Source organism: Streptococcus loxodontisalivarius (genome assembly GCF_016908645.1).
GTDB lineage: Bacteria > Bacillota > Bacilli > Lactobacillales > Streptococcaceae > Streptococcus > Streptococcus loxodontisalivarius.
Genome location: NZ_JAFBEH010000005.1, coordinates 1 through 57,671, shown reverse-complemented (window position 1 = coordinate 57,671; position 57,671 = coordinate 1). Strand labels below are relative to the sequence as shown.

Annotated in this window: 50 protein-coding genes, 1 tRNA gene and 2 pseudogenes (1 of these 53 running past the window's edge); 10 read left to right on the top strand and 43 right to left on the bottom strand. The window is 40.9% G+C overall.

Features of this window, described 5'->3' with window-relative positions; translation table 11 throughout:
• The 9 genes from JOC28_RS02125 to JOC28_RS02085 form a co-directional block, all read right to left on the bottom strand.
• Window positions 1–524, bottom strand: the start of a protein-coding gene (locus tag JOC28_RS02125; protein ID WP_205008995.1) for a valine--tRNA ligase. Its footprint begins 2,128 nt before the window's first position; the window shows 524 of its 2,652 coding nt (coding positions 1–524); the start codon lies at window positions 522–524; its stop codon lies beyond the left edge, outside the window.
• 13 nt (window positions 525–537) lie between these two features.
• Entirely contained in the window at window positions 538–846 is a 309-nt protein-coding gene (locus JOC28_RS02120) for a nucleotidyltransferase (protein WP_205008994.1), read from the bottom strand.
• Window positions 818–1,228, bottom strand: a complete 411-nt coding sequence (locus JOC28_RS02115) for a hypothetical protein (protein WP_205008993.1) — start codon at window positions 1,226–1,228, stop codon at window positions 818–820. Before JOC28_RS02115 ends, JOC28_RS02120 begins: the two co-directional genes overlap by 29 nt.
• Window position 1,229: 1 nt before the next feature.
• Entirely contained in the window at window positions 1,230–2,123 is an 894-nt protein-coding gene (locus tag JOC28_RS02110; RefSeq protein WP_205008992.1) for an SMEK domain-containing protein, read from the bottom strand.
• A gap of 1 nt (window position 2,124) precedes the next feature.
• Window positions 2,125–2,700, bottom strand: a complete 576-nt coding sequence (locus tag JOC28_RS02105; protein WP_205008991.1) for a GNAT family N-acetyltransferase — start codon at window positions 2,698–2,700, stop codon at window positions 2,125–2,127.
• Between the two features lie 18 nt (window positions 2,701–2,718).
• Complete coding sequence (locus JOC28_RS02100) at window positions 2,719–3,972, bottom strand: helix-hairpin-helix domain-containing protein (RefSeq protein ID WP_205008990.1); 1,254 nt, start codon at window positions 3,970–3,972, stop codon at window positions 2,719–2,721.
• A gap of 250 nt (window positions 3,973–4,222) precedes the next feature.
• Window positions 4,223–4,573 (bottom strand): helix-hairpin-helix domain-containing protein, encoded by a 351-nt coding sequence (locus JOC28_RS02095; RefSeq protein ID WP_205008989.1) that lies wholly within the window; start codon window positions 4,571–4,573, stop codon window positions 4,223–4,225.
• A gap of 65 nt (window positions 4,574–4,638) precedes the next feature.
• A complete protein-coding gene (locus tag JOC28_RS02090; RefSeq protein ID WP_205008988.1) occupies window positions 4,639–4,893 on the bottom strand; it encodes a DUF1912 family protein in 255 nt (84 codons plus the stop codon).
• A gap of 219 nt (window positions 4,894–5,112) precedes the next feature.
• On the bottom strand, window positions 5,113–5,388 hold the full coding sequence (locus JOC28_RS02085; protein ID WP_205008987.1) for a hypothetical protein: 276 nt from the start codon (window positions 5,386–5,388) through the stop codon (window positions 5,113–5,115).
• Window positions 5,389–5,687: 299 nt separating this feature from the next.
• Here JOC28_RS02085 and JOC28_RS02080 point away from each other — a divergent pair, with 299 nt between their 5' ends.
• Complete coding sequence (locus JOC28_RS02080; protein WP_205008986.1) at window positions 5,688–6,221, top strand: TetR/AcrR family transcriptional regulator; 534 nt, start codon at window positions 5,688–5,690, stop codon at window positions 6,219–6,221.
• 407 nt (window positions 6,222–6,628) lie between these two features.
• Here the strand turns inward: JOC28_RS02080 and JOC28_RS02075 are convergent.
• From JOC28_RS02075 to gatC, 8 genes are all read right to left on the bottom strand, one after another.
• Window positions 6,629–6,699, bottom strand: a tRNA-Thr gene (locus tag JOC28_RS02075).
• A gap of 97 nt (window positions 6,700–6,796) precedes the next feature.
• A complete protein-coding gene (locus JOC28_RS02070) occupies window positions 6,797–7,003 on the bottom strand; it encodes a hypothetical protein (RefSeq protein ID WP_205008985.1) in 207 nt (68 codons plus the stop codon).
• Between the two features lie 129 nt (window positions 7,004–7,132).
• Entirely contained in the window at window positions 7,133–10,312 is a 3,180-nt protein-coding gene (locus JOC28_RS02065; RefSeq protein WP_205008984.1) for a glycoside hydrolase family 66 protein, read from the bottom strand.
• A 160-nt stretch (window positions 10,313–10,472) separates the two neighbouring features.
• Window positions 10,473–11,378: a DMT family transporter gene (locus JOC28_RS02060; RefSeq protein WP_205008983.1), complete on the bottom strand. Its 906-nt coding sequence runs from the start codon at window positions 11,376–11,378 to the stop codon at window positions 10,473–10,475.
• Window positions 11,379–11,881: 503 nt separating this feature from the next.
• Window positions 11,882–12,760, bottom strand: a complete 879-nt coding sequence (locus tag JOC28_RS02055; RefSeq protein ID WP_205008982.1) for a hypothetical protein — start codon at window positions 12,758–12,760, stop codon at window positions 11,882–11,884.
• Window positions 12,761–13,049: 289 nt separating this feature from the next.
• Entirely contained in the window at window positions 13,050–14,489 is a 1,440-nt protein-coding gene (gene gatB, locus JOC28_RS02050) for an Asp-tRNA(Asn)/Glu-tRNA(Gln) amidotransferase subunit GatB (protein ID WP_205008981.1), read from the bottom strand.
• Window positions 14,489–15,955: an Asp-tRNA(Asn)/Glu-tRNA(Gln) amidotransferase subunit GatA gene (gene gatA / locus JOC28_RS02045; RefSeq protein WP_205008980.1), complete on the bottom strand. Its 1,467-nt coding sequence runs from the start codon at window positions 15,953–15,955 to the stop codon at window positions 14,489–14,491. The genes gatB and gatA overlap by 1 nt, the downstream gene beginning before the upstream one ends.
• Window positions 15,955–16,257, bottom strand: coding sequence for an Asp-tRNA(Asn)/Glu-tRNA(Gln) amidotransferase subunit GatC (gatC, locus tag JOC28_RS02040; RefSeq protein ID WP_205008979.1), 303 nt, complete (start codon window positions 16,255–16,257; stop codon window positions 15,955–15,957). Before gatC ends, gatA begins: the two co-directional genes overlap by 1 nt.
• Window positions 16,258–16,735: 478 nt before the next feature.
• Between gatC and JOC28_RS02035 the strand changes: the two genes are divergently transcribed.
• A complete protein-coding gene (locus JOC28_RS02035; protein WP_205008978.1) occupies window positions 16,736–17,740 on the top strand; it encodes a type IV pilus assembly protein FimV in 1,005 nt (334 codons plus the stop codon).
• Window positions 17,741–17,763: 23 nt separating this feature from the next.
• Here the strand turns inward: JOC28_RS02035 and JOC28_RS02030 are convergent, their stop codons facing one another.
• The 4 genes from JOC28_RS02030 to JOC28_RS02015 all read right to left on the bottom strand — a co-directional run bounded on the left by JOC28_RS02030 (window position 17,764) and on the right by JOC28_RS02015 (window position 22,511).
• The gene (locus JOC28_RS02030) at window positions 17,764–18,315 is read right to left on the bottom strand and encodes a cysteine hydrolase family protein (RefSeq protein WP_205008977.1); all 552 of its coding nucleotides are present in this window, start codon (window positions 18,313–18,315) and stop codon (window positions 17,764–17,766) included.
• Between the two features lie 3 nt (window positions 18,316–18,318).
• Window positions 18,319–19,104 (bottom strand): GTP-sensing pleiotropic transcriptional regulator CodY, encoded by a 786-nt coding sequence (codY, locus tag JOC28_RS02025; protein WP_205008976.1) that lies wholly within the window; start codon window positions 19,102–19,104, stop codon window positions 18,319–18,321.
• A gap of 313 nt (window positions 19,105–19,417) precedes the next feature.
• Entirely contained in the window at window positions 19,418–20,632 is a 1,215-nt protein-coding gene (locus JOC28_RS02020) for a pyridoxal phosphate-dependent aminotransferase (RefSeq protein WP_205008975.1), read from the bottom strand.
• Window positions 20,633–20,756: 124 nt separating this feature from the next.
• Window positions 20,757–22,511, bottom strand: a complete 1,755-nt coding sequence (locus JOC28_RS02015) for a glycerophosphoryl diester phosphodiesterase membrane domain-containing protein (protein ID WP_239548796.1) — start codon at window positions 22,509–22,511, stop codon at window positions 20,757–20,759.
• A gap of 217 nt (window positions 22,512–22,728) precedes the next feature.
• On the opposite strand from JOC28_RS02015, the gene JOC28_RS02010 reads away from it, so the two are divergent.
• The gene (locus tag JOC28_RS02010) at window positions 22,729–23,181 is read left to right on the top strand and encodes a universal stress protein (protein ID WP_205008974.1); all 453 of its coding nucleotides are present in this window, start codon (window positions 22,729–22,731) and stop codon (window positions 23,179–23,181) included.
• Window positions 23,182–23,215: 34 nt separating this feature from the next.
• Here JOC28_RS02010 and JOC28_RS02005 read toward each other — a convergent pair whose 3' ends face one another.
• Window positions 23,216–24,610, bottom strand: a complete 1,395-nt coding sequence (locus tag JOC28_RS02005) for an HAD-IIB family hydrolase (RefSeq protein ID WP_205008973.1) — start codon at window positions 24,608–24,610, stop codon at window positions 23,216–23,218.
• A 225-nt stretch (window positions 24,611–24,835) separates the two neighbouring features.
• Here JOC28_RS02005 and JOC28_RS02000 point away from each other — a divergent pair, with 225 nt between their 5' ends.
• Together JOC28_RS02000 and JOC28_RS01995 are read left to right on the top strand one after the other, a co-directional pair.
• The gene (locus JOC28_RS02000; RefSeq protein ID WP_205008972.1) at window positions 24,836–25,807 is read left to right on the top strand and encodes an asparaginase; all 972 of its coding nucleotides are present in this window, start codon (window positions 24,836–24,838) and stop codon (window positions 25,805–25,807) included.
• A gap of 18 nt (window positions 25,808–25,825) precedes the next feature.
• Complete coding sequence (locus tag JOC28_RS01995) at window positions 25,826–25,972, top strand: hypothetical protein (RefSeq protein ID WP_205008971.1); 147 nt, start codon at window positions 25,826–25,828, stop codon at window positions 25,970–25,972.
• Window positions 25,973–26,014: 42 nt separating this feature from the next.
• Here JOC28_RS01995 and JOC28_RS01990 read toward each other — a convergent pair.
• The 13 genes and pseudogenes from JOC28_RS01990 to JOC28_RS01930 form a co-directional block, all read right to left on the bottom strand.
• Window positions 26,015–26,930: pseudogene (locus JOC28_RS01990) on the bottom strand (aldo/keto reductase).
• Between the two features lie 62 nt (window positions 26,931–26,992).
• Entirely contained in the window at window positions 26,993–27,211 is a 219-nt protein-coding gene (locus JOC28_RS01985; RefSeq protein ID WP_205008999.1) for a helix-turn-helix domain-containing protein, read from the bottom strand.
• Window positions 27,212–27,220: 9 nt separating this feature from the next.
• Window positions 27,221–27,727, bottom strand: coding sequence for a DUF2975 domain-containing protein (locus JOC28_RS01980; protein ID WP_205008970.1), 507 nt, complete (start codon window positions 27,725–27,727; stop codon window positions 27,221–27,223).
• Between the two features lie 710 nt (window positions 27,728–28,437).
• Window positions 28,438–30,453, bottom strand: coding sequence for an ATP-dependent DNA helicase RecG (gene recG, locus JOC28_RS01975; RefSeq protein WP_205008969.1), 2,016 nt, complete (start codon window positions 30,451–30,453; stop codon window positions 28,438–28,440).
• A 367-nt stretch (window positions 30,454–30,820) separates the two neighbouring features.
• Complete coding sequence (alr, locus tag JOC28_RS01970; RefSeq protein WP_205008968.1) at window positions 30,821–31,927, bottom strand: alanine racemase; 1,107 nt, start codon at window positions 31,925–31,927, stop codon at window positions 30,821–30,823.
• Window positions 31,928–31,979: 52 nt separating this feature from the next.
• Window positions 31,980–32,339: a holo-ACP synthase gene (gene acpS, locus JOC28_RS01965; protein WP_205008967.1), complete on the bottom strand. Its 360-nt coding sequence runs from the start codon at window positions 32,337–32,339 to the stop codon at window positions 31,980–31,982.
• An 885-nt stretch (window positions 32,340–33,224) separates the two neighbouring features.
• Complete coding sequence (locus JOC28_RS01960) at window positions 33,225–34,283, bottom strand: 3-deoxy-7-phosphoheptulonate synthase (RefSeq protein ID WP_205008966.1); 1,059 nt, start codon at window positions 34,281–34,283, stop codon at window positions 33,225–33,227.
• Window positions 34,283–35,323 (bottom strand): annotated as a pseudogene (locus tag JOC28_RS01955) (3-deoxy-7-phosphoheptulonate synthase); the annotation flags it as partial. The pseudogene JOC28_RS01955 and the gene JOC28_RS01960, both read right to left, overlap by 1 nt.
• Window positions 35,324–35,409: 86 nt before the next feature.
• Entirely contained in the window at window positions 35,410–37,935 is a 2,526-nt protein-coding gene (secA, locus tag JOC28_RS01950; RefSeq protein ID WP_205008964.1) for a preprotein translocase subunit SecA, read from the bottom strand.
• A 161-nt stretch (window positions 37,936–38,096) separates the two neighbouring features.
• Window positions 38,097–39,038, bottom strand: a complete 942-nt coding sequence (gene manA / locus JOC28_RS01945; protein WP_205008963.1) for a mannose-6-phosphate isomerase, class I — start codon at window positions 39,036–39,038, stop codon at window positions 38,097–38,099.
• 126 nt (window positions 39,039–39,164) lie between these two features.
• A complete protein-coding gene (scrK, locus tag JOC28_RS01940) occupies window positions 39,165–40,055 on the bottom strand; it encodes a fructokinase ScrK (protein WP_205008962.1) in 891 nt (296 codons plus the stop codon).
• A 176-nt stretch (window positions 40,056–40,231) separates the two neighbouring features.
• Window positions 40,232–42,187 carry a sucrose-specific PTS transporter subunit IIBC gene (locus tag JOC28_RS01935; RefSeq protein ID WP_205008961.1) on the bottom strand — a complete coding sequence of 652 codons (1,956 nt, stop codon included), beginning with the start codon at window positions 42,185–42,187 and terminating at the stop codon, window positions 40,232–40,234.
• A 217-nt stretch (window positions 42,188–42,404) separates the two neighbouring features.
• Complete coding sequence (locus tag JOC28_RS01930; protein WP_205008960.1) at window positions 42,405–44,318, bottom strand: sucrose-specific PTS transporter subunit IIBC; 1,914 nt, start codon at window positions 44,316–44,318, stop codon at window positions 42,405–42,407.
• Between the two features lie 208 nt (window positions 44,319–44,526).
• On the opposite strand from JOC28_RS01930, the gene JOC28_RS01925 reads away from it, so the two are divergent.
• Together JOC28_RS01925 and JOC28_RS01920 are read left to right on the top strand one after the other, a co-directional pair.
• Entirely contained in the window at window positions 44,527–45,969 is a 1,443-nt protein-coding gene (locus JOC28_RS01925) for a sucrose-6-phosphate hydrolase (RefSeq protein ID WP_205008959.1), read from the top strand.
• Between the two features lie 4 nt (window positions 45,970–45,973).
• Window positions 45,974–46,936 (top strand): LacI family DNA-binding transcriptional regulator, encoded by a 963-nt coding sequence (locus tag JOC28_RS01920; RefSeq protein ID WP_205008958.1) that lies wholly within the window; start codon window positions 45,974–45,976, stop codon window positions 46,934–46,936.
• 275 nt (window positions 46,937–47,211) lie between these two features.
• Here the strand turns inward: JOC28_RS01920 and nusB are convergent, their stop codons facing one another.
• The 8 genes from nusB to uvrA form a co-directional block, all read right to left on the bottom strand.
• On the bottom strand, window positions 47,212–47,646 hold the full coding sequence (gene nusB / locus JOC28_RS01915; protein ID WP_205008957.1) for a transcription antitermination factor NusB: 435 nt from the start codon (window positions 47,644–47,646) through the stop codon (window positions 47,212–47,214).
• On the bottom strand, window positions 47,639–48,028 hold the full coding sequence (locus JOC28_RS01910; protein WP_205008956.1) for an Asp23/Gls24 family envelope stress response protein: 390 nt from the start codon (window positions 48,026–48,028) through the stop codon (window positions 47,639–47,641). Before JOC28_RS01910 ends, nusB begins: the two co-directional genes overlap by 8 nt.
• 48 nt (window positions 48,029–48,076) lie before the next feature.
• Window positions 48,077–48,637, bottom strand: a complete 561-nt coding sequence (efp, locus tag JOC28_RS01905; RefSeq protein ID WP_205008955.1) for an elongation factor P — start codon at window positions 48,635–48,637, stop codon at window positions 48,077–48,079.
• 110 nt (window positions 48,638–48,747) lie between these two features.
• Window positions 48,748–49,647 carry a Tim44 domain-containing protein gene (locus JOC28_RS01900; RefSeq protein WP_205008954.1) on the bottom strand — a complete coding sequence of 300 codons (900 nt, stop codon included), beginning with the start codon at window positions 49,645–49,647 and terminating at the stop codon, window positions 48,748–48,750.
• A gap of 11 nt (window positions 49,648–49,658) precedes the next feature.
• Window positions 49,659–50,114, bottom strand: coding sequence for a deoxycytidylate deaminase (locus tag JOC28_RS01895; protein WP_205008953.1), 456 nt, complete (start codon window positions 50,112–50,114; stop codon window positions 49,659–49,661).
• Between the two features lie 12 nt (window positions 50,115–50,126).
• Complete coding sequence (locus JOC28_RS01890) at window positions 50,127–51,194, bottom strand: M24 family metallopeptidase (RefSeq protein ID WP_338058052.1); 1,068 nt, start codon at window positions 51,192–51,194, stop codon at window positions 50,127–50,129.
• A gap of 164 nt (window positions 51,195–51,358) precedes the next feature.
• Window positions 51,359–52,054, bottom strand: a complete 696-nt coding sequence (locus tag JOC28_RS01885; RefSeq protein ID WP_205008951.1) for a hypothetical protein — start codon at window positions 52,052–52,054, stop codon at window positions 51,359–51,361.
• A gap of 194 nt (window positions 52,055–52,248) precedes the next feature.
• Entirely contained in the window at window positions 52,249–55,071 is a 2,823-nt protein-coding gene (gene uvrA, locus JOC28_RS01880) for an excinuclease ABC subunit UvrA (RefSeq protein ID WP_205008950.1), read from the bottom strand.
• A 382-nt stretch (window positions 55,072–55,453) separates the two neighbouring features.
• Between uvrA and JOC28_RS01875 the strand changes: the two genes are divergently transcribed.
• The 3 genes from JOC28_RS01875 to JOC28_RS01865 form a co-directional block, all read left to right on the top strand.
• On the top strand, window positions 55,454–56,398 hold the full coding sequence (locus JOC28_RS01875) for a magnesium transporter CorA family protein (RefSeq protein ID WP_205008949.1): 945 nt from the start codon (window positions 55,454–55,456) through the stop codon (window positions 56,396–56,398).
• Window positions 56,399–56,607: 209 nt separating this feature from the next.
• Window positions 56,608–57,267 carry a DUF1129 domain-containing protein gene (locus JOC28_RS01870; RefSeq protein ID WP_205008948.1) on the top strand — a complete coding sequence of 220 codons (660 nt, stop codon included), beginning with the start codon at window positions 56,608–56,610 and terminating at the stop codon, window positions 57,265–57,267.
• Window positions 57,268–57,430: 163 nt separating this feature from the next.
• Window positions 57,431–57,671 (top strand): transposase (locus JOC28_RS01865; protein WP_205008947.1); only part of this gene is annotated, 241 nt, incomplete at its 3' end.

Genomic DNA, 57,671 nt, shown 5'->3' with positions numbered 1-57,671 from the left:
ATGAACTCACCACGGTAGATCCAACCTTTTTTGTAAAGCTCTACAAAGACCTTGCGGACAGCTTTTGAGAGACCTTCATCAAGGGTGAAACGCTCACGTGAGTAGTCAAGAGATAGCCCCATTTTGCCCCACTGCTCCTTGATTGTAGTCGCATACTCGTCTTTCCATTCCCAAACTTTATCGAGGAATTTCTCACGACCGAGGTCGTAACGTGAAATGCCCTGCTCACGCAGACGCTCCTCAACCTTAGCTTGAGTAGCGATACCAGCATGGTCCATACCTGGAAGCCAAAGCGTGTCAAAGCCCTGCATACGCTTTTGACGAATGATGATATCTTGAAGCGTAGTATCCCAAGCGTGACCCAAGTGCAATTTACCAGTAACATTTGGTGGTGGAATCACGATAGAATAAGGCTTAGCCTCAGCATCTCCTGATGGCTTGAAAACATCTTGGTCAATCCAAGTTTGATAACGACCAGCCTCAACTTCGGCTGGATTGTATTTTGGTGATAATTCTTTTGACATATAGTTTTTCTCCTTAATATATTTTTATATAGTTAACCTGCTCTAGAAATTTCTTCTCTATCTCTTCGTTTTCTGATAAAACAGTTATATCAATATCAGTCTGATACTGTTCAGATAAATACATTTTAATTGCATTCTTTTGAATTAGTATTTGATTCTGATTGTTTTTTTCACTATTTTTGTAAATCAACAATAAATCAATATCGTTAAAATCTTCTTTTTCTAATGAAGAACCAAATTGATAAAGTTCGAATTGAATTGTTTCATCAAGTAGTTTTTTTAACCCAATATCATCAGTTAAATTTATAATGAGATTCCCCATACAATTTTTTACCATCTTCCTCGTCAATCCCCATATAATACTGAGATGGGTCTGGGTAATTTAATGCTCCCATAAATTCTCTGATTTTGAATAAACCAAAATGATTTTGTAAGGCATGTTCTTTAGCTTCATACGTATAGCCATTCCACATACTAATAGTAACTAAAGCATCAAAATCTTCATTTATCTTTTCAACTACATCATTGATAGATACGGTATATTTATTAGTTAACCACACTAAATATGTCCTATCATCACTAAGCACTAGTTTATAAGTAAAATCTTCCTGTCTTTCAAATCTAATAACATTATCATGTCTATCTAATACCTGTTCAAAAAAGATTACTGATTCCGTTCTCGGTTCATCGCTAAAATTAGCCATTTTAATTAACTCCTTGATTTTTAATAATTGATTCTAACATTTTTGGAAAGTCTTCTGGAAATGATTCATATACATTTGAATCTAGTCTTTGTTTGTCATTACATTCAAATGATTCAACATTTGATTTAAATTTGTTAAATAGCACTTTTTCTTTTCTACTAAAAAATGATTGATATTTACTATACAAATTTAATATATTTTTGTTATTCTCAATAATTTTTTGCTTTTGCTTATTCCAAATTTTATAGGAAGACTCACTCATTGGACTAGTTGAAGCCACTTTAGAATGTGGACCATACTTAAAAAAGATTTCACTATTCTCATCCAAAATTTCAAGAATTCTTTCTGAAATTTCTCTTTTTGATAAGATATTCTCTCCATTTTTCTCATTACTTAGATAATTTTGAATAATATCAAGAATTTTACGCTGAGAAGCTGGGGTTAAATCCTGAAACTTTTTTATTAAATCTTCTGTTAAAACAATATTCTTCTTGGGATCAAAATTCAATTGTGAAGTATTATTATATCTACCATTTTTAATATTGCTATTCTGTTTTCCAATAAAAACAAAGTAAAGTACATATTCCTTATAATCTTCTTTAGTTAATTCATCTTTAGAAATGGTACTACGCACTTTTTGATTCTCACAAGTACATGAAATTTGAACAACAATTTTATTTTTATCATCAATTAAATCAATTGCTTCAAAATTGGACTGTTCAATATTTAAATTTTCTAACTTCCAAGAAAATAAAGTATTTAAAATTTCTTTATAAAAAGATTCTGCTAACACCGCATTATCCAGTAAATTAAGCTTTGCTCTTTTTTCAATAATTTCATTTAAGTCCCTTAATGTAAGAATAAATTGATCAATATTATCACTTGTTTCAAACACTCTACCTTTTCTCCCACTCACTCTTCAGCAATCCATAAGCTAGGTCTGCACAGCGATTTCCTTCTTTATCCTTACGGTCACGGATGGTAGCTTCAAGTGTGAAGCCTAGCTTTTCTGCCACGCGCTGACTTTGCTTATTGTAGTCATAGCAGCGGATTTCGACTTTGTGGAGATTGAGGAGGGTAAAGCCGACTTCAATCAAAGCAGCGACAGCCTCAGTCATATAGCCATAACCCCAGTAGTCAGGATGAAGCATGTAGCCAATCTCAAAAACATCATCTTCATGGCGGTGGTTAAAATCACATGAGCCGATTACTCGGTCGCTCCCTTTAATGGTAATGCCATAGCCCGAAGGTAGCTTTTCCTTTTCCAAGCGCTGATAGTAATGATTTTCAAAATAATCATACTCATCTTCTAAGCTAGCAATTGGTGGGAATCCTGCTGGGTATGTGACCTCTTCTAATTGAGCATAGTCAAACATGGCTGGCACATCCTCCACCGTTCGCTGACGCAAGATAAGTCGGTCCGTTTCTAGTTTTGGTAATGCTTTACCATCGAAGTCTTCTAGAATCTGCATATTTTTCAACCTCTTGAACTACTTTTTAAAGACGATTCCTGCTTCCTTCAATTTTTGAATCGTAACAGGTCCAACTCCTTTTATAGATAGAATCTCTTTTTCTGTATATTTTTTAAAGTCATCGTAACTCTCAATTCCTGAATCATACAAGGCTAGAGACATATCGTGTTTTATGAATGATAACCTAGGATCAGTCGCTAATTTTCTGGCTCCTACAAAGCTGACAAGATTTGATAGATGAGTCTGTTCTGATACATACCAATCGTCCATCACAAATGACGTGTCATATTTCTGAGCTTCCTGCGTCAAAAAATCACCGATAATTAGATTTCTGTCTAAAAATTCTTCTAAAGGATATAAGCTTGCTTGAAGAGATTGAACAGAATTCGGTAAATAACATTCCTCTTCTTCAATGTCAACTAATGAATCAAGCCAATCTTGATCAGCAAAGAATGGTGCAGCCTCATCATTTATCTCAACTAACTTTTTGAAAAGAGACTGTGCTTCTGGAATAGAACCTTTCAAAAATGCACTGATGACAGCATGAATAAGAATGGTATCATCACACTTTCCTTGTTTAAGTTCCTTCTGATAAAATTGCTCAACTTTATTCTCATCACCTACCATGTGATAGAGAGATAAAACTTGAAATACATAACCTGGAGGATAGCGTTTCAGTTGTTGCTTTTCAATCAGATTTACAAGATGTAAAGCCCTGTGATAAGCATTCTCATCAGTATAATAGGTAATCAGAAATAGTAAAGCTTGTAATATCGGTCTTGCTTCCAAATAATTCCAATCAAGATAGCCTATCTCTTTCCATTTAGCTAATGTAGATTCCTCAAAATCTATACATTTCTGATATGTGGACAAATCAAATTCAACAAGCTCTGACAGTAATAAATGAAAATCTGCCGCAAAATAATTGGGATTTTCTTCTAGAACTGCTATCAAAAGTTTCTGACGTTTCTTTGCATTCGGAGTAATCATCGCTTGACGAAAATAATCATGATCCTTTCGCCACTTAAAGAGATTATTTCTCAATTGAAAACTAACTAAATTTTCATCAACCTCTCCATCATGTTCGTCCATATATTGAAACATAGCAGTATGCAACTCATCGAAGTTTTGGATTAATCGACGCTCAACAAATCTAGGTTGTTGTCCATCCATTAACTGCTCACTTAAAAAATTCTCTTCTTCTGGAACTACTTTAATATCTAGTTTTTGTTGGCGTTTTAATTCCTTCTTACGATTTTTCTTTTTCGCCATACTCTCCTCCTTCCTAAATATTAAAATAAAATCGCCCCTGCCAAATCTGACAGGGACGAATTGCTCCGCGGTACCACCCACATTTGAGTGGAGACCACTCACAACTTTATTTGATTCAATTGGTTACATCAGTAACTAGTTTTGACATTTGTGCGGATTTCTCAGTAACGCCGCTTCCTGTGACAAATGGGCTTCAAAACACCTCTGATGAGTTTGATTATAGCAGATTAGAGAGCTGAAAGCAAGAAGATTAAGCCTTGAAAGTCACGCCATTTTCTTTCAATTTTGCTACGGTTGCTGGACCGATTCCTTTGAAAGCAAGCACTTCTTTTTCAGTGAATTTTGCAAAGTCTGCAACTGATTGGATACCTTCATTGTAGAGAGTTTCTACAAGGTTGGCACGGATATCAGCCACTGCTGAGATTGCTGAAAATTCTTCCAAGCTAAGAGTAGCTTGAGATTGAGCTGGTGCTTTAGGTGCTGGTGCAGGCTGAGCAACAACTTGAGAAGCAGCTACTTGATTTGCTTTGAGAGCTCCTGAGCGTTTCAATGCTAACTTAAGTTCTTTTTTACGATAAATTTTATTTTTCTTTTTTGCCATAATAGATCATAGGTCCTTTTCTTTTTCTGCAAATGGCAGAGCAGAAACCTAGTCAAACCTTTCCTTTAATATTCTCTTTTTCCAAGTAAATTGTCTGGAAGATCGTGAAATCCTTTACCAGAACGGTAGTTTTCAAATTTTGTCTGTAAAAAACGATAAGCATCAAGCTTACTTTCATAGCGGATTGCAGCGTCTTTAGCACGCTCATCTCCGTCTTCTTCCCAGACCTGCTGGCTAGCCTTGACGGCACCTTCATTGATAAGAACTTGAGTATTAACCCAATCTTCAAAATCTTTTAAAAACGTTTGTTCAAAAGTCATGATTTCCTCCCGATAAACAATCCTTTTTATTATAGCATGTTTTAGGACAATATTCAGTAAAATGCCCTGCTATTTTTCAAAAAAATACAAAAAACCTAAGGGAACCCCTCAGGTCTCAAGTCTCTACTAGCCCTCTCTCCTTGGCTTTGTAGAAAACATCACTACTTAATTAAATGAATAAAACGTCATCTTACCTGTATCTCCTCTCCCACTATGCTTTTACAAGCGGTTGTAGAGAACATCAACGCCAAGATTGTGGCTTGTGGCAAACACTAAAAAGTCATCATAAGAAGTACGACACTCGCGAAAGGCCTCTCCATGACAAATCTCTTCCAGTAAATCGTTCTCTCTCTTACTCGATGATTGCGATGTCCTAAAGCGAATCAAGAAACGGGTTTCCTTCATCTCCTTAGGCATTCTGATGTAATATTCCTCTCCCTTGTCATCACTAATCAAGAATTCGTGAAATAGGGCATGGCGATTACGATCAGTCAACGCAACATGGCTTTTTAAATAATAGGCCATACTCGTTCCCCTTTTACAATTGATGTTAGTATCTCTCTCAAATTAATCTCTAAACAGATCGAGAACCCTTTATCCATCATTAAATAGTTCCAATTCTAGCTTACACTATTTCACTTTTTCAACTTTGACAAACTAGGAAGGTTTGTCAAATATTTTGTAAATTCATACTATTCTATCAGTCAAAATTAAATTTTTACATTTCTTATAGCTTTTACTTGATTTCTAATTGTATATACTTTATAATTTATTCTTGGGAGGAGATAGCCAGAATGACTTATGCAAGGTCTATTTCTGAGCAAAAGATCTCAGCAGCTCTAGTGAGCTTGTTAAATGAAAAGGAATTTGATTACCTAACCATTCAAGATATTACTGAGGTGGCGGGCGTAAGTCGCGCTACCTTTTACAACCACTTTTCCAATAAGGAAAATATGGTCGAAGTCATCGCAGCACAATTACTGGATGATATTTCAGTCATTCTTATGCAGGATAGTCAGCTTGAGGAAGGCGTCATTTCCCAAGCACTGACCTACATCAAAGAGAACTACACACTAATCCGTAGTTTGATTGATCATTTTTCAACATCTGAAGCTACCATCAAAAAATACATTTCAGAAATTATTCTACACTCTGAAGTTGATTTGAAGCAGAAGTTTCAGGACCACTACGATATGCAGGAAAAATTTGCTTTTGAAATATATATTACAACCATTTACTCTTTAATCATAACTTGGATTAAGACTGGAGCCAAAGAAAGCCCAGAGGAGATGGCAAGAACCATCAAGCATCCAATTAGTCACCACTAGAGTAACTATAAGATAAAAAGTTTGAAGACAAAGTCTTTTTTGATACTTTCCTTAAGTGATGTCGGACGTCAGGTGAAATTGTCCAGTGGATGATTTCAGGAATCAGTGGAATTCCATAACTAATATTTGAGCCTAGTCTCTCAAATATTCCGAGTGTAAGAAATTCTTTTATATAGGCGTTTCTTACACTTTCATCACGGCTGAAGTATCAGGTAAATGCCTAAGACAGTCTCCCAGACTGTCTTAGCACTCACGCCAATAGGAAAATTTATTTCACGTTGGCAGAGCTTTGTTACCAAGTTCCGTTATAAAATGGATTTGTCTACATTCTGAGGTTTGAAGATTACTTCTTCAAACCTTTTTTGCATGCAAAAAAACCTCCTAGAAAACTAGAAGGTTTAAACAGATGCCACCACCGAGAATTGAACTCGGAACTGAGCATTACCATTGCTCTATTATACCATTTAACTATAGCGGCTACTCATCAATAATAGCATAAAACTATTATTGATGCAAGCCCTCACATTGGACCCATGATCCTTTATCTAAGGGCTGAATCAGCAAATAAGAGACTCTTATTTGCGACCCCATCTTCTGATTTTGATCAATTGTTCATAGCCAGTGTTTGTTGATTGAAGGTCAGAGCTAACAATACTGCTAAACTTAGTCTGACTGCTTGAAGAAGAAATAGTTGCTGCTTCAGCATCGTGACTGAAAAAGGCAAGGGCAGATAGGGCTACAAGTGGTAGAGCCAAAAGTGTCAATTTTTTCTTAATAGTCATGGAGTTTCTCCTTAGGATGTATTAGGAATAGAAAATATCCCTTTAATATTATCTTATAGGCAAAACCTCTTGTCAATCGTTTGAACTTATTAAATTTCTTCTGTGAGAAGAAAGACAATTCAAAGCAGACTAGTCCTTGCTTCTCCAGAATAAACCTAGGGCTGATACCAAGACGGTCAAGAGACCTAAAGCCTGATAGATGACTTCATCTGATTCACCTGTTTTTGGTAATTCCTGCTTTTTAGACCATACACCTTCTGACAAGGTTAGGTCATAGGAAACTAGAGCTTTTCCAAATTCTAACTGATTGTTAGCCTTATAGCTAGTCTCACTTGTCTTAGTATTTTTAGTAAAGTCCTTACTTACCATCACTGAAATCTTAGAGGATTTCTTTGGAAGTTCGACAAAAATCGGGAATTCTTTTTGACTGGTCAAAGAGACAACTTTAAGGAGAGAGGATTGTTCAGATTTACTGTCTGCATTGGCGGGAAGTGCCTCATTAACAGCTAGCTTAGTAACCTCTTCTGAAAGAGTTTCTTTCTTAGGCTCTGATTTAATTATTTCTTGCGGTTGAGGATCCTGTGTCATATCAACCGACGATGCTGGGTGATCTTGAACGAGTTCTGGCTCAACAACTTGAGTAATAACTGGTGTAGGCTCAGGGTCTGTGATTATAACTTGAGGGTCTTCTGATATCGGTGTGTCAATGACAGGTTCATCTTGAGTTGGAAAATCCTGTACTGGCTCTTCTACTTGATTTTCATTAACCTCTTGTGGAAGCTCATGGTCTGTAATTGTAACCTGAGGATCATCTGATGTTGGCGTGTCTGTGATAGTTTCATCTTGAGCTGGTTCTTCTTGAATCTGAATGTCTGGATCGACTAGTGCAATCTTTCTACTCTCATCGTCTTTATCTGAAATGACAAGTGATGTAACAGTCTGTGATTCTTCTTGTTTAACCTTGATGAAGATCATATCCCATAGTTCTAATCTAGGAACCTGGATGGTAAGGATAGGTGTCCCATCTTCTGCTAAGCTCAGAGTCGTCTCCAAAGCTATAACAGATGATGTCAACCAATTATCTGGTGAAGTGAGGTAGGTCTGTGCTGCCATGATTTCTGCTTCTTCCAGACTGTAGCCAGTAAGTTTGTAAATAACTTGAAAATCTGACTGTGTTCTTGGTGTCTTATTATTAGCATAACCTTCCTGGTCTTTCCAGTCGGCATCAATTCCCATCAAATTAATAAGTTGAATCGTTTTGACGTCATCATTTGATTTTGAGAAGGTCCAGACCTGATTACCACTAGTACCGCTAGAATCTGTGGATAGAAGATTGCCAGAGTTAGTCTGACTTTTAACCAAATCAGTAGCATCGTTAGTTAGACCACCTCGAAGAAGATTTTCGTAGGCAGTGATAAACTGCTGATAATTGTAAAGTTTGCTTAGTAGCTCATCGGATACTGTCAAGGTTTGTGTTGGATAGTAGGCTGTTTGAAGGAGGCTGAGGTCAGCCTTAGGATTTGCGATAGCTGAAAGGGTCATATGATAACCACCTGACGCTGCAATAACAGCATCAACAAGCAAGGCTGCATCCGCTTGGAAACCTAAACCTTCTTTCACATCACGCGCTGCTCCATTCAAGGGCAACCAATCCTGTTCATAATCGAATTCTGGCTCTTCTATATAGGCTGCAACAACCAAGGACTTCCCAGTATAGTCAAAAGCCTGATCGATACGAGCTTTCAAATCACCATAGCTGGTCTGCAAACGTCCCTTGATAGCAGATCTTCCATTTGGCCAAAGCTCCGTATAGAGAACATCCTGTGGACTTTCAAAGGTCTTGTAGATATTCTCACCATTGACATCGTTGAGAGTCACATAATAATCCGAACCAAAAACTTCCTTAACATAGGCTAGGAAATTGGCATAGGTGTCACTCATCATAAAGCTGCGCTCAAGGTCATTGCTTCCAGCATCTTCAAGCGAAGTAACGCGGTTATCTCCGATTGTATCTGCCTGCCAACCATCAAAGCCATAACGCTGCATAGCCGCCAACATCTGATTTGCAATATAGGTCTGCCAATCCTTATCTGCAGGATTGTAATAGACTTGAAATTCATTACCTTTTATCGAATAGGTCATAGGCTGACCAGGATCTCCGTAACCCTCATCATAGAAATTATAGACCATAGTACCAGGAGAGAATGTCGGATTTTTGGGATTTGAATCAGCTGCCATCATATTATATAGCATAGCCTTGGCACCAGACTCATGAACCTGATCAACCAGACTCTTAACTGCTGCTGTCTCGACCTTGCTGTGACTCCAGCTATTCCACTCCTGATCAAACTCAGCCAGATCAGGCAAGGGATCTGTTGTCGTATGATAGACATCGTAGAAAAAGTAAGAGTTAATATTCATACTTGAAAGCAGATTTAACTCTTGTTCATACTTAGGAAGATTAGATACAAGCAGGCTATTATCACTTGCAGGAGAACCTGCAATAGCAGCATAACGTGGAAAGACGGTCCAGTCTTCCTCAACAGATAAGCCGACACGTTTTTCTGTCAGAAGTTGACCTTGGCTATCCAAGAGCCCAAAAGTCACCAAATAACCTTGATTATTTTCCAAAAGCTCTGCTGGAATTGTCATTGTCATTCCGTATGACTGACCGACAGCTAGAAGAGGACTCTGCTGCTGGAGCTCTGCAACAACTTGATTAGCCTTAGCCAAGCTTAGCGACAAGGTGAGAGCCTGCTCAGTAGACGTTTCATTGCTCACCTGAACCTGATAAGTAACCTCCTGCCCCTGCTGATAGCTAGCCTTGCTGGCAATTGGATCAGATAGGTACTGGTCCTGATTAAGATTTTGAACCTCTTCCGACGAAGCCTCACTTACAGTCGTATCCGACACTTTTGGTTCTTCTTGGGAAATAGCTGACGCTGCTAGATCCACATCAGTAGCACTTACTCCTTCCTGATTGACTATTGTTTGCGTTTCAGACGCTGGCGCACTAAAACTAGGCTCCTCTTGACTGACTGACTCCATGTCAGCATCAGTAGCTGGAATCATCTGCTCCTCCACCAATGACTGGCTTGTCTCACTTGTTTCCAACTCCTGAGCCAGCTCTTCCTGACTCATCTCCTGAACCTGATTCTGCAAATCACTTGGATACTGAGTTTGGTCTCCTTGTTCTGGATTGATCTGCTCACTTTGTACACTCACCTCATCAGCCGATACAACCTTCAGAGGGAGAAATAGGCAGAGCATAGCAATCAAAAAACTACAGAATTTACCTTTATTTTCCATCTTCTCTCTTTTAAACCTCATTATCTTTTAATTTACTTAACAGAATAACACAAATAAATTGATGTATCAAGTTATTTCAAGAAAATTTCTGAAAAAAGGAGGAAAACAAAAATGGTAATACCGGGCTCATTTTCAAAAACAAGCTAGTATTACCAGTCAATTATATATTTCGATTTAACGCCATGAGATCCTTCAAGGAAATAAGAACAACAGCTAAAATGATTAAGAGCATTCCCAAGAAATCAATAGCATAGAAGGATTCCTTCATGATAAGAACAGCAAAGAAGACCGATGCAATAGGTTCTACGGAGGCAAAGAGAGAGCCCTTGACAGGTCCCACGATGGTTGTTCCCTTCAGAAAGACCGTGTAGGCAAAAAGGGTCCCGATAACAATAATCCCAAAGAGAGCCAGAAGATTTCTCGGAGCTAAATCAAGAGGGTATTGCCATGATTGGGTAAAAATCGGAAAAGCAACGCCACCAACCAGCATAGCAGGTCCAATGATAATAAGAGAGCCCCACTCAGCAATCAGCTTGGCAGGTATTAGGATATAAAGAGAATAAGTCACTGCAGAGGCTAGTCCCCAGAAAAGACCTAGAGGTGTAATTGCCAGTTGATTGAATTGACCATGAGTAGCCATAATATAGGTCCCCAAAATAGCCATAACAATCGCTACTAATTCAATCAAACTAGGACGTTGACGACTTTTCAGACAGACATAGGCAAGAATCAAAATAGGTGTCACATACTGTAAAACAGTTGCAGTACCAGCATTGGTCTCCTTGATCGCATTTAGATAGGCATATTGATTCATCAGCAATCCTAGAAGACTAAATAGAACAATTCCTACCATCGTTTTAGGGCTTTTCAGCATCTGCTTGAATCTCTCCCTTTGACCAAGATAGGCCATCAAGGTCAATACCAAACCTGAAATCAACAGTCGCAATGAGGTTAGCAGATTGACATTCATTCCATGAGCCATCAGATATTGACCAGAAACCCCTGAAATTCCCCATGCTGTTCCAGCGATTAGAACCATTAAACTTCCCTGTAATTGCTTATTCATCAAAATCTCCCTTTCAAGTCAGTCTAACTATTGTAACATATTTAAGCAAGTGAGATAGTCCTTCTCAAAAATAAATCATAAGATTTTGGTAATTTTTAAAAAAAGAAAAACCAAGGAAAATTTCCTTGATTTCTGGTTGAAGACAAAGTCTTTTTTCGATACTTTCCTTAAGTGATGTCGGACGTCAGGTGAAATTATCCAGCAGATGATTTCAGGAATCAGTGGAATTCCATTTGAGCCTCTTCGCTTTCCAGTTTTAAGGCTCAGACTTGAAACAGTCCACTGGACTGTTTCACTCTCAAATATTCCGAGTGTAAGAAATGCTTTTATATAAGTATTTCTTACACTTTCATCACGGCGGAAGTATCTTTTGGGGCTCGCTTACGCTCGCATGAAATCGGAAGATTTATTTTAAGTAAGCAGAGCTTTGATTTTAAATTTTGTTGTAAACTAGGTTTGTCTACATTCTGAAACCAAGGAAAATTTCCTTGGTTTAATTCTAATTAGGCTGCGCTGGCTTGAGCAATCAATGCATTTATCTTAGCTTTTTGTTCATCTGTCATATAGTCTGAGTATTCGCTGACGTATTCTTTGAGTGTAGCCTGGTCTACTGTCTTGAGATTATCCTTGACCACATCATAGATTCCTTGGAAGGTTGTATCATCTAGACGATAGCTGCTTTCCATTGCTGACTCAAGTTGACTTTTTGACAGGATATTTGAAGCTGTTGGGATACTTGGTTTCTTGTAATCAATTTTCTTGAAGCTGATTTCCAGCGTCATTGAATCAAAACCATAATCGATACCATCAGCGAAGGCAATTGTCATTTTGATTTCACCACTGCCGTCTTCATCAAGCGTAATTTTTGCAGTTGATTTGTCTGAGAGACTAGCCTTAGCAATATTCAAATAAGTTTCTGAAGTGTCATCATCTGCTTGTTTAGCCACTTGCTCAATTAAGTCTGACATCTTGATAGTAGCTGTTACTTGACCATCTTTCTCAGTAAAGCTATCCTCATCAATATCTTCCAACCAACTGTAATCAGCTTCCATTGACTCATAATCACTAAGAGCTGGAATTTCATTGTCAGAAATCTCTGCTAGGTCAACATACTTACCTTTAACCGTTGTCGTATCAAATCCATAGTAGGCAAACAGAGCGTCAGCATTGACATAAGCCTTGTCATCATCATAAATAAAGTCTACCTTAGACACCTTATCATTAATATCAGACAGGTCTGTGCTAAATTCAGCTTGAGTATCCTTGACATTATATTGCATCTCAAATGACAAGCTCTTGCCTTCAAAACTTGATAAGTCAAAGGTAGAACTTGAAGACGAATCTGCTCCTTGGATATCGCTAATTTTAACCGTATAGCTCATACCGTAATTTTCGTCTCTAGAATTATTAGATTCTAGATAGGATAAGAAAGTCTCCTTGGGACTCTTTGAACAGGCCACCACAAGTAATAAAAGCGGCAGCAAGAGTAATAACCTAAATTTTCTCATTTCATAAACCTCCATTTAAAGATATTACTTACTACACTACTACTTTACCCAATAAAACGTTTTCAGTCAATAGATTTTTAAGATTTCCCCTTATTTCATAATAAGAAAAACGTTTGGAGCACTATTCCAAACGTTTCTTAGATTTATCTAGGCTAGCTAGTTCTTAATCCTTCAATTTAGCCAGTTCTTGGGCAAGAAGTTTAAGGGCAACTTGTGGGTTTGCTTGTCCTTTAGTTGCTTTCATGAGGAATCCTGTAAAGGCCTTGTCGGCATTACGTTTCCCTGATTTGAAGTCAGCTACTGCTGCTTCATTATCTGCAAAGACTTGGTGAATAATTGGAATGAGGACTTCTGGGTCAGAAATCTGAACAAGCCCTGCTTTTTCAACATAATCACGCGCTGATCCACCATTTTTAGCCAAGTGTACAAAGACTTTCTTGGCAATCTTAGATGAGATGGTGCCGTCTTCAATGATGGCAATCATTTCAACCAAGTTTTCTGGTGTCAAGCTGATTTGCTCGATGGTCTTGTTTTCACTGTTAAGGAATTGGGCAACCTCACCTTGCAACCAGTTTGAGACTTGTTTAGCGTCACCACCAATTGCAACTGCAGCTTCAAAGAAGTCTGAAGTTGCCTTAGTTGCTGTCAATTGGCTAGCATCGTAGTCTGACAAGCCAAGCTCTGAAACATAGGCAGCACGGCGCTCAGCTGGGAATTTAGGAAGGGTTTCACGCATTTCCTCAATCCACTCATCAGAAATCTCATAAAGTGGTAGATCAGGCTCTGGGAAGTAACGGTAATCCGCAGCCCCTTCTTTGACACGCATGAGGATAGTAGCCTTGTTGGCTTCATCATAACGGCGTGTTTCTTGTTGAATCTGACCACCTGCACGCAAGATTTTTTCTTGACGAGCGACTTCGTATTCCAAACCTTTACGCACATTTGAGAAAGAGTTGAGGTTTTTAAGCTCTGTTTTGACACCAAATTTTTCTTGACCATAAGGACGAAGAGAAATATTAGCATCCACACGCATAGACCCCTCTTCCATCTTAACATCTGAGATGCCTGTGTATTGGATGATTTCTTTAAGTGCAGTCAAGTAAGCATAAGCTTCTTCTGGAGAACGCATGTCCGCTTCTGACACGATTTCGATCAAAGGCACACCTTGACGGTTGAGGTCGACATAAGAATAACCATCTGTACCGTGGGTATTTTTCCCTGCATCCTCTTCCAGGTGGGCACGTTCGATACGGATTTTCTTAGTTGAACCATCTTCCAAAGCTACTTCAATCCAACCATTGTAACCGATTGGCTCATCAAATTGAGAAATTTGGTAGGCTTTAGGATTATCAGGGTAGAAATAGTTCTTACGGTCAAAATGCATGTGCTGGTGAATATCCATATTCAAAGCCAGCGCAGCCTTGATCCCTGCATCAATGACACCCTTGTTCATAACTGGAAGAACACCTGGGAATGACCAGTCAATGACATTGGTATTGGCATTTGGATCTTCACCAAAGTGAGCAGATGATGGTGAGAAAATCTTTGAGTTGGTGTTCAATTCAACGTGGACTTCAAGTCCAATGATGGTTTCAAAGTTCATTACTTAGCACCTCCAAAGATAACGGGTTGTTGTTTGTGGTAGTCAGTTGTTGCTTCAAAGGCTGATGCCGCTTGATAGATAGTTTCTTCTGAGTATTTAGGACCAATCAATTGAAGACCAACTGGCAAGCCATCAACAAATCCTGATGGGATTGAAATACCTGGAAGACCAGCAAGGTTAACAGGAATTGTCAAGAGGTCAGCCAAGTACATGGCAACAGGGTCCTGACTTTGACTGCCAAGGTCATAGGCAACTGTTGGTGCTGTTGGGCCAAGAATCAAATCGTAGTCGGCAAAGACCTTCTCAAAGTCTTGGATGATCAAGGTACGCACCTGACCAGCTTTCTTGAAGTAGGCATCGTAGTAACCTGATGACAAGCTGAAAGTCCCTAGCATGATACGGCGTTTGACCTCTTCACCAAAACCTTGACTACGTGTTTTGACATAGATATCTTCTAGATTTTGAGCATCTTCAGCACGGAAACCATAACGGATACCGTCAAAACGTTGCAAGTTTGATGACGCTTCTGATGAGGCGATGATGTAGTAAACTGCCACACCGTACTTGCTGTGTGGAAGGCTGACTTCTTCAACGATAGCTCCCATTTTTTCAAATTGCTGAGCTGCTGCAAGGATATTTTCCTTGATTTTTGGATCAATACCTTCTCCCAAGTATTCCTTAGGAAGGGCAATCTTCATACCTTTGATATCTTGACCAATTTTTGACGTGAAGTCTTCAATGTGAACGGGTGCAGATGTTGCATCCTTGCTGTCAGCTCCTGAAATCACGTTTAGAAGCTGAGCATTTTCCTTAACCGTTTGTGAAAAGGGACCAATCTGATCCAAAGATGAACCAAAGGCAATCAAGCCAAAACGTGAAACAGTCCCATAAGTTGGTTTCAAACCAACGATACCATTGAAGGCTGCTGGTTGGCGGATAGAACCACCTGTGTCAGAACCAAGTGACAGACGAACTTGACCAGAAGCAACTGCAGTCGCTGAACCACCTGATGAACCTCCAGGAACCTTGTCTTGATTCCAAGCATTTTTAGTCTTCTTGAAGTATGATGTCTCTGTGGAACCACCCATGGCAAACTCGTCCATGTTAGTTTTACCGATGACAATCATGCCCTTATCATAGGCTTGTGACACTGATGTCGCATCAAAGATTGGCTCATAATTGTAGAGCATTTTTGAAGCTGCAGTTGTCAAAATCCCTTTTGTTGAGATATTGTCTTTGACAGCAAGCGGGATACCAGACATGATATTGTCCGCATCGATACCTGCCTCGTCAATAGCTTTAGCTTGAGCAAGGGCAGCCTCATCCGCAACAGTAATGAAAGAACCAACAGCCTCTTCACGTGCATGGATATCATCAAGCGTTGCTTGCGTCAATTCAGTCGCAGAGATTTCTTTTTTGACCAGAAGGTCGTGCAATTCTTCAATTGTTTTCTCATTAAAAGACATTAGGCATCTCCTCCGTCATCCAAAATAGCTGGCACCTTGATAAAGTTATTTTCTTTCTCAGGAACATTTTTAAAGAGTAACTCACGGTCTGTTCCTTTTTCAGCAACATCCTCACGGATAACCGTTTTACGGTCAGCCATAGTTGTTGTCACAGGAACACCAGTCGTATCAACCTCTTCAAGCAACTCAACCATATCAACAATTTTACTCAAAGTTGTCGCAAAAGCCGCAGTGTCTTCACTGTTAAATTCAAGCTTAGACAACTTGGCAACATGGCGTACTTCTTCTTCAGAAATTTTCATGAATTTCTCCTCTTGTATTTTTACATAGTCCTACTAAGTATATCACAAATCCATCATTCTATCAGCACTTATGATATAATGAATCATTCCTGTTGTTGGATTTTTTGTTTTTTTGATAGTCTCCTTAGGTGGGGGGGGCGTAAGCAAACCTTCGGTTTCATTACTAAAGTAAAAGCCTAAGGTCTTTTCTCTTCGCTCTCTAGTTTCAAGGCTCAGACCTAAAACAGCCCACTGGGCTGTTTTACTCCCAAGCGAGCTTGTCGCTCTTAACACCACAGCGGAGACTATCAGAGGTGGCGTACTCCGTACGCCTATGGCTATCGCTTCTAAGCAAAATTCCCATACTCATACGGTAAAATCCTTATTTCATCGTGGTGTTTTTTCTTCTTACGACTCAGCAAAGCCTTGTCCGATCTAGGATAAGCAGCAACAGGAATTATTCTATAATTGAAACCTATTCCAATCAGAAAGGATTATCATGGGAAAAATTCGTCAACCACTGGCTGATAAAATCTTGGAAAATTCTGTTTCCAAGCACCTAGCTAGCGCTATCAAGGAGTGGCAAACCATTTCTAAAATCCACAATGAAATCGATGGCTCCATCCGCTGTCTCTGTGGACAACCTGGCATTAAGGACTGGTATGAACTGGAAAATGTCAAAAACGGCAAGGTACTTATCCACATCGGTGCCAACTGCATCACCTATTTTACTGCAGCCACGGATTTTCTCCCTGCAGATTCTCTGAAAAAATTGGGTAAGCTCAAGCAGACGGCATCAGAAGATCAAGAGCCTATTTTCACCAAGACTCACTTCCCCCAGAGCCTGATTAACTACCTCTGGGAAAATGATGTTTTCACCGAACGCCCTGAGAACAACTTCCACGCCTACACCGACTACAAGCGCTTCAACGAGCTGATTCACAAGGGTGGACGCAGAGCCTCTCACTCTCCTGAAGAATATGCAGAGCTGACTCAGTTATGGCAGGATTTCATCAAACCCTTCCTTCTAGACCAGCCACGAAAAGAGTTGCACCTTGAAACCTTGGACCATTCTAGCTTCGCCTACCAGAAACGCATTCAAGAATTAGAAAGTCAGGTCGCAGAGCTCCAAGCCCAGCTAGCTGAGAAAGATGAATCAGGTTCTAAGCTAAAAAGTGCAGACAAAAATGAGGGCAAAAAGCGCCAGCCTATTCTCCCAAAGCCAAAAGAAAAAGAAGAGAGCTTATCAGCACCAAGTGCCTACAAGACCATTCAGACCATCACGCGCCGCAGAAAGAATAAACGCCATCTGCTACCAAGCGACTTTAATGCTGAATTGTTAGACTACTTTTTAGCTAGGGAATTCATCACAAAAGCACAGGAAAGCAAGCTCCGCACTGCCATGGCCCACAGCAATTATGCCCTCAATGACTATCTCAGAAAAGATGTCAATGCCATCCTGATTCCCCTAACAGAGACTATAAAAAAAGATAAGAGTAGCTGATAAACAGCTACTCTTATCTTTTTTTAGTCAATAATCTTAGCACCCAAAACATTTTTAAAATGATTGAGAGCAAATTGATGGGCTTGGTCTGTTATCGAAGCGATAGCAGATGCCTGAATTTCAATATCATAACCTAAATTATAGGCATCAATAGCTGTGTGCAAGACACAGATATCACTAAGAACACCAGTCAAGACGACGGTTGTAATGCGACGCTCACGCAGGCGAATATCAAGATCAGTTCCTGCAAAAGCTGAATAGTGACGCTTATCCATCCAAAAGACTTTTGAGTCAAATTGAATCTCTTGATAGAGCTCACCCAGCTTGCCATAGAGATCACGGCCAGCAGTTCCTTTGATATTGTGGGGTGGAAAGAGTTTAGACTCAGGGTGGAACACATCCTCCTCCTCATGACAATCAATCATAAAGAAAATATAGTCCCCAGCCTCAAAAGCTTCTTTAGTCACAGCAGCAATCTTTTCTTCAATGGCTTGCGCAGGATTTCCTGCTGTTAACTTACCATCGTCTGCCACAAAATCAGTCGTGTAATCAATTGAAATTAAAGCTTTGGTCATAGTTTAATCGTAGTCCTTAATCTTGTCAAAGATACCTTCGTTGATAACCTTGAGGTAAGTACCTTTCATACCAAGTGAACGGCTCTCAATGATACCAGCTGACTCCAACTTACGGAGGGCATTAACAATAACTGAACGTGTGATACCGATACGGTCTGCAATAACTGATGCAGTCAAACGACCTTCTGTACCATCAAGTTCGTGAAGAATAGCAGCTACTGCTTTCATCTCTGAATATGACAAGGTATTGATTGCCATATTAACAGCAGTCTGTTTACGGATAGTTTCTTCCAAGTTTTCAGTTTGAAGGTTAAGCAATTGAAGACCAACAACGGTAGAGGCAATCTCAACCAAGATCAAGTCATCATCGTTGAACTCATCGTCGTTGCGCCAGATGATAAATGAACCAAGACGCATACCACCACCATAAATAGGTGCGATTGTTGTCAATCCATCAGGGTAAACATCTTTTGACTCAACAGGGAAGATTGTCAAATCGCTATCAACTGACAGGTTAGCCTCTGTGTCATAAACACGGCTGGCAGCTTTAACATAGCTATCTGGGAATTGCTTAGCATCAAAGAATTCTTCAACACGGTCATTGTTTGTTTTGTACTTCATGGCATAGCCTAGAAGGTTACCACCACCGTTGATAATACATGCGTTACAATCAATGATATCTGCTAGTTGCGCAGCCATTGTGTTGTAAGGAAGGTCAGTATCAAGGCTATCGACTGAGCGTTGCAAAATAGAGGTAATTTTTCTCGTTTTTTCTAACAAATTTGGCATGATTTTACTCTTTCATTTCTTTCTTTTTAGTCATTCATAGTCATTATAACAAAGCTGTTTACGAATTGCAAATAATTATCAGAAAATTTTTTATTATCCGAAAAAGTTATCAAATCATTCGTCTTTTAAATCTTTTATAAGCTCTATTCGATAAAATATGCACTTCTTATCCGTTTTTTCCGAAGTTTAATTTCCACAATTGTACAGTTAACTTTATACAATTCACAATTTTAGAATAGATTTTAGCGAAAAATTCCCGAAATAATAGAAAAAAGCAACCTTAATTGTCTAGAATTAAAGTCACTTTTCTCATTTAACGTTTATATTGGGCAAGTACGCGAGTTAGCTTCTCTTGAACTTCAGCCAATTCTTCAACACGTGGTAGGTAGACGATTCGGAAGTGATCTGGTTCATTCCAGTTGAAACCTTTACCAGGCACCAGCATAACCTTTTCCTGCTTCAAGAGTTGCAAGCAGAATTCTTCATCATCGTCGATACGATACATATTGCGGTCGATTTTAGGGAAGATATAAAGCCCTGCTGATGGTTTTACTGCAGACAAGCCTGGAATATCATTGACAGCCTTGGTGATAAATTCACGCTGCTCATAGATACGACCACCTGGCACCAAGAGTTCATCCACAGACTGATAACCTCCCAAAGAGGTTTGGACAATCTGCTGGGCTAGGACATTTGAACAGAGACGCATATTTGACAGCATGTTGAGTCCTTCAATATAGCCTTTGGCACCAGATTTATCTCCAGATAGAACCATCCATCCCACACGGAATCCTGCAACACGGTGTGATTTTGAGAGACCATTCATTGAAACACATAGGACATCTGGCGCAAGACTAGCAATGGCAATGTGTTCTTTTCCATCCATGACCAAGCGGTCATAGATTTCATCTGCGAAGATGATCAAGTCGTTCTGGCGGGCAATGTCAACCAAGTCTTCTAGAACATCTTTAGGATAAAGTGCACCCGTTGGATTATTAGGGTTGATGACAACGATAGCCTTAGTATTTGAAGTGATTTTAGACTTGATGTCCTCAATATCTGGATACCAGTTATTCTGTTCATCACAGACATAATGCACCGCATTTCCCCCAGCAAGACTGACACAGGCAGTCCAAAGCGGGTAGTCAGGCATGGGTACTAAAACTTCATCCCCATTTTCCAATAATGCTTGAAGCGCCATTGGAATAAGCTCTGAAACTCCGTTCCCCATATAGATATCATCTACATCAACGTTAGGAAAGCCCTTGACCTGACAGTACTGCATAACCGCCTTGCGGGCTGAAAAAAGACCTTTACTGTCTGAATAACCTTCACTACTTCTAGCGTTCATGATAAGGTCACGAATGACTTCGTCTGGGGCGGTAAAGCCAAACTCTGCAGGGTTACCTGTATTGAGGCGAAGAATTTTTTCACCGTTGGCAATCATTCGGTTAGCTTCGTCCAAAATCGGACCACGAATATCATAAGCAACGTGTTCTAACTTTGATGATTTATCATAAATTTTCATAACTTACACCAGGAAAGAAGGACTTCTTTCTCTTCCTTTCATATTTGGCAAGGGCAAAAAGCTCTAACCTTAACTAACTTATCAAGTATTATATACCTAATACTCAGAATTATCAAACTTTCAATTAATTCATCAATCTCAAGAAATAAGAGAGGTAGCTGTTATCTTTTGCCAGGTTTTCCTTTTCTTGTTTGACGAGTTCAGGGTAGTCTGTGATGACACCGTCCACACTGGTCTGGAGGTATTTGTCGATATCACTGGTTGAATTGATAGTCCAGACATAGATTTTCTTGCCCAGCTTATGGGCATGATTGGCTAAGAGTTCATTGTAAGAAAAGTCTTCAATGGCATAGAAATCAACTTTTTTAGTCGTAAAGTCTCCGATTTGGAGAGAAATGGTGTAACCTGTCTGAATTTCTGAATCCAATTCTTCTACTTTTTCAATCGTTTCTAGATTGAGTGACATAGCAAGGTAGTCTGTGCTGACACCCAATTCTTTCATTTTATCCACAAAAAGCTGTTCATAATTTGCTGGTTCACTACCTGTTGGCTTCAGCTCTACGAGGAGTTTGATACCTAGTTCTTTAGCCTTGGCAACATAGGTGTCAAAGGAAACCAGCTGACTCTTATGACCATTTTGACTGATGGTTAAACCGATAACATCGCTGGCATTGGACTCCGAGATGGAAATATCCTTACCAGTTAATCGCTTGAGATTGTTATCATGGCTGACGATAAATTGACCATCCTTAGACAGGATAATATCCATTTCAACATAGTTGGCGCCTTCTTTGGCAGCAGCCTCCATAGCCTCAATGGAGTTTTCCACACCCTTATTCACATCACCTCGGTGGGCTAGGATTTGAATATTTTGGCTGTCCTGACTTGAGATTTGGGTACTATTGTAAAAGAAGCTGACGCCTCCGATGATAAGTAGTAAGCCTAAAAGAGCCCAACCTCTTCGTTTTGTCCTTTCTCTTGAAACCTCAGTTAGCTGCTCTGCCTTATTGCGCCCCAAAACCGTCAACAGATATGAGAGAGAGGCCAGTTTGAAGAAGAGGCTCCCCGCAAAGGTTACTCCCCAAGTGAAAGATAGAAAGAGGGTCTCAATCAGCACATCATTGCTATTGCTATCAAGGAGACTGGCAAGCTCAATCCCAATTCCAGAAAGAATCGAGAGGATAAAAAGAAGAATCACCAGAGTCAATACCAAGCCAATCAGTTTAAAAATCTTCTTGCCCTTGGTCTCACGCCAAGAGTCCATCATACTTTTTCCAAAGCGCTGCCCTTGACCAGTTACTGTCATTGGCAAGGTATAGATAAAGCGAAGATTGATATAGGCTAGCACTGCATAGAGACTATAATAGAGAATCTTCCCTTGATTGCTCTTCATCAATTCACCACTTAGAAACTTAGGAATATAAAGATTTTCCAAAAGGGCTGATGAAAAGAGAAATTGCAGGAAGGGCAGGGTCATAACCAGATAAAGTAAGAAAGCAAAAACATGCCAGCCCGATACCGATTTGAAGAAATCAAAAGTATCCTGCTTGAGACGTCTTATCGTTAAACTCAATCTCGCTTCCTTGTGACGAATCATCTCCACCAAGAGGGAAAATTCAAAATAAACCAGAAAGGCTAGAGCAAAGAGATAGACTAGCAAAACCAATAGCGTTAAGGGATTTGTTAGAAAGCTGGCAAGATTATCAGTCGTGATTCCTGGAAGATCACTACTTATTAGGAGCGCCCTAAAGAGGAGAGACAAGACCAATGGTCCAGCCAAGGTAACAACCAATTGCAAGATGGTTGCCCTAAGAGTATAGGTATAGCGATGACGGTAAAGATCTTTCAAAACCATCTTGACAGTTGTAAGTATAGACATGATAACCTCTCTAAACATTATTTTGACTCCCACAGATCTCAAAGTTACTTCATGTCTATTTTATCAAAAAATTCCAGGAAAATTTTTGTGAAACGCTTTCATTTTCTTTCAAATGAGAGTATAATAAAAGTGTGAATGGGAAGTCACTCAATCATCTTTTAGTCGAAAGAAGAAATCGACTTCTCAAGTCTGTCTTAGATAGAAGGAGGGCATACTTATGTCTCAACAATATGAACGTATCCTAGTCGCTATTGATGGTTCTTATGAATCAGAACTCGCCTTTAACAAGGCAGTCAATGTTGCTCTGAGAAATGGAGCAGAGCTTCTTTTGACCCATGTCATTGATACACGCGCCCTCCAGAGCGTCGCAACATTCGACTCTTATATCTATGAAAAACTAGAACAGGAAGCCAAGGATGTTTTGGCAGACTTTGATAAACAAGCGCGTGAACGTGGACTAGAAAAGGTCCGTCAGGTCATCGAATTCGGTAATCCAAAAACACTCCTTGCCAAGGATATCCCAGACAAGGAAAATGTCGACCTCATCATGGTCGGAGCAACTGGTCTCAATACCTTTGAACGCCTCCTTATCGGTTCTTCATCTGAATACATCATGCGTCACACTAAAGTCGATCTCCTGGTCGTTCGTGATACAGAGAAAGTCTTTTAAAGAAAAACTCGCCTAGCTGAGCTGGGCGAGTTTCTTATTTATCATCTTTTTTACGATTGAGTGATTTTTGAATCTGTCTATCCAATTCCCTCTTGATGGCTGGCTCTGGTGCAAAGCGCTCTTCCCAGTCATCTGGCTTGAGAATCTTATGGGTCACCGGGTCAAAGTGAGCCTTACCATCTGGAAAGATTTTACCCATATTAGCCTCATGAACGGTGTCAAAGAAAGGTTTGGGATCAACACCCATCAGCACAAAGGAACCGTAGGTAAAATAAAGCAGATCCGTAAGTGCATCCACCTGACCAACCAAGGGACTCTCTGGATGTGGCTTAGACTGAACTTTCTGGGCTCCCTTATCCACAGCCTTGTGCAGATTATCAATAGCTTGCGCAAAGACCTGTGGATTTCCCTGACAGGCAGCATAGAGAAATTCGACAATCTCTTCAACCTTAAAGTCTGAACGGTGACCACCTTCAGTAGCCCCATAAACCCGAGGGGTCTCGCAGGTTTCTCCATCCATAAGCTGATGGAAATCCTTGACCTTGTTAAAGTTATCATCACTTGATTTAAAGCTATGTTCTGGTGTCAAATGAACCAAACCATAGTGAGCCAAAGCCTTGGAAATCCCGTCATTGTTATTAGAAGCTGTCGTATAATGAGCAATCTTCTTAACTTCATCCTTGGCATTTCCCATGGCAACACCGACACCAACACCAGACAGCATCTCCATGTCGTTTTCAGAATCGCCAAAGGCCATAACTTCTGACATCTCAAAACCAAATTGCTGACCGACACGGAATATCCCTTGGATCTTAGACTGATTTTTTGAAATCAAGTCAGCTGAGTAAGGACTGGAACGCGTCACCTTGATATGGGGAAACTTATTCTGAATCTTTTCTGTCTCATCTTCTGTTGCGACAAGAACAATTTGGTAAACAGGCTCACGCATAATCGTTTTCAAAGTCTCGATATTTTGAGGTTTGAAGCTCCTGATTAAATGCTTAAAGCTGCGCTCGACAGCCTTAGCCCATTTTTTAGGAACAATAGATGACACCAGCTGACCAAACTTACTAGTACCCATGCCGATAATACCTGAGCCAACAAGACCCGATGAGGTTCCTAGAGAAATCTCACGGCGCTTGTCCCCAGCGTAACGGATGACACGATAGATAGTTGATTTAGGAAGTTGGTTTTGATAAAGAATTTGATCTCGTGTAAAAATATACTGACCATTGTAGGTCACGGCAAAATCAAGTCCTAAATTATCCATAAAAGGTTGGACAAATCCTGGTCCACGACCTGTTGCTACACCAACCAAGATACCTTGTTCTTTCATACTTTGGATAGCCTTTTGTGTGGACTTTTGAACACGCTTGGTGTCACTCAAAAGCGTGCCGTCAATGTCAAAAAATACAGCTTTAATTGCCAATTCGTGTTCGCCTCTTTCCTTTTGTGTTAAAATAGATTATAACATATTTTTAAGACAAACTATAAGAAAAGTCTCCTCTTTGTTATGAGGATGTCTCATTTAAAACAAGCAACAAGCTGCTTTTAAAGGCATTCTCAAGATGATTTTCTGATTTGACTAAATAGTGCAATCATTAAAACAGAGGTCAGTCTTTTTTTCTGTCTAATATTTCTTAAAGGTAATACCATGAATACACACAAAAAAATTCTTGTCCTCCACACTGGAGGAACTATTTCTATGACAGCTGACGAAGGTGGCAATGTCCGTCCTAATCAGGATAATCCTATGAATCATGTCGGCATTGATCTTGATAACCTGGAGCTGACTGTTCTTGATTTTCTCAATATTCCTAGTCCTCACATCACTGTTCAGCACATGCTGGCTATTTATCAAAAAATCAAGGAGACTGCTGGGCAATTTGACGGGGTCGTTATCACTCATGGGACTGATACTCTGGAAGAGACAGCCTATTTTTTGGATACCATGGCTGTGCCAGAAATTCCTATCGTCCTGACTGGTGCTATGCGTTCCTCTAACGAGCTCGGCAGTGATGGGGTTTACAACTACCTGTCTGCTCTGCGTGTTGCCAGCCATGACAAGGCTGCTGACAAGGGTGTTCTGGTTGTGATGAATGATGAGATTCACGCCGCCAAGTACGTTACCAAGACTCACACGACCAACGTATCGACCTTCCAAACGCCTACTCACGGACCTCTAGGTATTATCATGAAGCACGAGATTCTCTTCTTCAAGACTGCAGAACCCCGTGTCCGTTTCGACCTTGATCAGATTTCAGGGACTATTCCTATTGTCAAAGCTTACGCAGGTATGGGAGGCGAGGGGATTATTTCCTTCCTCGGTCCTCATAATGTTGAGGGAGTTGTTATCGAGGCGCTGGGTGCTGGAAATATGCCTCCACGCGCTAGTCAGGAAATCGCTGATCTTATGAAGCAAGGGGTGCCAGTTGTTCTGGTCTCACGTTGTTTCAACGGAATCGCAGAGCCTGTCTATGCCTATGAGGGCGGTGGTGTCAAACTCCAAGAGGCTGGTGTTATGTTCGTCAAGGAACTCAATGCTCAGAAGGCAAGACTGAAACTCCTCATCGCCCTCAATGCAGGACTCAAAGGTCAGGAACTTATTGATTATATCCAAGGCTAAGACCAAAAGGAGACTAACATGGAACTATCTATCTCAGTAGAGAATAAATCTAAACCATCATCTTTCAACTATCGACTTCAGGTCCCTGATAAGATTATTATTTCTAGCGTAGCCATTTTTACCCTAGGTCTATTAGCTAAAAGCTATCTCAAAAATAAAGACTAAAAAAATATCTCCAAAAGCAAGACTTTTGGAGATATTTTTCTTTTAAGGGAGACTGTTACCAGCACTGGTATAAATGGCATACCAGTCCTTGCGACTGAGCTCAATCTTATCAGCCTCTGCTATTTTTAAAAGACGCTCAGGATTCATGGTGCCGACAATGGTCTGCATCTTGGCAGGATGACGCATAATCCAAGCGATGATAATAGCTTCGCTAGAAACCTGATAGTGTTCAGCCAGCTCATTGATTTTTGCTGTTAGAAGCGTAGTCAGGGTGCCCCATGAAAATTCCCTTACTGAGGTCAATTTGAAAAGGAGACCAAGCCTGCAGAGTAATCTTCTTAAGACGACAATAGTCAATGGTAGACCCATCACGATCAATAGCCGCAGCATTACGCATATTAACATTAAGCCCAGCATCAATCATAGGCGTGTGGGCAGGTGATAACTGCACCTGATTAACAAGTAGATCCTGATTCAGATAATGGCTGAGCAGCTCTATCTGCTGTGGATTCTGGTTGCTTACACCGAAGTGACGAACCTTGCCTTCTCTTTCTAGTTGGTCAAAGGCTTCCGCTACTTCTTCAGGCTCCATCAGTGCATCTGGACGATGAAGAACTAGAACATCAAGATAGTCTGTCCTCAAGCGTCTGAGACTTCCTTCAACAGAAGAGATGATATGCTCTTTTGAAAAATCAAAGTAGCCCTTACGAATCCCACATTTTGATTGCAGTAACATCTTATCACGACTGATTCTAGCTGACTGAATAGCCTGCCCAAATGTCTCCTCAGAAAGCCCAGCACCATAGATATCTGCATGGTCGAAAAAATCAATCCCCAAGTCCAGTGCCGTCTCAATCATCCTGAGACTTTTAGCCTTATCAAGCTCTGCCATTCTCATACAACCCAAAACCAAGCGTGACGCTTCCAACTGACTTTGACCTAATTTAAGACGCTCCATATCAAGTCCTCATTTCACTAATGTGACTCTATTATAGCAGTTTTTGAAAACCTTTTCAGACTTTAACCCTCTTGCTCGTCATCATCCCGATATTCCAAAATATCACCAGGTTGACAGCCTAGCTCACGACAAATTGCCTCCAAGGTTGAAAAGCGAATAGCCTTAGCCTTACCTGTTTTCAAGACAGAAAGATTGGCCGGTGTAATGCCGATACGCTCAGCCAATTCCCCTGACCGCATCTTCTTCTTGGCCAGCTCCACATCTAAATTAACGATAATCATCATGCCTCCTTAGATTGTAAATTCATTCTCTTCAGCGATTGCAACTGCCTTTTCCAAAACTTTAGCAATAACCCAAACCAAAAGGGAAGCGAAAAGGTAACCTGTATTTAGAATGAATATTCCCCCTGCTCCAAATAGGAGCCCAGAACCTAGAAATGAAAGTAAGAAGAGATACAGGCTTGTTTTCTTAGCTAATCTAACATTATCCCAAGTAAAAATAGCATCTTCAATAACATTTCTCAAGAAAGCTCGAATCATTCGAAGAAGTAAAAGCAAGAGAAACGTCTGCAAACATGCTGCTAGAAAAAATACCATTCCTAAAAGACCTAAATTTGTATTTTGAACAGAAGCACCCAGGTCTGTGACAAATTTATTAAAACTATCCATCCCCGTAACTGAGATTAGAAGAAGGACAATAGCTCCAATAATCTCCGTTACCAATGCAAGAATATTAATATAATAACAGACATTGACAAATGTTAAAATCCATTTCATTTTTTTAGTATCATTTTTCATCTTCTTTCTCCTTTTCAAGCAATCAAACAGCAACAAGATAAGCGAGCTCTTTATCTTAATCGAAAACGATTTTTCCTTTTTAGATATTTAATTATCGTTTTTCGATATATTTAGTATAACATTATTTTCTGTTTTTACAAGTATTTTTTATTGTTTTTCGATAAAAAATATTTCTAGCAAGAAAAAGAGAGTGGGACAAAAATCGGTAATTCCAAAGGAATTCGATTTTATCGTCCCACCTCCGCACAGTTGAGTAGGGCTGTAAGAGTTGATTTATCAACGAATTAGAGACCACTCACCCCCTGCGCCTTACAAACTAGATTATAAAAAAATAAGAAGGCTAGGACTTTTGTCCCAGCCTTCTATCATATTGCCAAGGTCTTACAGCTTGTGGAGTTAAATAGTTCCTGCCTTGGGCTTATGTCTTGTGTCGTTTTTTTTAGGAGTTTTTATGTTTTAGGAGATTATTGAGCTTAAAGCTCTTGAGAGAAAAAGAATATTTAGGAGTTAATAATTTCTATTTTATGTTTTAGATTTTACCATAAGACTGTGGTGTCTTAGCTGTATCATCATAGGTTTTCTTGTAAGTTACTGTTACGGTTACTGTCATAGGAATACCTCTTTTCTAGATGACTTGTGTCATCTTTGATGATTATAGTATAGTTTCCAAACCTTAAAGCAAGCTTGCAGAAAACTTGAGAAAATCTTAATCAGTCAAAATTTCCTTTTTCTGCTAAATTAGCAAGAATGACTTGCCAGCGACTGTCTTCTTTCCAGTTTTTATCAGCTACAATCTGTCCTGCGACTTTTCTTGCTTCCTCCAAGATAGCATAGTCTTCAATGAGGTCTGCTGCTTTAAACTCTGGAATACCTGACTGCCTTGTTCCAAAAATCTCACCTGAACCACGCATCTTCAAATCTTCCTCAGCAAGGACAAATCCATCTGTCGTATCCACCATGGCAGTCATGCGTTTTTTCCCAGTTTCATTTTTAGGATTGGCAACCAAAATAGCGTAGGATTGCTTATCTCCACGACCAACTCGACCGCGCAGCTGATGAAGCTGACTGAGCCCAAAACGGTCCGCATCCATAATAACCATGACTGTAGCATTAGGTACATTGACCCCAACCTCGATAACGGTCGTTGATACTAAAATCTGCGATTTCCGCTTTTTGAAATCCTGCATGATGGCATCTTTTTCATCATTTTTCATGCGACCGTGCATGAGGGCGACTGTGGCAGAATCACCGAAATAATCTACTAACTCCTGATGCAGAGCGACAGCATTTTTCAAATCCATAGCCTCAGACTCCTCAATCAAAGGGGAAATGAAGTAAACCTGCGAATCCTTAGCCAGTTCGCCCTTAATCCAGTTGAGGACCGTATCCAGCTGCTGGTGCTTGACCCAACGCGTGATAATAGGCTTACGACCTGCAGGCATCTGGTCGATGATAGACACATCCATCTCACCAAAAGCCGTGATAGCAAGGGTTCTGGGAATAGGCGTTGCTGTCATCATAAGAACGTCAGGGTTATTGCCTTTCTCTCTAAAGACGCGGCGCTGATTGACACCAAAGCGGTGCTGCTCGTCTGTAATAACCAAGCCTAGATTGTGATAGCTAACAGCATCTTGAATAAGAGAGTGGGTCCCTACAATCATATCCACCGAGCCATCAGCGATACCTGTCATGGCTGCTCGCTTAACCGCAGCCTTCATACCAGAGGTCAAAAGCGCAACATTGAGGTCAGGGAAAAGCTCCGTCAAACTCTGAAAATGCTGCTCAGCCAAAATCTCAGTTGGCACCATTAGCGCCGATTGCAGACCAGCTGTATAGGCAGCATACATGGCAAGACTGGCGATAACCGTCTTACCAGACCCAACATCCCCCTGCAAAAGGCGATTCATGTGAGAACCTGACGCCATATCCGCTAAAATCTCGTCCAGACTCCTCCTTTGAGCATCTGTTAGGGGAAATGGCAGAGCAGAGACCTTGTCTTCTAGCTTTTCTCTATCATAGGAAATGATCAAACCATTGCTTTCAGATTTATTTTCAGCCTTTAGAGCTTGCAAGTTCATTTGAAAATAGAAAAGTTCTTCAAACTTAACCCGTCTCAAAGCCTGCTTATAGACAGCTAAATCTCTTGGAAAATGCATAGCTGCAACCGCTTCTTGTCTTGTCATCAGACGGTATTTGTCCATCAATTCCTGTGGAAGGCTCTCTCTTAATTCTGATAGGAGACCTGAGTCAAAGGCAGCCTTGATAGCCTTAACCAGCGCAGCCTGGGAGATGCCCTGAGCCACATGATAGACTGGCTGCATATCATCTTCTACCTGAGCCAAGACCTTCATGCCAGTAAGAGCTGACTTGGCAGCCTCCCATTTTCCAAAAACAGCCAACTCACTACCCAGTTCAATCTTATCAGCTAAATAGGGTTGATTAAAAAAGCTGACCGCAATCACAGCCTCGCCCTGCTTGATTTTAAAAGAAAGACGATTACGCTTAAAGCCATAGTACTGAACATTGGCAGGAGTCACCACAGTCCCTGTCATCACAGCCTTCTCACCGTCCATAAGCTCAAAGACCGACTTAGACTTAAAATCCTCATAACGAAAAGGAAAATACAAAAAGAGATCTTCGATAGTAAAAAGACCTAGCTTAGCAAATTTTTCAGCAGACTTGGGACCAAAACCCTTCAAAGCCGCAATTGGATCCTGTAATTTCATAAAACTATTATAACAAAAAAGTAGAGAATGGCTCCACTCTCTACTTTGGTTGATTTATTTCTATTGTTGTCCTTTTTATATTTTGTTGCTTTTCTTAAGTAGTGCGGGGCGGAAGCGACCGACTTCGTCGTTCCATTCCTTCTTAGCGAGCCTAGGGTCTCACTAACCCCTAGTGCTAGAACCTTTCGGTTCTAGCACTTTCACTTCGGCGAAAAGCAACGGATGAAGCTCGCTTCGCTCGCCCATAGCAGACGCTTCTAAAATTACCCTTCCATGCTCATACGGTAGAATCCTTATACTGCCCTGGCGATTTGTCAATCACTTATCTGCGTTAGGTTTAACAACAACAGAAACTGTTCTTATTTACTTATTCCCCATACTGTCTCGGTATGCGGTCGCTGAGAAGACAGAGCACCTCGTAGTTGATGGTTCCACGATAGCTGGCAACATCAGTCGCTGATATGCTGGCAGCTCCGCTATTGCCAATCAAAACCACTGGAGTACCCAAGGGATAAGCCTTAGGCAGGCGAATGGTAATCTGGTCCATAGACACGCGCCCCACGATAGGGCAGAGCTGTCCCTCAACCAAGACTGAAAAGCCCTGCATATCACGGGTCCAACCGTCCGCATAGCCGATAGGCAGAGTCCCTATGATCTGCTCCTCCTGACTAGTATAAGTGGCTCCATAACCCACATCTTGCCCTGCCTCCAGCTTTTTGACGTGGACAAGGGCTGATTCTAATTGCAGAGCAGGCTTGAGGGGATAGGGAAGCGCAAGCTCAGTTCCACTAGGATTAAGACCATAGCAGACGATACCCAATCGCACTGCATTAAAAATAGTTTGGCTATGCCAGAGACTGGTTGCCGAATTGCTGGCGTGCACCAAGGCAGGAACCTGCTCCAAACCAGCTAGAAAGTCCTTAAAGAAGGCTAGTTGCTGATTAAATTTGCCATCATCTGCCTCATCTGCTGTAGCAAAATGCGTAAAAATCCCATCAATCTCAACACCTGCATCTCTAAGAAGACGCATGGCTTGATTCGTCTCATCAAGATTTCTAAAGCCTATACGCCCCATACCTGAGTCAACCTTGATGTGGACATGCAATTTTTTAAAAGCAATAGTTTCCTTCAAAGCAGCATGAACCCAGTCCAGACTGGCTACTGCTATGGTCAAATCATTAGCAATCACCAAATCCAATTCCTCTGGCATAACAACTCCCAGAATCAAAATTTCTTTGGTAATGCCATGTTGACGCAGCTCCAAAGCCTCATCCACATTGGACACACAAAAACCCGCCACTAAATCAACAACACGCTTAGCAACCTCAACTGCACCATGACCGTAGGCATTAGCCTTAACCACTGCATAGGTCTTTTTATCAGCTGGAATATGAGCCTTGACAGCTTCAATATTAGCAGTGATAGCCTCCAAATCAATCTTGGCAACCGTTGGTCTATGTAAACTTGAAATCATAATTACCTCCAAAGCTCAGCCATTTTCATAACATAAAACCATCAAAGAATGTCTACCCCTTATCATCGTCCAGGATAACACTCGCCTGTACTAAATTACCACTATGAGAGATAGAAATCAAGCACCTGCCGACAAAGGGACTCTTGGCGATATAAGGCGCACCCTTGTCATCCTTTAGAATCTCAATATCCTGAAAGGTCAGCTTGCCGATCCCAGTCCCCATAGCCTTGGAAAAGGCTTCCTTACCAGCCCAACGACCTGCTAAGAAGGTCATCTGGCGCTGACCTGTATAAGATTCAAAAAGCTCAAATTCCCGCTCAGTCAAAACACGTTTGGCAAAGCGTGGATGCTTGTCGTAGGCTTTCTTGATAGCAGAAATCTCCTGCAAATCAATCCCATGACCAACAATCATAAATAAATCCTTTCTTAATGAAATGATACAAAGGGCGTGAAAAAGCGTATGAAAATAGGAAATCTGACGAAGACGTCCAGCGTCTAGGAGGATTTATACCTAAAAGTAGCCGTATCTGTAAGTAATTAAAATTACAGATACGTCTCTTTTTCACTAGCTTTTTAGTCCGTGTTCGAATCGCATGATACAGTGGGCGTTAAGCGGACACAGTCAAAATAGGGAACTTGACGAAGACGCAAAGTGTCTAGGAAATGTTCATCTTTTTGACACCGTCCGTAGCCCGCGTTCAAATCCAATGATACAAAGCCCGCAGAACACACAGCGAAAATATACGATAATTCCGAAATCTTTGATTTCGTAGACGCACCCACGTCAGGGGGCTGGGAAAAAACTCCTAGCCCTCTTTCTTTTTTAGTCTGATTTGCAAGACGCAGTGGTTGGGAGCCTTTCTTGCTGGCTTTGCCAGCTTAGAAAGTCCCCTGCACAATTCATTAGGTGCTTTAGCACCAATGAACCACTGCTGAGTGGAGTTGATGGAAAGCTACGCTTTCTTTATTTCCCACCTTCAACAGTTCACTGAACTGTTGAAACTGTGCGGAGGTGGGAGTGAAATAGTCTGGGGATAGACTGTTTCAGGTTAGCAACTTAAAAGAAAGACTTGCTGACAAAATCGAATTCCTTCGGAATTACCGATTTTTGTCCCACTCTCTACGACGCAAAGAACGACAAGTCGTCAAGACTTTAGACAATCTATCTTTTTCACATAGCGTTTAGGCTGTGTGAAAATAAGATGATACAAAGGGTGTTAAACTGACACCACTCGTGCCTATGTTCGGTTTCGTTCATTTAAAAAGAGGTCGCAGTCTGCCACCTCTTTTTATTCATTTATTTTTTCAACAATTCTTCGAATGAATCGTAGCTGAGTGTTGCGTGAATTTCACGAATCATTTTCTCAGTCTTATCCCAACCAAGACATGGGTCTGTAATTGATTTACCGAAGACTTCAGGATTATCCTGACGTCCGTCTTCAAGATATGATTCAATCATGAAACCACGAACATACTGTTTGATTTTTTCATTCCAATCACGGTTGATGAGTGTCTGACGAACGATACGAATTTGGTCTAGGTATTGTTTACCAGAATTGTCATGGTTAGTGTCCACAACGATAAATGGGTTAGCAAGACCTAGTTTTTCATACTTATCGATAGCCTTAATCAAATTATCATAGTAGTAATTTGGAACATTTTCGCCATGCTCATTTGTTGCACCACGCAAGATAACGTGAGCAAGTGGATTTCCATCCGTTTCAACCTCTGCATTGTTGTAAATGAAGTTTTGTCCATTTTGTGCAGCGTAGAGACCGTTAAACATGACATTAAGATTACCAGACGTTGGATTTTTCATACCGGTTGGCACGTCGATACCTGAGGCAACAAAGCGGTGCTCTTGATCCTCAACGGAACGTGCTCCGATAGCGTGGTAAGATACCAAATCATCAACCAAACCAAGGTTTGATGGATAGAGCATCTCATCAGCAGTTGTCAATCCTGTCTCAGTGATAACACGGTAGTGCAAGTTACGAACTGCGGCGATACCATTGATAAGGTCAGGTAATTTTGAAGTATCAGGTTGGTGGATAAGCCCTTTATAACCGTCACCGTTGGTACGTGGTTTCGCAGTGTAAACACGCATAACCATGAAAATCTTGTCTTTAACTTCTTCTTGAAGAGCAGCCAAACGGCGAGCATACTCAAGAACAGCTTCTTCATTATCTGATGAACATGGACCAATCACAAGGAGAAGACGCTCATCGTCACCCTTAATAATATTGGCAAGCTCGATATCACGCGCTTCCTTGCGTGCTAAGAAGTCACCTTCCAACTTTGAAAGTGCCTTAACTTGAGCTACATCAATGGTAGCACTCTTTTGATGAATTCCCATTATTTATCACCTAATGTGTTGTAAATTTCACGAACAAGTTGTTCTGTATTATCCCAACCAAGACATGGGTCTGTGATTGATTTACCGTAGATTTCTGGTTTATCTTGACGACCGTCTTCAAGGTAAGACTCAATCATGAAACCACGAACGTATTTGCGGATGCTTTCATTCCAGTCACGGTTGATAAGTGTTTGACGAACGATACGAACTTGTTCAAGGTATTGTTTACCTGAGTTATCGTGGTTAGTGTCAATCATGATGAATGGATTTTCAAGTCCCATTTTTTCATACTGAGCGATAGTTTCCAAAACATTATCGTAGTAGTAGTTTGGAATGTTTTTGCCGTACTCATTAACCGCACCACGCAAGATAGCGTGAGCAAGTGGGTTACCTGATGTATTGACTTCTTCACCATTGAAAAGGAAGTTTTGTTTGTTTTGTGCAGCATAGATACCGTTGAACATGATGTTCAAGTTACCTGATGTTGGGTTTTTCATACCAGTTGGTACATCGATACCTGAAGCAACGAAACGGTGCTGTTGGTCCTCAACTGAGCGAGCACCGATAGCGATGTATGATACCAAGTCATCTACCAATGGAAGATTTTCTGGGTAGAGCATTTCATCAGCAGTTGTGATACCTGTTTCAGTGATAACACGGTAGTGAAGGTTACGAACTGCCTTGATACCATTGATCAAGTTTGGCTCACCTTCAGCATCTGGTTGGTGAACAAGACCCTTGTAGCCGTCACCGTTAGTACGAGGTTTAGCAGTGTAGACACGCATAACCATGAAGACACGGTCTTTAACCTCTTCTTGCAATTTAGCAAGACGGTTAGCGTAATCAAGCACAGCTTCTTCATTATCAGAAGAACATGGACCGATGACAAGGAGGACACGGTCGTCTTCTCCTCGCATGATAGCAGCAAGCTCTTGGTCACGAGCTTCTTTTTTAGCTAAAGCTTCGCCTGTCAATTTTGACAATTCACGAAGTTCTTCAACATTGATTTTTTCACTTGCGGGTGTAAATGACATATTTTTCTCCTCATTATTGTTTGAAAATTTAAATTGTTTTCATTATATCATGTTTTACAAATAATTTTCAACAATTTTTCAGAATATTCTGCTTATAGGTGTTTGCCGTGGCAGTTTTTGAATTTTTTACCTGATCCACATGGACAAGCATCGTTACGACCAACGTTAGAAAAATCAAGTTTTTCAGCAACTTCTTCCTGACCAGGAGTCTGTGCAGCAATATTTTGAGTTGCTGTCGTACGAACTTGCTCTGGTGATTTTTCACGTTCTTGTTGGTGAATTTGAGCTTTCATCATGGTACGTGTCACTTCAAATTCAATTGATGACACCATATCGTTAAACATACGGAAAGCTTCGCTTTGGTATTCAACGATTGGGTTATTCTGAGCGTAACCACGAAGTCCAACAGCTTGACGCAATTGATCAAGCGAGTCGATATGGTCAGTCCAGTGATTATCAACAACCATCAAAATCAAAACTTTTTGGAATTCGATGACAGCATCTTCATTTGGAAGTTTTGAAATTTGGTTGTGGTAAACCTTCATTGCACGTTCAAGAAGCTCATCTTTAATTTCATCAAAGCTAAGATCTTCCAAATCAGACAAGCTAATGCTATCTTCTGCAACAAGGTTGTTACGAGCAAAGGTCAAGATTCCTTCAAGAGCCTCATCGTAGTCAGAACGGCTGTGGTTATCTACAACACGGTCAATTGTACGCTCGATCATTGCTGAAATTTCTGGCTCAAGATCACGAATGGCAGTAATTACTTCGTAGCGGTTTGCATAGATGATTTCACGTTGTTCACGCATAACATCATCGTACTGGAGAACCTGTTTACGAGTATCGTAGTTATTACCTTCGACACGTTTTTGGGCAGATTCGACCTGGCTTGTAAACATACGAGACTTGATAACGATATCTTCGTCACCACTCAAGCGGTCCAAGAAGACCTTGATACGGTCAGAACCGAAGCGACGCATCAAATCATCCTCAAGTGAGAGGTAGAATTGTGATTCACCTGGGTCACCTTGACGACCTGCACGACCACGGAGCTGATTATCGATACGACGACTTTCGTGACGCTCTGTACCGATAACACAGAGACCACCAAGATCAAGAACACCAGCACCAAGTTTAATATCGGTACCACGACCAGCCATATTGGTTGCAATAGTAACGGCACCACGCTGACCTGCATTCATGATGATTTGTGCTTCTTTAGCGTGGTTTTTGGCATTAAGCACTTCGTGAGGCACACCTTCTGCTACCAATTGTTTAGAAATATAGTCAGATGTTTCAACCGCAACAGTACCAACCAAGACTGGTTGTCCTTTTTCATGACGTTCTTTGATATCTTTCACAACAGCACGGAATTTAGCTTCCAAGGTTGGGTAAAGAAGGTCAGAGTGGTCAATACGTTGAACAGGACGGTTAGTTGGAATTGGAATAATGCGCATGTTGTAGATTTCGCGGAATTCCTCTTCCTCAGTTTTACCAGTACCAGTCATACCTGCCAATTTTTTGTACATACGGAACATGTTTTGGTAGGTGATTGAGGCAGATGTTTTTGATTCATCCTGAATTGGCACATCTTCTTTGGCTTCGATGGCTTGGTGAAGACCGTCAGAGAAACGGCGTCCTTCCATGGTACGACCTGTAAATTGGTCAACGATGAGGATTTCTTTTTTCTCTGAAACCACGTAGTCAATATCAAGAAGCATGATATAGTTAGCGCGGAGCGCATTATCAATATAGTGAGTCAGTGCAACATTTTCAATATCGTAAAGGTTGTTGAGGTTAAAGAATTCCTCAGCCTTATCGATACCTGAATCCAAAAGACCGATAGTCTTAGTTGGCACATCAATAGCGTAGTCGTCACGATCCAAAGTTTTAACGAAACGGTCAGCACGATAGTAAAGCTGACTTGTTTCAGAGCTAACTGGACCTGATACGATCAATGGTGTACGAGCTTCGTCAATCAAAACTGAGTCAACCTCATCGACCAAGGCAAAGTTAAGCGGACGCTGAACCATGTCTTCACGACGACGAACCATGTTATCACGAAGATAGTCAAAACCAATCTCAGAGTTGGTTGAATAAGTGATATCACAGTTATAAGCTTCGCGTTTTTCAAGCGTTGATTTTGACGCAAGGTTGATACCTACTGACAAACCAAGCCAGCTGTAAAGTTCACCCATCTCAGTCGCATCACGTTCTGAAAGGTATTCATTGACGGTGATAACGTGTACCCCTTCGCCAGCAAGGGCATTAAGGTAAACTGGCATGGTAGCGGTCAAGGTTTTACCCTCACCAGTACGCATCTCAGGAACGTCACCGTGGTGAAGAACGATCCCCCCCATGATTTGAACACGGTATGGGAACAAGCCGAGAACACGTTTAGCCCCTTCACGAACTACCGCGAAAGCCTCAGGAAGTAGATCATCCAATGTCTCTCCAAATTGGTATCTATCCTTAAACTCTTCTGTCTTAGCTTGAAGCTGAGCGTCTGAAAGATCAGCCATCTCATCAGCATAAGCTTCAACTTTTTTTGCAATCTTTTCTAGTTTTTTAATTTCGCCTTTATCATTCTCGATGATTGTGCGTAAAATATTTGCCATCTTAATTCCTTTCGATAGTCTTATCGCTCCATTCTACCATATTTTAAGCATTTTTTCAATATGATAAGGTCTGATATAGACTCACTTTAAGGGAAAAGCCGAGCTAGAAACAAGAAGCTTTCCAGTCGGCTTTAACTTTTTATCTTTTTACTTTTTAACTACTACTGAATGTGACTAGCAATCATCTCTAACTGACCGTCAAATTCCCAATTTTCCATGCAATTTGGCAAGATAAAATGATCACCTTTCTTAATCGAAAAGATACGATTATCAACTGTCAAATGACCCTTACCATCAATTACAGAGACCAGAAGATAAGGGGCTGTGCGTTTCATCTTGACTGGTGCAGATACCTGCCACTTATAAACAGTAAAAAAGGGATTTGAAACCAGAAGAGTTGAGGTCAAACCTGATACTCTAAGGCTCGCTGGATAGGAGTTTTGCGGTTGACCATAAGTCAAAACATCCAAGGACTGTGGAATGTGGAGCTCACGCAGATTCCCTTCATCATCACGACGGTCAAAATCATAGACACGGTAGGTTGTATCGCTTGATTGCTGAGTCTCAAGAATCAAGATACCACCTCCGATAGCATGCATAGTCCCACTCGGAACATAGAAAAAATCTCCAGCCTTAACAGGAATTTTAGTTAGCAGATCATCCCATTTTCCCTCATCAATCATTCGAGCTAATTCTTCACGATTCTTAGCCTTGTGACCATAGATGATCTCTGCTCCTTCATCAGCAGCTAAGACATACCAGCACTCTGTCTTACCAAGTTCACCTTCATGTTCCATAGCATAGCTATCATCAGGATGAACCTGTACACTAAGCCAGTCATTAGCATCCAAAATCTTAGTCAAAAGTGGAAAAACATCATCTTCAGGATTGCCAAAAAGTTCCTTGTGTTCACGGTAGAGTTGATCCAAACCAAGCCCCTTAAAGGGACCGTTCTTGACTGTCGAGACACCATTTGGATGGGCTGAGATTGCCCAGTACTCACCTGTCTTATCTGATGGAATGTCATAGCCAAACTCTTCTGCAAGTTTGCGACCTCCCCAGATCTTTTCGTTCATTTGGGAACTTAAAAATAATGGTTCCATATCAACTTTTCCTTCTTTCTAGCTTGAGAACTATTGTCGCACTATTATACTCAAAAAGCGTCTCAATTTGCAAGTAAAAATCAAAAAGAGCTCAGAAGTTGACTTCTAAACTCTTTCTTATCTGACTTATTTTGAGAATTGGTCTGCTACTTTCTTAGCAAGGGCAAAGTTACCAAGTGTCGCTGAGCCATTTTCCGCAACAGCTGGTGTCACGATGTACTCAGTAACATCAGGTACTGGAAGGTAGCCATTCAAAAGGGCTGTGAATTTTTCACGAACACGTTTAAGCATGTGTTCCTGAGCCATAACACCACCACCAAAGACGATAACTTGTGGACGGTAAAGAACAGTTGCTTGAACAGCAGCTTGTGCGATGTAGTAGGCTTGGATATCCCAAACATCTGAGTTTTGCTCGATCAACTCACCACGAATACCAGTACGAGCTTCAAGCGATGGACCTGCCGCAAGACCTTCCAAACAACCATTGTGGAATGGACATGTTCCGACAAACTCATTAGCATAGTCACGTGGGTGACGTGGTACGTAAACGTGGCCAGCTTCAGTGTGACCGATACCGCCTACAAATTCACCATTTTGGATTGTACCAGCACCGATACCTGTTCCGATAGTGTAGTAAACAAGGCTGTTGACACCTTTACGAACAAGTGTTTCACCGTAGGCTGATGAGTTTACGTCTGTTGTGAAGTAAAATGGTACGTTGAATTCTTTTTGGATAAGACCAAGAAGGTCAACATTTGACCAGTGCTCTTTAGGTGTCGTTGTCACATAACCATAAGTGTCTGAGTTTTGGTCGATGTCGATAGGTCCAAATGAACCAACTGCGATACCTGCCAAACGATCTTCGTAGCGTTTGAAAAATTCTACCGTACGTTCGATTGTTTCATAAGGTGTTGTTGTTGGAAATTGTGTTTTTTCAATGACTTGGAAATCTTCATCACCAACAGCACAAACAAATTTTGTTCCGCCAGCTTCCAAGCTACCGTATAATTTAGACATTTTTTCTCCCTTTTAATGTAAATAGATACTTTAATATTATAAAAAAAAGCTGACGCAAAAGCAAGATATTAGCGGTCTTAGGGAGCGTTTTCTAAGACTGGAAAAGAAAAGAGAGCCAGAAGCCCTCAAGTTAGATCAAATGTCCAACTTTTGAGGAATTCTAAACTCTCACATCTTTATTTAACAGAAATGAAATCGTCACCTTCTGCAACTGTACCTGAAGCAACTGGTGTTACCTCTGCGTATTCTGCAGTATTTGTTACGATAACCATTGTTGTGTCATCAAGACCTGCTTCTTTGATAACTGAGCTATCAAAGGTTGCCAAGATATCACCTTTTTTAACAGTTTGTTCTGCTACAACCTTAGCATCGAATCCTTTACCATCAAGTGATACTGTATCGATACCAACGTGGATAAGAATTTCTACACCATCGTTAGATTTAATACCGTAAGCGTGACCTGTTGGGAAAGCGATTTGAATTGTACCATCTACTGGTGAGACAACTTGGTTGCCACTTGGTTTGATAGCAGCCCCTGAACCCATTGCACCTGAAGAGAAGACTGGGTCATTAACGCTTGACAATTCAACAACTTCACCAGCAAGTGGCGCAGCGATTGTTTCAGCAACAACAACTTTTTCTTCAGCTTTTGGTACTTCTTCAGCAACCACTTCTTTAACCTCAGCTTCTGCTGCTGCAGTAGCTGCTTCAGCTGCAAAGACGTCAGCTGCTTTTGTTTTACCGTAGAAGTATGTTACAGCGAAAGCAATTGCAAATGACAAGATTTCACAGATGATAAAGAAGACGATAGATTGTGCTTGGATTGAAAGGAATCCAAGTACACCAGCTGAACCAAGAGAAACACCGATAACTTTCCAAAGACCTGCAATTGCAGCGGCTGCTGCAGAACCTACCAAGGCACAGAAGAATGGGAAACGGTATTTAAGGTTAACACCAAAGACGGCTGGTTCAGTAATACCAAGAAGGGCAGACACACCAGCTGATGATGAAAGACCTTTTGTTTTTGAATCTTTAGTCAATGTGTAAACTGCAAAGGCAGCGGCAGCTTGCGCCATGTTAGCCATTGAGGCAACAACGAAGATGAAGTCACCTGAACCCTTACCTGAGTTATAGGCAGTGATCAATTGTGTTTCAAAGGCTGGGAATGATTGGTGAAGACCAGTTACAACGATTGGTGTGTAAAGAGCACCGAAGATACCCATACCAAGGAAACCAGTTGTGTCATACAACCAAACAAGACCAGTTGTCAACCATTCTGAAACAGTACCGAAGACTGGACCAATGATTGAGAATGTCAAGAAGGCTGTAATCAACATTGTCAACAATGGTGTGAAGGTGAAGTCGATAGCTGAGTTGAGGTGTTTACGGAACCATTTTTCAACCACACACATTACCCAAACAGCAACCAAGGCTGGGATAACTTGTGATGTGTATTGTTGAGCGTGTACTGTCCAACCGAAGAAATCCCAGTTCAAGCTAAACTTAGTTGCAGTAGCGATTGTTGAGTTCAACTCTTGTGAGCTCATCATCAATCCAAGGGCAGCACCGAGGAATTGGTTACCACCAAAACGTTTAGCACCTGAAATACCAATCAAGACTGGAAGGTAAATAAATGGTGCATCAGATAGGACTGTCAACATATTTGACAAACCAGTGAATTGTGGGTATTGAGCAATAAGTGACTCAGAACCGAACAAGCCTGCTGATTTGAAAATGTTGTTAAGAGCCATCAAAAGACCACCAGCAACAAGGGCTGGGATGATTGGCACGAAAATATCTGCCAAGATCTTAATGAAAGCCATGATTGGATTTTGTTTTTTACCGTTTGCAGCAATTTGCTTCAAATCATCAGTAGAAACTTCTTTCAATCCTGTTTGCTTAATCAATTCAGCATAAACATGGTTAACATCACCAGCACCGATGATAACTTGATATTGACCGTCGATTTTGAATGTCCCCTTAACATCAGGGTTTTTGTCAAGTGCTGCTTGGTCAACCTTGCTGTCGTCTTTCAAAACAAGACGAAGACGTGTCGCACAGTGAGCACCTGCAATTAGATTTTCCTTACCAACGGCAGAGATGACGTCGGTAGCTACTTTACTATAATCCATTACAGTAAAAATCCTCCTTAAATTTATCTTAATAATTTTATCGCAAAATTGATTTGAAAGCAAATGAAAGATTTTGCTAACTAATGATATTTTGGACTATTTTATACATATATCACATGTTGTTTTTAACTTTTAATCATCATTCTTTCAAAGAATACCACTGCTTCTTTTCAATCAAGTAAAAAAGAGCTTGGAAAACCAAACTCTTTTCATACTTTTATTTAACGTTGATAAGCTTGTCGCCTTTAGCAACTGAACCGGATGCAACTGGGGCTACTTCTGAGTAGTCTGCTGTATTTGTCACGATGATCATTGTTGTGTCATCAAGACCAGCTTCAGCGATAACTGAGCGATCGAATGTTCCAAGAACATCACCAGCTTTAACTTTTTGTTCAGCCTTAACTTGTTGATTGAAACCTTTACCATCAAGGGATACTGTATCAATACCGATGTGGATAAGGATTTCAGCACCGTTATCAGATTTGATTCCGTATGCGTGACCTGTTTCAAAAGCAATTTGTACAGTACCGTCTACTGGAGAGTAAACTGTGTCACCGCTAGGTTTAACAGCGATACCTTTACCCATTGCCTCTGAAGCAAATACTGGATCATTTACTGAAGTCAATTCAACTGCTTCACCGTCAAGTGGTGAAACGATTGTTTCTTCTGAACGTGTAGCTGGTGCTTCTTCAACAAGATTACCAGTTTGTGCTTCTTCGGCAAGACGAGCATTCTCGTCACTTTCAGAATCATCTTCTGAGTAACCGAACATCCATGTCAAAGCAAAACCAAGTGCTGTAGTTGCAAGTACCATAATAACATACTTAACAAGTTGACCGTTCAAATAGAGGAGTGTACCTGGGATAATTGTAACACCAAAACTTGTCCCTGCAAGCTCCCAAATATTTGCTAACCAACCACCAGCTGCACCAGCGATAAGACCCATTATGAATGGTTTACCAAAACGAAGGTTTACCCCGAAGATAGCTGGCTCAGTGATACCAAGACTAGCTGAAAGTGCCGCTGGGAAAGCAAGTGCTTTAAGCTTAGCATCCTTAGTTTTTACACCAACTGCAAGAGTAGCACCAAGTTGGGCAGTCATAGCAGCTGTGATAATTGCGTTCAATGGGTCAGACCCTTGACTATTTACCAATGTTGACTCAATCAAGTTGAAGATATGGTGAACACCTGTTACCACGATGACTTGGTGAACACCACCAAGGATTAAACCACCAAGACCAAATGGCAATGACAAGAGAATGTTGGTAATAATTTTAACATAAGATTCAACCTCGTGGAAGATTGGACCAATGACAAAGAGTGCCAAAATAGACATAACCAAGAATGTCAAGAATGGTACTAAAAGCAAATCCAAAACATCTGGAATAATCTTATGTAATCTCTTCTCAAGTTTTGCACCAATCAAACCAACGAAGAAGGCTGGAAGGACTGAGTTTTGATAACCTACAACCTTAATAAATCCGAAAAATTTAATTGGATCAGCAGTCCCTGATGCAACAGCCCAAGCATTTGGCAATGATGTATTAACCATCATCAAACCAAGTACTAAACCAATCAGTGGATTTCCCCCAAAGACACGGAAGGCTGACCAACAGATAAGGGCTGGGAAGAAGGCAAAGGCTGTATCAGTCAGAACAATTGAGTAAATATAGAAATTTGAAGCTTCAAATGCTTTTTGAGTTGTTCCGAAAAGACCAAGAACTGTGTCATTGTCAATTGCACCACGAACACCCATGAAGAGACCTGTCGCAACGATTGCTGGAAGCAATGGAACGAAAACGTCACCAAAAGTACGGATAGCGCGTTGGAGCCAGTTACCTTGTTTAGCAGCCTCAGCTTTTTGTTCGTCCTTAGATGCAGTTGGAAGACCCAAGGCTACAACTTCATCATAGATTTTGTTAACAGTACCAGTACCAAAGATGATTTGGTATTGACCTGAGTTGAAGAAAGCACCTTGAACTTTTTCAATGTTCTCAGCTTTTTCCTTGTTGATTTTTTCTTCATCAACAACCATAACACGAAGACGTGTCGCACAGTGAGCAACACTGCGAACATTCTCGCGACCACCTAGGGCCTCGATCACTTCTTTTGCAATTTGTGTGTTATCCATTTGCAAAAAACTCCTTTAAAATAATATGTAATTTCTTTTGTGAAAGCGTTTCACATTTTCTACAATTCTTATTTTAGCATTTTTTAAGCTTATGTCAACCGTTTTGCAGAAATTTTTAAATTAATACCTAAATCGTTGATTTTTCAACAGGAAACGTTTAGTATAGATACTAGATTAATATATTATTAGACTAGAGGAGATCACTAAAATGAACCTACCTACAGAAGTCCGTTACCGTCCTTACCAAGACTGGACTCAAGAAGAAAAAAATAAAATCGCTGAAAATGTTGCTAAGTCACCTTGGCACTCTGGCTACCACCTAGAGCCAAAGACAGGTCTTTTGAATGACCCAAACGGTTTTTCATATTTCAATGGAAAATTCCAACTCTTCTATCAAAACTGGCCATTTGGTGCAGCCCACGGTTTGAAACAATGGGTTCACACTGAATCTGAAGACTTAGTTCACTTTACAGAAACTGGTGTGACACTCGAGCCAGATAATGCTAACGACAGCCACGGTGCCTACTCTGGTTCTGCCTATCAAGTTGGCGATAAACTCTTCCTATTTTACACTGGTAATGTCCGTGATGAAAACTGGGTTCGTGATCCACTTCAAGTCGGTGCTTGGATGGACAAGGATGGTAATATTGAAAAATTCAAAGAAGTCCTCATTCAACAACCAGACGATGTTACAGAACACTTCCGTGATCCACAAATTTTCGATTACAAAGGTCAATTTTATGCTATCGTAGGTGCACAGAACCTTGATAAACAAGGTTTTATCAAACTTTATAAGGCTGTAGATAATGACGTCTACAAGTGGGAGCTTGTTGGAGACCTTGACTTTGGCGGAACTGGTTCAGAATACATGATCGAGTGTCCAAACCTTGTCTTCGTCGATGACAAACCAGTCCTTCTATACAGTCCTCAAGGTTTAGATAAATCTGAACTTAACTATGACAATATTTATCCAAATACCTATAAAATCTGTCAATCGTTTGACACAGAAAAACCTGCCCTTGTTGGAGCATCAGAAATCATCAATCTTGATTATGGTTTTGAAGCCTATGCAACACAAGGTTTTAACGCACCAGATGGTCGTGTCTTGACAGTTAGCTGGATTGGTCTTCCTGACGTTGACTACCCAACTGACCAATATGATTACCAAGGTGCCATGAGTTTGGTTAAAGAACTTTCTATCAAAGATGGTAAACTCTACCAATACCCAGTCGTTGCAATGGCTGAGCTCCGCCATTCTCAAGAAGACTTCTCAGATAAAGTAGCTACCGAAAATAGCTACGAGCTCGAATTGACTATCCCTGCTGACACGAAAACTGAGCTCCGCCTCTTCGCTGATGATAAAGGAAATGGTCTCAACTTGACTATCGACACTGAATCAGGAAAAGTTATCCTAGATCGCTCACAAGCAGGTGTTCAATACGCAACTGACTTTGGTACAAGTCGTGAATGCGACCTTAACGCTGGTCAAGAAGCTACTGCCAATATCTTCGTTGATAAGTCAATCATTGAAATCTTCATCAACAAAGGTGAAAAAGTCTTTACAAGTCGCGTCTTCCCACTTGAAGGACAATCTGGTATCCAGTTACTTTCAGGTCAAGCTAGCGGTTCATACTTTGAATTGAAAGCCTAAGCCTATGGTGGCAAAACTAACAGACGTTGCTGAACTCGCAGGAGTCAGTCCAACAACTGTCTCTCGCGTCATCAACAAAAAAGGTTATCTGTCTGAAAAGACTATCAAAAAAGTTGAAAAGGCCATGAAGGCTCTCAACTACAAGCCAAACAACCTAGCTCGAAGCCTGCAAGGAAAGTCAGCTCAGTTGATTGGTCTGATTTTTCCAAATATCTCAAATATCTTCTATGCTGAGCTGATTGAACATCTTGAGATTGAACTCTTCAAGCATGGTTACAAGGCTATCATCTGCAATAGTCAACACGATCCAATCAAGGAAAAGGAATATTTAGAGATGCTTTCTGCCAATCAGGTTGACGGCATCATCTCATCCAGCCACAACCTTGGTATCGATGTTTACGAGCAAGTTGAAGCCCCAATAGTTGCCTTCGACCGAAATCTGGCACCTACCGTTCCCATTGTTTCTTCCGATAATTTCGAAGGCGGAAAAATGGCTGCGCGAACTCTAGAAAAGGCTGGTTGCCAAAACATCATCATGATTACTGGTAATGACAACTCCGAATCACCAACCGGACTTCGTCGATTAGGCTTTAATTTTCACCTAAAAGGCGCTAGCGTTCACCAGGTACCTAATAGTTTGTCAAACATGCGTCGAGAGATGGAAATCAAATCTATCATCGCTACTCAGAAACCTGACGGCATCTTTGTTTCAGATGACTTGACAGCTATTATGACCATCAAAATCGCCCAACAGATGGGCTGCCAGATTCCAAATGATTTAAAAATCATCGGTTATGACGGCACGCGCTTTGTCGAGGATTTCTATCCTCAACTGACAACTATCAAACAACCTATCGCTGAAATAGCCTGCCTGCTAGTTGATACCCTCTTAAAACGTATCAACCATGAAAAGACTAGCAAGGATTATATCCTGCCAGTTAGCATCATTTTAGGCGATTCTATCTAGAATAAAGAAGTATGAGGCTGGGCAAAAAGTCCCTGGCCTCTTATTTGTGTAGTCTGATGTGCAAGACGCAGTGGTTGGGAGAGGATGAAAGCTACGCTTTCCTTATTTCCCACCTGAAACAGTCCACTGGACTGTTTCAGGTCAGCAACTTAAAAGAAAGACTTGCTGACAAAATCGAATTCCTTCATTAAATGCTAAAACTATCTCCCAGATAGTTTTACTGTCCCACTCTCTTTTGATTATCAAAAAAAGCCGAGCTAGGCTCGACTCATCTATTATGCTTCTTCTGTGACGAATTGGCTCAAAAGTCCATTGACGAATTTCGCTGATGTTTCGTCTGAGTACTTTTTAGCGATTTCGATAATCTCATTAAGTGCTACACGTCCTGGTGTTTCATCGAAATACTTGATTTCGTAGAGTCCCAAGCGCAACAAGGTCTTATCTGTCAAAGTCAAACGCTCAAGCGTCCAACCTGATTTCAGATTATCAGAAATAAGCTGATCCAATTCTTCTTTATGATCTTGAACACCATTAACAAGGTTAAGTAGGAAGACAGGTACTTCTACCACTTGGTCCTCTTCAAATTCCTTATCATGTCCATATGAGGCTTGAGCAGCTTCCAAGAAGTCTACTCCAAACTCCATGCTAAAGAGTGCCTGAAAGGCACGCTCACGCAGGTCTCGTCTTGAATCTTTAAAACTCTTACTCATTCAAGAAATCCTCATTAAACAAGGCTGCCAAATCAGGTTTTGGTGTCTTATCTGTCACGATTCCAGCAACATGGATATTAACCTCTGAGATAGCTACTTCTGCCATATCATAAACAGCTGATTTTACAGCTTGTTGCACAGCCATTGCCACAGATGGTACGTTAACACCATATTGAAGGTAAACATAGATATCTGCATTGACTGTTCCATCTTCAGCTGTCTGAAGGTAAACACCTTTTCCGAGTGCAGTCTTGCTAAGACCGTCTGCAACTGTCTTGTTGTGCAATGAATGAACACCGTCAACCTTTGTTGCAGCAATGCCAGTAATGACTTCTAGCACACGTGGTGAAATAACGATATCACCGATTGTTTCTGTTGTCATAGCATGTCCTTTCTCTTTATCTGGGAAACATCTTACAAAAGATTCTTTTTAGGCACGTGAAACGTAAGTACCTTCTGCAGTATTGATAACGAGTTTTTGACCTGCTTCGATAAAGTCAGGAACGTTAACAACAAGACCTGTTTCAAGAGTTGCAGGTTTACCTGAACCTGTTACAGTAGCACCTTTGATTGATGGTTGTGTTTCAGCAACTGTCAATTCAACTGTTGTAGGTACTTGAACACCGATAACTTCAATTCCGTAGAATTGGATTTTAACATCTGAGTTTTCAAGGATGTAAAGCAATTCGTTTTCAACATTTGCAACTGGAATTTCGTATTGATCGTAAGTTTCGTTGTTCATGAAGAAAGCTGTGTCGTCCATTTTGTAAAGGTATTGTGCTGGTACAGTTTCGATGATTGCTTGTTCAAATTTTTCCTCTGGGCGGTAGCTTGTGTCGAAAGTTGAACCTGTACGAACATCACGCAATTTCATACGCATGATAGTGTTACCTTTACCTGGTTTGTGGTGGCTTGCTTCCAAAACTTTGATCAATTTTCCGTCAGCAGTTTCAAAAGTCATACCTGCTTTAAGCTTACTTGCTTCAATCATGTTATATTACCTCTTTGTAAAAATTATTTATCAACTCATTTTATCACAAATAGCTTGCTTTCTCAAATAGTTTATTGATTTGAATCTATATTGAAAAAGTCAGGCTAAGATTAACGATAAAAATCATCTTCGTCTACGACTTCGTAAATGTTTAACTTCCAAGAACTATAGTCATCTGCAGCTAATACAGAGTCTTTTTCACGTAGGAATTCTAATTTATAGACCGTAAAGAGATCCAACCAGCGATTTCCTTCAACAATATCGCCAGTCTTATCATCAATAACGTAATCTCTCAAATAAGATGACAAGTAGACTGTCACTACATCGAACTTGTCTCCCACATCAAATCTTCGAATAACAGAATTCTCAATACTGATTTTCTCCAAGACATTGGTCGTATTAGAGCGGATATAGTCTTGAAGCTGTCTTTCATGCGTCTCAAAGAGACCAGAAGTTTCCAAATCTCTAACCTTCTCCCAATCTTTATTCATCCAGGCTACCTGCAAATCAAGGTAAAGCTTGTTGACATAGGAAATAAAGTCATTTTCATCAAAACCAGGATAAATCATCTTGATTTCATCGACTTCTCTTATTTTATTGCTTGGAGTTGGATTGGTATATGTTGGTTCATAATCAGGTTCTTCATCCTTAGAACCAAAATTATCCCAGTTAGGTTTAAATATTATTTGAGTTAAGGTTACGATAAAACTAACAGCTAGTATAAACGGTATAACACCAGCAAGAGCACTTGTCGTTACGTCGTCACTTTCTGATACGCTCGAATAATCGGAACTATTACCACTAAGACGAAAGCCACCTGTTGAATTACTGTAATAGCTACTTCGGTTACTACCGCTATAACTACTTCCACTGCTACTCCTATTGCTACTGTGGTAACTGCTTCTACTGCTACTCCCACTTCGTGTATGACCTACACCGGCATCTACCGGCATTGTAAAGGTCAAGCCAAGCATGACCAATCCTAAAAATACTAAAATTCTCTTTTTCATCTCTCTTATTTTTACTCTTCCATGCCCAGCGTCACTTCTGGGACATCATGTTGGACATAGGCGATTCCTTTTGCCTCCATGAGCTCAATGGCAAATGGATGAGGTCGGTAATTGGCTTTATAGGTGATTTTCTTGATTCCTGCTTGAAGTAAGGCCTTGGTGCAATTGATACAAGGGAAATGTGTCACATAAATCTCTGTATTGTTGGTTGAAATTCCCTCTTTAGCACACTGGATGAGGGCATTCATTTCAGCATGGACAGTTCGGATACAATGCCCATCTTCCATATAGTGCCCTGCTTCATTGCAGTTGTCTGTCTCAGAAACGCCTCCGTTATAACCTGTGGCGATGATGCGATTATTTTTGACCAAAACAGCTCCAACAAAGGCACGGTCGCAAGTGGAACGTTTGGAAATCAGCTCTGCATTTGCCATAAAATAATCCTGCCAAGAAAGTCTGTCTGTCATCTCATACCTCTCCTACTTAATCACAATCAATTCTTTTGGCGCCAGCGTCAGAACCTCGCAACCATCCTCGGTAATCAAAAGGTCATCTTCGATACGGACACCATACTTATCAGGAATGTAAATCCCTGGCTCGTCTGTCAGAACCATGTTAGGCTTGATCGTCTCATCTGATGTCCCAAAATAAGGGTACTCATGGATATCAAGACCGATACCGTGACCGATACCATGGGTAAAGTAATCTCCAAAACCAGCATCCTGAATCAACTGACGAGGAATCTGGTCAAACTGACGATAGGTCACACCAGCCTTAGCAGCATCAATCAAAGCCTGATTTGCCGCCAAAACAGTCTCATAAATCAGACGCTCTTCATCTGTCACGTGACCCACATGGACAGTACGTGTCATGTCGCTGACATAGTGGTCATAGTAGCAACCAAAATCAAGGGTTAGGGTCTCGCCAGACTGGATAATCTTATCACTTGCCACACCATGGGGCATAGCAGAGCGATAACCAGATGCCACGATGAACTCAAAAGAAGCACACTCAGCACCATATTGACGCATACGAGCGTCTAGGAAGTGATTAACCGCCATCTCAGTCGTCTGACCAGGCTTGATAAAGTCTAGAACATCAATGAAAGCCTTATCTGAAATCTGACACGCCTTGCGGATAGCAGCAATCTCTGACTCATCCTTGATGATACGCAAATCCTCTAGGAATAAATGCTGCGCTTGCAAGTCAAATCCCTGAAAAATCTGACTCAAAGTCTGATAGTCTGCATAGGTCACCTGCTCATCAAAACCAATGGTCTTAAGATGAGAACCTTCTAGCAATTTGATAATTTCAGTAAGTGCAGAGCGAGTCTCAACAATTTCAAACTCTGCTGTAATAGACTGCTTAGCAATCAAAGTATAACGTGCATCTGTTAAGAAAATACGACGATTACGACCGATAAAAACCGTACTTTCTGTTCCCCAAAAGCCTGTCACATAATAAACATTACGCTGACCAGAAATGATAATCCCATCAAGACCATTAGCCTCAAGCTTTTCTTCTACCTTTTTCAAACGTGCTTCAATAATCGCTGACATATGAAAACTCCCTATTCTATAAGAATTACATTAAGTTTACCATGATTGACTCATATTTAAAAGTATTTACGGAAAATTCCAAACATTTGCAGGGGTGTTTAAAAATAGAAAAACTCCTAAACAAAAGTTAGAAGTCTTTCACACTATGTATTTTACTTTTTATCACTATTCACAAACTTAACACTATCTTCACTCAAATCGACAGATAAAGTCTGATCACTGCTGAGATTCAAGACATCTTCCAAAGCTTTCTCTGCATATTCAATAGTTTTCTGAGATTTTTTCTCTATCAATTCTTGAGATGTTTCGTAAACCGCTTCATTACCCTTTTCACTCAAAAATTCTTGTGCCTTTTGACCTGATGTTGCAGCATCAACTACCTTATCAACAAGTCCATTACTCTGTGATGGAATTTTAATCTCTCCATCAACTTGAGAATCAACATATATAGTTAAAGGTTTCTTGAAAGTTACTGTATTATCAGTAATGGTAATATCGTTTTTGCTAACATTAGCTAAATCTAGCTTAAAATCTGTTTTTACAGGAATATCAACTGTAATATCTCGTCCGACAAAAAGCTTTGTTATAGCTTGTGTCCAGTCTGGCCAAGATTTTACATTATCATTTGAAAAAGTCTGATTTGCAGTTGTTTCCACCTCTGCATCAGCTACTAATAGCTGAGTCTTTTGACTAAATCTCTTGATTACAAAATTATAGGTTACTGAATTCGTCCCTTTAAACAAACCAAAAAGGCCATTTTGAAAATAAAAATAAACTCCCAACACAATAGCTACTAAAACTACTAACGAAGCGATTTTACCAGCAACAGCTTTTCCTAAAATCTTCATTTTTCTACTCCTCAACAATTTGCTATTTAGAAAGGCTTGGCTGGTAAGTCAAGCCTTGTTGTATGTAGTATAACAAGCGATTTGTCAAGTATTTTGTGACAAAAAAAGAGACAAACTGCTGTTCATCTCTTCTATGCTTTGTTTATAGTGGATTGAGAAAGGAAGAGAACACGCCCTAACCTTTATTCAATTCACTATAGTTTTGTTTTCAGATACTGTCCTGTGTAGCTTGCTTCTACTTGTGAGACTTCTTCTGGTGTTCCTGTGGCAACGATTGTTCCACCGCCGATACCACCTTCTGGTCCAAGATCGATGATGTGGTCTGCTGTCTTGATGACATCTAGATTATGCTCGATGACAAGGACAGTATTTCCCTCATCAACAAAGCGATTAAGCACAGTAATCAAGCGTGAAATGTCATCGGTGTGAAGACCTGTTGTCGGCTCGTCCAAGATATAGAAGGACTTACCAGTTGAACGTTTGTGAAGTTCCGATGCTAGCTTCATACGCTGTGCTTCACCACCAGATAGGGTTGTGGCTGGCTGACCGAGTGTCACATAACCCAGACCTACATCCTTGATAGTCTGCACCTTACGAGCTATCTTAGGAATAGCAGCAAAGAATTCTACCGCATCATCAACAGTCATGTCCAAGATTTCAGCGATATTTTTATCCTTGTAGCGAACTTCTAGGGTCTCCGAATTGTATCGTGTTCCGTGGCAGACTTCACACGGCACGTAAACATCAGGAAGGAAGTGCATCTCAATCTTGATGATCCCATCTCCAGAACAGGCTTCGCAACGTCCACCCTTGACATTAAAGGAGAAACGCCCCTTCTTATAACCACGAATCTTAGCTTCATTGGTCTGAGCAAAGAGGTCACGAATATCGTCAAAGACTCCTGTGTAGGTAGCTGGATTTGAACGAGGCGTACGCCCAATCGGACTCTGGTCAATATCAATCAAACGTTCAATATGCTCAATCCCTGTGACTTCCTTGTGTTTACCAGGCTTGTCCGAATTACGGTTAAGCTTTTGAGCGATAGCTTTTTTCAAAATAGCGTTGACCAAGGTTGACTTACCAGAACCAGACACACCCGTCACAGCTACGAACTTGCCTAGCGGGAACTTGGCATCCACATTCTTGAGGTTGTTTTCAGTCGCTCCCTTGACTTCAAGGAATCTGCCGTTACCAGCACGTCTTTCTACTGGAACAGGGATGCTCTTTTGACCTGAAAGGTACTGACCTGTGATGGAGTTCTTATTAGCAGCGACCTCCTCAGGTGTCCCTGATGCCATAATTTGTCCACCAAAGGCACCTGCACCTGGACCTACATCAATTAGCCAGTCAGCTTCACGCATGGTATCCTCATCATGTTCAACCACGATAAGCGTATTTCCTAAATCACGCATCTTCTTAAGGCTGGAAATCAAGCGGTCATTGTCACGCTGATGAAGACCAATCGATGGCTCATCCAAGACATAGAGAACACCGCTCAAGTTTGACCCAATCTGAGTCGCCAAACGGATACGCTGACTCTCTCCACCAGAAAGAGTTCCAGCTGTACGAGAAAGGGTCAAATAATTCAAACCAACATTATTAAGGAAGGTCAAGCGGTCAATGATTTCTTTGAGGATTGGACGGGCAATCAATTCGTCATTCTGCCCAAGCTCTAGCTTAGACACAAGGTCTAGATGATCTTCAATAGAAAGATCTGAAATCTGTCCGATATGAAGACCTGATTCACCACCGACACGGACTGATAGCGCAGCATCATTGAGGCGATAGCCGTGGCAGGTCACACAGGTCAACTCGTTCATGTAGGCACGCATGACATTACGAGTGTAGTCGCTGTTGGTCTCGTGGTAGCGACGGTTGATGTTGGATACCACACCCTCGAATGGAATGTCGATGTCACGCACACCACCGAACTCATTTTCATAGTGGAAATGGAACTCTTTATCATCTGAACCGTAGAGGACCAGATTTTTCTCCTCATCAGTCAAGTCTTGCCAAGGCTTGTCCATAGGCACAGCAAACTGAGTCATGGCTTGCTCAAGCATCTGTGGATAGTAGTTTGAAGAGATTGGATTCCAAGGGGCAATGGCACCCTCTGCCAGAGTCTTCGTCGCATCAGGTACAACCAAGTCCAAGTCAACTTCCAACTTCATTCCCAAACCATCGCAGGTTGGGCATGAGCCAAATGGCGCATTGAAAGAGAAGAGACGAGGCTCAAGCTCAGGCACTGTGAAACCGCAGACAGGACATGAATAATGCTCAGAGTAGAGCAACTCGTTGCCGTCCATGGTATCGATAATCAGATAGCCATCTGCCAAACGCAGAGCTGCCTCAACTGAGTCGAAAAGACGAGAACGAATGCCCTCTTTATTAACCAAACGGTCAACGACAACCTCGATATTGTGCATCTTGCTCTTAGACAGTTCAGGAACTTCAGAGACATCATAAATCTCACCATCCACACGGACACGAACATAACCGTCCTTTTGAACCTTCTCAAAGATACCCTTGTGTTGCCCTTTTTTACGACGAATCACTGGCGCCAAAATCTGCATACGTGTACGCTCAGGCAATTCCAAAACCTCATCAACAATCTGCTCAACAGAAGAAGCCGCAATAGCCCCATGCCCATTGATACAGTAAGGCACACCCACACGTGCATAGAGCAGACGCAGGTAATCATTGATTTCCGTCGCTGTTCCTACCGTTGAACGAGGATTTTTACTGGTCGTTTTTTGGTCGATGGAAATAGCAGGGCTAAGACCATCAATGGAATCTACATCAGGCTTTTCCATATTTCCCAAAAACTGACGCGCATAGGCAGACAAACTCTCCACATAGCGGCGCTGCCCTTCCGCATAAATGGTATCAAAAGCCAAAGAAGACTTCCCAGAACCAGACAAACCAGTCACAACAACCAACTTATCCCTAGGAATCTCCACATCAATATTTTTCAAATTATGGGCACGAGCCCCATGAATAACTAACTTATCTTGCATAACAAATGATACAAAGCCCGTAAAAAACGACTGAATTTTAGGAAATCAACGCAGGGTGCTTGCACACAAGGCGATTTATCTAAATTCCGAGTTTTTAGGGCGTGTTCTAATCCTTTCTATAATACATCAAACCGAAACCAAAGCATTAAAGATTAAGGTCTCTTACATTTTTGTCTGCTAGAGCAGGATTTCAAAGCGAGGATTTGGCAGAACATTTCCTTTCTACATGACAAAAAGCCATCACTATTGGCTCTGACACTTTATTTTCAATACCTTATTATAGCAAATTTTCTCCTCTTTAACGTCCACAAAACTTGACAATTATAGTATAATAGTATGGTATGTGTCTCAGGCACTAATATCGAGTAAGGAGGGTTTTCCTATGAAGCAGATGTATTTGTCAACTGCAACAGATTTCAAAGATATCGAAACATTCGAGCCTGGCGCTTGGATCAATCTGGTAAACCCTTCCCAGGAAGAGTCTGTCCGTGTCGCTGAACGCTTTAACATCGACATCACCGACCTTCGTGCCCCGCTCGACTTGGAAGAAATGTCTCGTGTCACGGTAGAAGACGACTACACGCTTATCATCGTTGACGTTCCCACTTACGAGGAGCGCAACAACAAGAGCTACTACGTCACTATCCCTCTGGGTATCATCGTAGCTGAAAATGTCGTTATCACCACTTGTCTTCAGGAGCTCAGCCTCTTTGACAATTTCCTCAACCGACGCATTCGCAACTTCTACACCTTTATGAAGACCCGCTTTGTTTTTCAATTACTCTATCGAAATGCAGAGCTCTTCCTGACAGCCCTCCGTTCTATCGACCGACAAAGTGATAAAATCGAGGCACAACTTGAAGATGCCACACGAAATGAGCAACTGATCGACATGATGGAGTTGGAGAAGTCAATCATTTATCTGAAGGCTTCTCTAAAAATCAATGAGCGAATCGTCAAAAAACTCTCTTCCAGCACTTCTAGTCTCAAAAAATACATCGAAGACGAAGACCTGCTTGAAGATACCATCATCGAGACCCAACAGGCCATTGAGATGGCAAGTATTTATGAAAATGTCTTGAATGTCATGACTGAGACATCTGCCTCAATCATCTCAAACAATCAGAACACCATCATGAAAACCCTAGCCCTCATGACCATGGCACTGGATATTCCGACCGTGGTCTTCTCTGCCTACGGTATGAACTTTAAGGACAATACCATGCCATTCAACGGTATTCCAAATGCCTTTTGGATTATCGTTCTCATCGCTGCACTTGGCTCATCATGTGTTGTCATCTATTTCTTCAGAAAACGCTGGTTCTGAGAGTGAGACAGAAATCGGTAATTTCGAAGAAATTTGATTTCGACGTCTCACCTCCGCACAGTTGATTCATCAACGAATTAGAGCCCACTCAACCACTGCGATTCGTTTACAATTGCTTAATGCACTTGTTTATACAATATTTCTTTTTATCCCTACTAATCACTTGCGACTAATTAATCATCATTTACTATATATTACAGGAGTTCCAAATGGATTTACAAAACCTTACTAAGAAAAACCAAGAGTTTATCAATATCGCAACCCACCAACTTATCCGTGACGGTAAAACCGACCAAGAAATCAAAACCATTCTTGAAGAAGCTCTGCCAACTATTCTTGAAAATCAAGAAAAAGGCATCCCTGCCCGTACTGCTCTAGGTGCACCAACTGTCTGGGCGGCAGCATTTACTCCAAAAGAATCAGATAAGGCGGCAGAAGTTAGCGAAAAAGATACAACACCATGGCGTATGTGGCTCAATACTTCACTTTGGCTCTTTGGGCTTTTCGCCCTTGTAACTGGACTCCTCAGTCTAGTGAGCACAAATTACCCACAGTACGGTATCCTAACACTTCTCGTCCTCGGTTTCGGTGGTGGTGCTGTTATGTACGGAAGCTATCATTACATCTACCGTTTCCAATACACTGAACAACGTGTCGGATTCCTCAAAACTATCCTAATCATGTTTGTTATGTTGATTCTCTGGATGCTCCTTTTCGGTCTTACAGCCCTCATTCCATCATCAATCAACATCACCGTTTCAAGCATCTTTAGTATCGTACTTGGAGCTATCGTCCTCGTTGGACAATACTTCTTCCGTAAAAAATACAATATCGAAAGTGCTTGGGCACCTCGACAAAATATCAAATAAAAAATATCACCTATCGGATAAAACTGATAGGTGTTTTTCTTGGCTCTATAATTTCTGTAGTGGGTAAATCCACCTAGGAGATTGTAGGGCTTTTTGAGTGTAGAAAAAAAGTCCCACATGACTTATAATGAAAAGCGACAAAACCATCATTAGAAAGATTCATATGGAACAAGTAGATTATATCAAAGACTCGCTCGATATTAAAGACCCAAACATCACTTTTGAAAAAGATTTTGACAAGTTCCCAACTCACAAAGTCTTTTATGCTAAATTAGATTATGATGCGCCACAATGTCCTAGCTGCCAAGGTGACATGGCTAAGTACGATTTCCAGAAGCCATGCAAGATTCCTTACCTCGAAATGGTGGGCTACAAGATCCTTATCCGTCTCAAAAAGCGCCGTT

Coding starts and splice junctions, on each gene's coding strand:
- JOC28_RS01985 (WP_205008999.1), bottom strand. CDS start 27,211: ATGATTATCGTTAATTTAGATGTGGAGCTGGCCAAGAAGAAGATGCGG.
- secA (WP_205008964.1), bottom strand. CDS start 37,935: ATGGCAAATATTTTACGCACAATCATCGAGAATGATAAAGGCGAAATT.
- JOC28_RS01920 (WP_205008958.1), top strand. CDS start 45,974: ATGGTGGCAAAACTAACAGACGTTGCTGAACTCGCAGGAGTCAGTCCA.
- JOC28_RS02120 (WP_205008994.1), bottom strand. CDS start 846: ATGGGGAATCTCATTATAAATTTAACTGATGATATTGGGTTAAAAAAA.
- JOC28_RS01870 (WP_205008948.1), top strand. CDS start 56,608: ATGGATTTACAAAACCTTACTAAGAAAAACCAAGAGTTTATCAATATC.
- JOC28_RS01910 (WP_205008956.1), bottom strand. CDS start 48,028: ATGACAACAGAAACAATCGGTGATATCGTTATTTCACCACGTGTGCTA.
- JOC28_RS01925 (WP_205008959.1), top strand. CDS start 44,527: ATGAACCTACCTACAGAAGTCCGTTACCGTCCTTACCAAGACTGGACT.
- JOC28_RS01935 (WP_205008961.1), bottom strand. CDS start 42,187: ATGGATTATAGTAAAGTAGCTACCGACGTCATCTCTGCCGTTGGTAAG.
- acpS (WP_205008967.1), bottom strand. CDS start 32,339: ATGATTGTTGGTCATGGGATTGATTTGCAGGAGATTTCTGCTATCAAG.
- JOC28_RS01895 (WP_205008953.1), bottom strand. CDS start 50,114: ATGACAGACAGACTTTCTTGGCAGGATTATTTTATGGCAAATGCAGAG.
- nusB (WP_205008957.1), bottom strand. CDS start 47,646: ATGAGTAAGAGTTTTAAAGATTCAAGACGAGACCTGCGTGAGCGTGCC.
- codY (WP_205008976.1), bottom strand. CDS start 19,104: ATGCCAAATTTGTTAGAAAAAACGAGAAAAATTACCTCTATTTTGCAA.
- JOC28_RS01995 (WP_205008971.1), top strand. CDS start 25,826: ATGGAACTATCTATCTCAGTAGAGAATAAATCTAAACCATCATCTTTC.
- JOC28_RS01960 (WP_205008966.1), bottom strand. CDS start 34,283: ATGGGAATTCATCAAAAGAGTGCTACCATTGATGTAGCTCAAGTTAAG.
- JOC28_RS02055 (WP_205008982.1), bottom strand. CDS start 12,760: ATGAGCTATACGGTTAAAATTAGCGATATCCAAGGAGCAGATTCGTCT.
- JOC28_RS01885 (WP_205008951.1), bottom strand. CDS start 52,054: ATGAAGATTTTAGGAAAAGCTGTTGCTGGTAAAATCGCTTCGTTAGTA.
- scrK (WP_205008962.1), bottom strand. CDS start 40,055: ATGTCTAAATTATACGGTAGCTTGGAAGCTGGCGGAACAAAATTTGTT.
- JOC28_RS02100 (WP_205008990.1), bottom strand. CDS start 3,972: ATGGCGAAAAAGAAAAATCGTAAGAAGGAATTAAAACGCCAACAAAAA.
- JOC28_RS02115 (WP_205008993.1), bottom strand. CDS start 1,228: ATGGCTAATTTTAGCGATGAACCGAGAACGGAATCAGTAATCTTTTTT.
- recG (WP_205008969.1), bottom strand. CDS start 30,453: ATGAAATTACAGGATCCAATTGCGGCTTTGAAGGGTTTTGGTCCCAAG.
- JOC28_RS02030 (WP_205008977.1), bottom strand. CDS start 18,315: ATGACCAAAGCTTTAATTTCAATTGATTACACGACTGATTTTGTGGCA.
- JOC28_RS02010 (WP_205008974.1), top strand. CDS start 22,729: ATGTCTCAACAATATGAACGTATCCTAGTCGCTATTGATGGTTCTTAT.
- JOC28_RS02015 (WP_239548796.1), bottom strand. CDS start 22,511: ATGTCTATACTTACAACTGTCAAGATGGTTTTGAAAGATCTTTACCGT.
- JOC28_RS02105 (WP_205008991.1), bottom strand. CDS start 2,700: ATGCAGATTCTAGAAGACTTCGATGGTAAAGCATTACCAAAACTAGAA.
- JOC28_RS02080 (WP_205008986.1), top strand. CDS start 5,688: ATGACTTATGCAAGGTCTATTTCTGAGCAAAAGATCTCAGCAGCTCTA.
- JOC28_RS01980 (WP_205008970.1), bottom strand. CDS start 27,727: ATGAAAAATGATACTAAAAAAATGAAATGGATTTTAACATTTGTCAAT.
- JOC28_RS01900 (WP_205008954.1), bottom strand. CDS start 49,647: ATGAAAAAGAGAATTTTAGTATTTTTAGGATTGGTCATGCTTGGCTTG.
- alr (WP_205008968.1), bottom strand. CDS start 31,927: ATGATTTCAAGTTTACATAGACCAACGGTTGCCAAGATTGATTTGGAG.
- JOC28_RS02090 (WP_205008988.1), bottom strand. CDS start 4,893: ATGACTTTTGAACAAACGTTTTTAAAAGATTTTGAAGATTGGGTTAAT.
- JOC28_RS01930 (WP_205008960.1), bottom strand. CDS start 44,318: ATGGATAACACACAAATTGCAAAAGAAGTGATCGAGGCCCTAGGTGGT.
- efp (WP_205008955.1), bottom strand. CDS start 48,637: ATGATTGAAGCAAGTAAGCTTAAAGCAGGTATGACTTTTGAAACTGCT.
- manA (WP_205008963.1), bottom strand. CDS start 39,038: ATGGAACCATTATTTTTAAGTTCCCAAATGAACGAAAAGATCTGGGGA.
- JOC28_RS02000 (WP_205008972.1), top strand. CDS start 24,836: ATGAATACACACAAAAAAATTCTTGTCCTCCACACTGGAGGAACTATT.
- JOC28_RS02035 (WP_205008978.1), top strand. CDS start 16,736: ATGGGAAAAATTCGTCAACCACTGGCTGATAAAATCTTGGAAAATTCT.
- gatA (WP_205008980.1), bottom strand. CDS start 15,955: ATGTCTTTTAATGAGAAAACAATTGAAGAATTGCACGACCTTCTGGTC.
- gatB (WP_205008981.1), bottom strand. CDS start 14,489: ATGAACTTTGAAACCATCATTGGACTTGAAGTCCACGTTGAATTGAAC.
- gatC (WP_205008979.1), bottom strand. CDS start 16,257: ATGAAAATTTCTGAAGAAGAAGTACGCCATGTTGCCAAGTTGTCTAAG.
- JOC28_RS02065 (WP_205008984.1), bottom strand. CDS start 10,312: ATGGAAAATAAAGGTAAATTCTGTAGTTTTTTGATTGCTATGCTCTGC.
- uvrA (WP_205008950.1), bottom strand. CDS start 55,071: ATGCAAGATAAGTTAGTTATTCATGGGGCTCGTGCCCATAATTTGAAA.
- JOC28_RS02020 (WP_205008975.1), bottom strand. CDS start 20,632: ATGAAAATTTATGATAAATCATCAAAGTTAGAACACGTTGCTTATGAT.
- JOC28_RS01875 (WP_205008949.1), top strand. CDS start 55,454: ATGAAGCAGATGTATTTGTCAACTGCAACAGATTTCAAAGATATCGAA.
- JOC28_RS02060 (WP_205008983.1), bottom strand. CDS start 11,378: ATGAATAAGCAATTACAGGGAAGTTTAATGGTTCTAATCGCTGGAACA.
- JOC28_RS02070 (WP_205008985.1), bottom strand. CDS start 7,003: ATGACTATTAAGAAAAAATTGACACTTTTGGCTCTACCACTTGTAGCC.
- JOC28_RS02095 (WP_205008989.1), bottom strand. CDS start 4,573: ATGGCAAAAAAGAAAAATAAAATTTATCGTAAAAAAGAACTTAAGTTA.